This is a genomic window from Microbacterium sufflavum (assembly GCF_023091155.1).
GTDB lineage: Bacteria > Actinomycetota > Actinomycetes > Actinomycetales > Microbacteriaceae > Microbacterium > Microbacterium sufflavum.
Genome location: NZ_JAHWXK010000001.1, coordinates 2,299,104 through 2,356,555, shown reverse-complemented (window position 1 = coordinate 2,356,555; position 57,452 = coordinate 2,299,104). Strand labels below are relative to the sequence as shown.

Genomic DNA, 57,452 nt, shown 5'->3' with positions numbered 1-57,452 from the left:
CGGAGCAGCCCTGTCGGGCGGCGATCCCCAGGCTCTGATCGGCGCGCTGGCCGATGCCGCGGGCGAGGGTCGGATCCGCATCTGGAGCGCGCACGAGGACGAGGAGACCCTGCTCGCCGCGAGCGCCCTCGGCGGCACGATCCCCCCGGACTCGGCCGACACGAGTCACGTGGGCGTGCTGTTCAACGACGGCACCGGCGCGAAGATGGACTACTACACGCGCGCCACGATCGCGACCGCCGTCGGGCGCTGCGACGGAGAGCCGACCACGCAGATCACCGTCACCTGGACGAACACCGCACCCGCCGACGCGGCGACCTCCCTGCCGCCGTACGTGACGGGCGACGGCTTCTACGGCGTGCCGCCCGGCACCGTGCGCACGCTCATCGCGGTGTACGGCCCCGAGGGCGCCACCCCGTCCCACGTGGACAGGGACGGTGAGGACGACGGCGTTCAGACGGCGATGCTCGGCGACCGGTCCGTCGTGCAGCACGAGGTGCAGCTGGCGCCCGGCGAGTCGACCACCATCACCGTCGAGTTCCAGGGCACGGGTGCCGGTCAGCGGCTCACCGAGGTGCTGCACACCCCCCTGATCACGGGGCCGGAGCTGACCAAGGACACACTCCGCTGCGGTTCGTGACAATCTCCCTCGAATGGGGTACTGTCATCTCACTGGGGAATAACTGGGGTCTGTGAAGCTGCCGTGGGGGCAGGAGACCTCACGCAGTCGGACGCAGGGGTGTGTCCGGAGGCGATTCCGCGTGACATTTCTGGGGAGAGATCATGCTGAAGAAACTGGCTGCCATCAGCCTTACCGCTGGCGCGCTGGTACTCGTCGCGCCGACCATCGCAACCGCTGCGCCGACGATTCCGGACGCATCGAGCGATTCGTACCCCTCGCCTCCCGGTGTGAAGGTCGGCGACCCGATCATCGACGTGTGCGAGGTCTCCACCATCGTCTTCGGCCCCGGGTACTTCCTGCCGTCCGAGAACGTGGCGGTCTCCGTTTCCGGCAAGAACGCGGGCAAGGCCGCGACCTCCGGCAACACCGCCGGCGCCGACGGCAGCATGACGCTGACGTTCCGCCCGCCGGCCGACGGTGAGGGCTCCTACGCCGTCGCCTTCGGGGGCTCGCGTCCGTACACCGCCACGATCACCGTGTCGCACGGCCACGACGCCGCGTCCAGCTGCGATCACGACCCTGCCGTCGCACCCGCGGGTACCGAGCTGCCCCTGACCGGCGGCGGCATGGAGCTCGCGCTCACCGGCGGCTCGGTCTCGCCGTGGGTGCTCGGCGGTGGAGCTGCCGCCCTGGTCGCCGGTGGGGCGCTCGTCGCCACCGGGATCGTTCGCCGCAAGCGCGCCTGAGCCTGGCTGCCGCCTCGCGCGGTGGTCGGCTGGACGACGGTGATCCCTCCCCCTCCGATCACCGTCGTCTGGCGAATCCGGTGCTGCACCGGACGCCCACGGGCGACGACCCTCGGGAGCGTCGCCCGTGGGCTGCGCCATGCCCACGCGGAGCGGGCCCCCTCCGTCAGGGGCTGGGCGTGGGGGTCGACGTCGGCGGGTGCAGCGCCTGCTGGATCATCTGGTGGATGTACCCGTAGTCGGGGTTGTGCTCGTCCACGCCCGAATCCGGGGTCAGCTCGATCGTCGTGACCTGCTGCTCCTTCGCCTTGAGCATCAGATCGAAGAACTCCGGAAGCTTGTCCTGGGGCAGATCGGTGCTGATCAACGCCGTGCCCGCCGCGGCGACCTCGTTGAACCGCGTCAGCACGGTCTGCGGCGTGAACTGAGCCAGGATCGCCTCCTGAAGTTCCCGCTGCCGCTTCATGCGGTCCCAGTCGCTGGTCGTGTAGCGCGAGCGGGCGTACCACTGCGCCGTGTCGCCGTCCATGTGCTGCTGTCCCGGCTCGATCCAGCCGATCGCCCACTCGTTCACGTCCATCCCGGTCCATCCCTCGGGCGGACCGCCCTTCGGGAGACGCTCGGTGACGTTGATATCGACCCCGCCCAGCGCGTCGACCAGGTCGGCGAAGCCGTGCATGTCGACGAACACGTAGTACGGGATCTCGATCCCGAGGACGCCCTCGGCGGCATCCTTCGTCGCTTCGATGCCCGGCTCGGAGCCCTGGGCGACCGCCTTCGGGTACAGCTCCGCTCCTCCGTCGTCCCGGCACACCTCTGCGGCGTAACGCACGTGGTTCATCCAGCCGTTCCACCCGCAGGTCGACGAGCTGTGCCCCTCGAATCCGTTCGGGTACTGCGCCTGCATGGGACTGCCGTCGCTGAACGGCGCATTCGGGAGCTCACGCGGAATGCCCGTGATCGTGACCGCACCGGTCTCGGCGTTCACCGACACGACCGAGATGCTGTCGAAACGCATGGAGTCGCGGCCGTCCCCGCTGTCCGCACCGAGCAGGAGGATGTTGTAGTAGCCGTCGCTCGGCGGGAGGCTCGGTCCGCTCTGCCCGAAGATCGCCCCGACGGTTCCCCGCACGGATCCCACCGATGTCGCGGCGTAACCGGCGGCGCCGCCGACCAGACCGAGGAGCACGAGCGCCACCACGGGGATCGCCAGCCGCGAGGGGTTGGGGACCTTGACCAGCCGCACGAGGCGCAGGGTGTCGAGGGTCAGCACGATCCACAGCACCACGTACGCCACCAGCAGCACCTGGACGATCGTCAGCACCACGGCGGAGAAGAACCCGCCGGCGACCGTGAGCCACAGGAGGACCGGTCGGGCGAACAGGGCGAGACCGACGGTCACGATCACCAGCAGCCAGGCCGTGAGCGTGGCGCCGAGACCGAACCGACCGAGACGGCGGTTGCCCGCCAGCACCTGAGCGGACCCCGGAAGAAGAAGGTTCATCGCGATGAGCCACCACCCGCGTTTCGACATCATCCCGGGGTCGGTGGAGTCCGGGTGCCGCAGCGGCCGGGTCTCGATGATCGGGCGCTGTCGTGCGCGCGGAGGCGCAAGGGTCACAGCGAGTCCTTCAGCCGTTCGTTCTTCGCCGCGACCTGCGACTCGAGATCGGCCGCGTAGGCCTCGACCCGGTCGGCGAGCTCCGCGTCGGCGGCGCCGAGGATGCGGGCGGCCAGGAGGCCGGCGTTGCGGGCCCCGCCGATCGAGACGGTCGCCACGGGGATCCCCGCCGGCATCTGCACGATCGACAGCAACGAGTCCATGCCGTCGAGGTACGCGAGCGGCACGGGAACACCGACCACGGGCAGCGGCGTCATCGACGCGAGCATCCCGGGCAGATGGGCCGCTCCGCCGGCCCCCGCGATGATCACGCGGAGCCCTCGCGCGCGGGCCTCCCGCGCATACGACATGAGCTTGTCGGGCGTGCGGTGCGCCGAGACCACCTCGACCTCGTGCGGGATCCCGAAGTCCGTCAGGGCCTGTGAGGCGTCACTCATGACGCGCCAGTCGGAGTCGGACCCCATGACGACGCCGACCACGGGCGCAGCGGAGGAGTGAAGTGGCTCTGTCACCAGAACAGGCTACGGGCTCGCGCTGGGAGAACACCCCAGCGGCACGCGGCTGCGTCCAGGTCCCGTCCGCCTCGCGTCACGCGAAGTGCGCGGCGGCCGCCCGAGCGACGTACACCGCGTCGTCCAGGTCCTCCCCGGCGACGTTGACGTGTCCGACCTTGCGACCCGGACGCGGCGCCTTGCCGTACGTGTGGATCTTGGCGCCGGGGTGCTCCGCCATCGCCGACGCGAAGCGCTCGTCGAGCGTGGCGCCGATCGGGCCGCCGAGGATGTTCACCATCACCGACCACGACGCGCGAGGAGCGGTGCTGCCCAGCGGCAGGTCGGCGACCGCGCGCAGGTGCTGCTCGAACTGTCCGGTCACGGCGCCGTCCTGGCTCCAGTGCCCGCTGTTGTGCGGACGCATGGCCAGTTCGTTGACGAGGATGCGCTCGTCGTCGGTCTCGAACAGCTCGACCGCGAGCATGCCGGTGACGCCGAGACCCTCCGCGATGGTGCGTCCGATCCCCTCCGCCACCTCGACCAGCCGATCGCCGGCGGCCGGGGCGGGCGCGATGACCTCGGCGCACACCCCATCGCGCTGGACGGTCTCGACCACGGGGTACGCGATCATCTCTCCCCCGCTGCGCCGGGCGACCTGCTGGGCGAGCTCGCGGACGAACGGCACGAGCTCTTCAGCGAGCAGTGCCTCCCCCTCACCGAGGGCGTCCAGCCAGTCCCGTGCGTCGTCGGCGGAGCGGACGACGCGCACGCCCTTGCCGTCGTAGCCGCCCCGCGGGGTCTTGACCACGGCCGCGCCACCCTGGGCGTCGAGGAAGGACTGCAGCTCGGCGACGTTCCGCACCGCCGCCCACTCGGGTTGCGGCACCCCGAGGTCGGCGAGACGGGCACGCATCGCGAGCTTGTCCTGGGCGAACTGGAGCGCATCGGGCCCCGGGTGCACCGCGACGCCGTCGGCGACGAGGGCCCGCAGCACGTCCTGCGGCACGTGCTCGTGATCGAAGGTGATGACGTCGACGCCCTCGGCGAACGCGCGGACCGTCGCGAGGTCGCGGTAGTCGCCGACGGCCGTGGCCGCGAGCCCGGCGGACATGCCCTCGTCCTCCGCGAGCACCCGCAGGTCGATCCCGAGCTCGACCGCCGGAGCGATCATCATCCGTGCCAGCTGTCCTCCGCCGATCACGCCAACGCGCAACGCCATGTGCCGCCTCCATTCGTTGGTCCCATTCTTCCGCACTCGAGGGCGCGCGAGGGACCGCGGGTCAGAGGGCGTCGGTGTCGTCGGCGGTGGCCTGTGCGTCGCGGTGCGCGAGGATCTGCCCGACCTCGATCTGGTCCGCCAGCGTCTCGTGCACCAGGGTCACGTTCGGGACGTTCGGCAGCCGCAGCGGAGCGTCGACGCCGTTGGACAGCGTCACGGTGCCGCACCCCCACAGGCGCTGGAGCGGTCCGCGGCGCACCCCGATCGTGTACCCACGCGCGTGCGACATCTCCCTGCGCTGCCGGGAACCGATGCCCTGATGCGCGATCACCCGTCGCGTCGTGATGGTGGTGGTGCGCGAGTACCAGACGACGAAGGGGACCACGACCGCGAGCAGGACCACGGCGCCGGCTGCGGCGAGCAGCATCCAGTTCTCGAACCCGGCCGGCAGGTTGCCGTACAGGTAGGCAGTGAGCCCGAACGTCGCGATGAGCACCACTGCGGACCAGAACAGGCGTCGCGCGTGGCTACGGAAGCGCGCGATCAGCAGCTCTTCGGCGGGGGCCCCGGGCGGCGGCATCAGCGGCCGCCCGCCGAGCGTCACGGGCTGGGTCACCCCACCATTGTGCCCCGGGACACCGACAACGCCGGTCGCCGGGCGGCGTGTCCCGCGTCACGCGGGCCGCACGTGCACCACGTCGCCCGCGGAGACCGCGCGCGTCGCGCCGTCGGCGACCACGAGCAGCCGCCCGTCCGGGTCGAGGGCGCCGGCGGTTCCTTCGAGAGAGCTGCCGTCGGGCAACGAGACGCGCACCGCCTGGCCGACGGTCGCACAGCGCGCCGTCACCGCGGCGTGCAGTCCGCTGGTGAGGGCGTCCTCCCCCGCGGCGAGCGCGGTCAGCCACCGGTCGAGCCCCATGAGGTAGGTGACGAGCAGCAGGTCCTCGTCGACGGCGGCGTCCTGCGCTGCGAACGAGGTGGCTGTCGGCACCGGCAGCTGTTCCCGCGACATGCGCGTGTTCACCCCTGCGCCGACCACCACGGCGTCGGCCGTCGCCTCCGCCAGGATCCCGGAGATCTTCGCACCGTTGACCAGCACGTCATTGGGCCACTTCACGGCGACCTCGCAGGCGGGCAGCTGTGCGGCGACCGCATCGGCCAGTGCGAGCCCGGCGGCGAGCGGGATCCAGCCGCGAACAGCCGGATCACGGGGAAGGTCACGGAGGAGCACCGAGACCGCGAGCGCGGTACCGGCGGGCGCGACCCAGGTGCGATCCAGGCGTCCGCGCCCCGCCGTCTGATCCTCCGTGACGAGCACGGACAGGTGCGGCCAGGCCCGCTGATCTGCCGCGGAAGCGCGCAGGTCGGCATTCGTCGAGCCGGTGGCCTCGACGACCACGAGCCGGGAGGCGACTGCGGCGGTGCGCGGCAGATCGAGGCTCATGCGTCCTCGTCCTCGGCTTCCTCGTCGTCGTCGTTCTGATCGTCGCGCACGGTTCCCACCTCGTGGGCGCGCCAGCGATCCCACTCCTGCATGAGCTGTTCGATCGCCCCGTGGAACTTCGCGGTCGCGACTCCGGGGGTGGTGTCGCCGAAGTAGTGCTGCACCCACATGCGCAGCCGCGCGACGGCCGCCTCGTCGGCCCGCACCCGGTCGACCTCGGAGACGATGTCAGTCGCACCCTCGACCGTCAGCCACTCGCAATCGGAGAGGTAGCCGGTGGTGTCGACGGCGGCCTCCGGGTCGACGGGGCGGGTGATCATCAGCGGCTTGCCGGCTGCGAGCCGGTCGTAGACCATCGCGGAGATGTCGACCACCGCGACATCGGCCGCCGCGAGCTGCCACCCCAGCTCGGGACCGTCGTCGTACACGTGCTGCGCGGCGGGATCGGCCGCGTTGGCGGCAGCGATCGCCGCGAGGATCCGGCGGTGCGCGGCACCGTAGGCCTCGTCCACCACACCGCTGCGCGGATGGGGCCGGTAGATCACACGATGACGGCCGCTCGCGAGCAGCGCCGACACGAGCGCCTCGCCGTGCGAGGCGATCGACCCGTAGTGGGCGCTCGGCCGGTCGCCCTCCCACGTCGGCGCGTAGAGCACCACGATCCTGTCGTCGGGTGCGTAGGGCAGCACGCCCGAGTAGTGGTCGGCCTGCGGGCGGCCGATCTCGATCGTGCGACGGTCCACGTCGTAGTCCCACAGCGTGCGCGACAGCCGGTCGCGGGCGGCCTGCCCTGCCACGAACGCCCAGTCGTACGCCTTGTACTGGTTCGTGGTCATGTACATCTTGTCGGACTCGCCGTGGTTGATGAACACGTGCCAGCGGCGACCGTAGCGGAACATCTGGAAGTTCCGGGTGTTCTGGTTGACGTACAGCACGATGCGGATGTCCTGCGTCGCGATGAAACGCTCCAGATCGCGCACCTTCGGGACGAACGCGACGGGAGGCGCATCTTCGTCGAGCAGCTTCTCGGCTCCCGTCGCCTGGCGCGAGAGCACCACGACGGGCCAGCGCTTCGAGAGCTCCGCGAGGGGTCGGTACCACTGGCGCATCTGGTACATGTTGACCGCACCGTCGGCGAAGTACACCGCGATCTGGAAGTGCTCGGGCGGGTAGGGTTCCCGTTCGGCGAGCCGACGGCGCACGCGCTGCACGGCAGAGCGGGACTCGAGTGCCCGTCGCAGCAGACGGTAGGCCTTCTTCGCATCAGACAGTGCACCCATCCCTCCAGGATAGTTCGTCGCTCGCGCCCCTCCCGGCGGAGGGACGCGAGCGGTGGACAGCCCTCAGCCAGCGAGGGAGCCGCCGTGACATGATCGACGTGTGCCCCCAGAGAAGACGACCGACCCCGCGACCGGAGTGTCGTTCGTGATGCCGGTGCTCAACGAGCGCGCCTACCTTCGGCACGCGGTCGAGTCCGTCCTCGCGCAGGAGGTCGGGGGTCCGACCGAGCTGGTCCTCGCTCTCGGGCCCTCCTCCGACGGCACGACCGAGCTTGCACGCGGTCTGGCCGCCGCCGACGACCGCATCCGGCTCGTCGAGAACCCCGCCGCCCACATCCCGGTCGGGCTCAACGCCGCCATCCGCGCAAGCCGCTACCCCACGATCGTCCGGGTCGACGCGCACTCCGAACTCGCCCCCGGCTACGCGGCCCACGCCCTGCAGACGCTCGCACGCACGGGAGCGGCGAACGTGGGCGGCGTCATGCACGCGGAGGGGCGCACGCCGTTCCAGAAGGCCGTCGCCCGGCTCTACAACTCCCCCGTCGGACTCGGCGGAGGCGCGTACCACGGAGGCCGCACCGAGGGCGAGGCCGAGTCGGCCTACCTCGGGGTGATGCGCCGCGCGGTGCTCGACGAGGTCGGCCTGTTCGACGAGACCATCCGCCGCGGCGAGGATTGGGAGCTCAACCTGCGCATCCGGCAGGCGGGCCACGCGGTCTGGTTCGACCCGGAGCTGTCCGTCACCTACTGGCCGCGCGAGAACTGGCTGCGCCTGGCGCGACAGTTCCGGGCGACCGGGGCGTGGCGTGGGGAGCTCGTCCGGCGGTTCGGCCGCAGCAACGGCCTCCGCTACTTCGCGCCGCCCGCCCTCGTGCTGCTCGTGGTGCTGGCGGTGGTCGTCGGCGTGCTGCAGCTCACGGGCGTGCTCGGCGGGGTGGCGTCGATCCTGGCGTCCGTGCTCGTCTACGGTCCGATCGTCCTGTACGTCCTGCTCGTGGTGGCCGTCGCCTGTGCGCGCGGCGGCGGAGACCTGCGGCAACGACTGTGGACTCTCGCGGTGCTGCCCACCATGCACCTGTCCTGGGGGCTCGGGTTCCTGACCGGCGTGCTGCGCGGTGCCAGAGACACGGTGGACGCCTCGCGCCTGGGCAGCCGCAACACGCCGCTGCCCTGACCTGCGGGGTGATCAGCGGGTCACGAACCCCAGGTCGAGGATGCGGTCGACGACCCGTCGCGCCGCGTGCCCGTCGTCGCGCGTGTTGAACTGCCGACGCCACGCCGCATAGCGCTCCGCGTACCTCTGCTCGTGCTCGGGATCGTCGAGCGCCGCCACCAGCTCGTCCTGCGTGCGCACCAGCGGACCGGGAGCCCGCTCGGCGAGGTCGAAGTAGAACCCGCGCAGCTGCCCGCGGTAGTGGTCGAGGTCGGGGACCAGGAAGTAGAGCGGCTTGCCGGTCACGCTGAAGTCGAACATCACCGACGAGTAGTCGGTGACGAGGGCGTCGGCGGCAAGCAGCAACTGGGATGTCTCCGGGTAGCCCGTGACATCGATCACACGGGCCCCTGCCCTGTCCCTCCCCTGCTCGAGCGTGCGGGAGTGCCCGCGGACGAGCACCACCGCGTTCGCCTGACGGGCGAGGAGCTCGGGGTCGACGAAGTCGACCATCTCCGCGCGGTCGTCACGCCAGGTGGGCGCGTACAGCAGCACGCGCTCCTCGTCGCCGATGCCGAGCGCCGCACGCACCGCCGCAGGGTCGCCCGTGATCAGCGCGTCGTTGCGGGGGTAGCCGTCGACCCAGATCGGACGACCGAAGAACGCGTAGGCCTTGCGGAGGATGCGCTCGGCGTAGGTGTTCTGCGCCAGCAGCACGTCCCACCGCCGCGATTCCTTCACCACGGCCGCCATGCGGCGCGGGTCGAAGCCGGGGCGGTGCAGGGCGAGCCGCTTGAGCGGGGTGCCGTGCCACGTCTGCAGCACCTTCTGTCCCGGCTTGCGCGCGAACCGTCGGCGCAGCCAGTCGTTCACGATCAGCAGACGTGCGGCACCGCGGGCACGCCACCACTCCGGGCTGCCCTCCACCACCGCGATCGCACCGTCGGGCACGGCGACCGACAGATCGACCACGCTCCAGTAGCGGCGCACCTCCGGTGCCCGCTGCGCGAGCTCGCGGTCGATGGCCCGCGGGTTGCAGCCGACGCTGCGGCCGTAGAAGCTCTCGAAGAACACCGCGTTCTCGGTGCCGCCAGCCTGCGACACGTAGCGCTCCTCGAGCGTCGATCGCCCCTCCGGGGTGTCGTACACCGGATCGATCGGCGCCGCGATGCGCACCGTGGCGCCGTCGACCGCGATCCGCACGCCACGCAGGACGAGGGGAGCGATGCGGAGTTCCGTCACATCCACGCCCTCGATCGACAGCGCGTACTCGCCCGACGGCAGCGGCAGCTCGGGCCCGCCCCACCGCGACGCCTGCAGCGGGAACGTCGCCTTCCACGTCGTGCCGCCACCGGTCAGGCGGGCGGACACCCGCGCCCGCGGTCCGGCGAGCTCGGCGATACCGGGTCGCTGGCCGGACCCGGCGATGATCAGCGCCTCCGCCTCGACATCGATGCGGGCCGTCGTCATGCTGCTCCCTTCGGCGCGGGCACACCCCGCGAGCGGATCGCCCGGTAGACGCGACGGGTGTTCTCCCCGTCGCGGAACGCGTGCATCTCCGCGCTGAGCGTAGCGGACCGCGTCGCGGCATCGGCGAAGGCGGCGGGATCCCCCAGGAGCGCGTCGAGCTCTGACAGCAGCGCCTGCCATCCCTCGGCCGCACCGGTCGTGGCGACATCCGCGTAGCGTCCATAGAAGCCGCGGGTGCGGGCGTACTCCTCCGCGTCGGGCGCCAGGAACGCGACCGGCATGCGCAGCAGTCCGACGTCGTACGCCAGCGACGAGTAGTCCGTGACCAGCACGTCGACCGCGGCGAGAGCCGGTGTCACATCGGGGAGCACCGCGCTCGGCAGCATCCGGACCCTGGCGGTCGGCAGGGGCGGCGCGTAGGAGCCGGCGCCCAGGGGGTGCGAACGGACCAGGAGCACAGCATCGTGGCGCTCCAGCAGCCGCACGACCTCGATCCACTCTTGAGCGGTCGGGACGGACGGATCGGGAGCGCCGTCACGCCACGTCGGCGCATACAGCAGCACCCGAGCGGCGGGCGGCAACTCCCCCGCGGCACCGACCAGCACGGCGCGCGCCGCCGCGCGGCGTTCCGCCTCGGTGCCGGCGGACAGCACGTCCACGCGCGGCTCGCCGGTCACCACGACCCGGTCGTCGCCCAGTCCGAATGCCGACTCCAGGCGCCCGCGGGCCCGGTCGGATGCCGCGGGCAGCACACGGATGCGCTGCGCCGTTGCGCGGTAGAGCACCCCGATGAGGCGCCGCAGCAGCGGGGCACCCGGAACCGGCGGAACCTGTGTCGTCGCGGGCGAGTCGAGCCCGATGCGCTTGAGCGGGATGCCGTGCCACAGCTGCACCACGAACGCACCGCCGTTCGCGTACCGGTTCACATCACCGAGTCCGTGCGTGACCACGACGACTCCGGCCCGCGCGGTCGCCCACCAGCCGCGCAGCCCCGAGCGGGGAACGGTGCGGATGCCCAGCGCAGCGGCGTCGCGCGCCTCGCGGTCGTCGGCCGTGAGCCAGAGCGTGTCGTGACCGAGAGCGGCGGCGTGACGCTGGAGCGCAAGAGCTCCGTCGCCGATCCCGGCGCCGCAGCCGAAGACCCAGCGCCGGCCCCGGGGGACGAGCAGTGTGCCGAGGCGTCCGAGGGCGTACAGCGGGATGCGGAGCAGCTTGGCCGCATTGCCGGTGCCGAAAGAGAAGGACGCCACCCCGCGAGCCTATCGCGCGAGGTGGCGTCCCTCCGTCCGGAGCAGGGTGCCTCAGCCGGCGAGCGTCCCGAGCGTCAGGTCGACGTCGTACTCCTTGCCGCCGCGCACGTACGTGACGGTGGCCTTGCTGCCCGCAGCCGCCGCGCGCACCTGCGCGGTGAGGTCGGTGGCGCCCGTGATGGGGACGCCGTTGAACTCGGTGACCACGTCATCGGCCTTCAGACCGGCGTCCTCCGCGGCGCCCCCGGGCGTGACGTCGGCGATGTACGCCCCGGACACCGTGGCTCCCTCAACACCCGAGGCGTCGCGGACCGAGGCGCCGAGCAGCCCGTGCGTGGCGGCACCGTCGGCGATGATCTCCTCGGACACGCGCTTGGCGATGTTCGAGGGGATCGCGAAGCCGATGCCGATCGATCCCGAGTCCTCGGAGTTGCCCGAGCTGGCGATCGCGACGTTGATCCCGATCAGCTCGCCCTTGCTGTTGACGAGCGCACCGCCGGAGTTGCCGTGGTTGATCGCGGCGTCCGTCTGGATCACGGCCACCGAGATGGAGTCCGTCGTCTGCTGGCCGCCGCTGCCCGGGATGTCGAACTGGAACGGGCCCTGGCCCTCCTGTGGCGACTGCTGCTCCGGCGCATCCTCGGACGAGGAGTCCGGCAGCGCCGACGAGGCGATCTGGATGCTGCGGTTCAGCGCGCTCACGATACCGGTCGTGACCGAGTTCGCCAGGCCGAGCGGGGCGCCGAGCGCGACCGCGGTGTCTCCGACGTTGAGCTTCGACGAGTCGGCGAACTCGATCGGGGTGAGGTCCTTCGCGTCGGTGAGCTTGATGACCGCGAGGTCGTAGATCGGGTCGGTGCCCACGACCGTGGCGTCGTAGATGCGGCCGTCCGATGCGGTCACCCGGATGGTCGGGTCGGCCACGGCACCGCCGAGCGTCACGACGTGCGTGTTGGTGAGCACGTAGCCGTCCTTGCTGATGATCACGCCGGAGCCGCTGCCGGCCTCCTGCGATCCCGCGACCTCGATCGTGACGACGGAGGGGAGGGCGGCGGTGGCGACGGCCGTGGTCTCGTTGACCGATCCGGGGTTGTTCACGGTGACGGTCTGCGGGCCCTGCGCGGTGCCGGACGACGGGCGATCCTGCAAGCCCGTGAGAAGCGCACCGCCGCCGAACCCGGCGACACCTCCCACGAGGGCGGCCGCCACGACGAACGCGGCGATGCGCGTTCCTCCGCGGGACTTCTCCTTCGTCGCCGCGGGGGCGTTGCCGTCGGACGGCGCGTGGGCGCCGGAGGGCGCGGTGGCGGGGACGCCGAATGCGGCGCCCGGAGCGTTCGGGGTCGAGCCCGGCGCGGCGAGGCCGTGCGGAACCGGCGCGACGATCGGGGCGACCGGGGCGTGCGACGCGAACGTCGACGGCACCTCGTGTCCCTGCGCGGGCGCGGGCCCCGACGTGTGGTTCGCGTTCGGTGCGGTCGGGCCGGCGGCGGTCGAGTGGCCGTCGCCGGACGGGATCGGCGGGACGGGCGGGGTGGGCACGGCATCGCTCGACGCGGGTGCGGTGTGGTCCTGGGGGTTGTCTTCGTTCATGGTGTCTGCTCCTTCGACGCCCCTTCAGGATGGCGCGTGTGCCTGTGCGTTTCGTATGTCGAGCGTGAGTTTCGGCTATGGCCTTAGCCTGTTCTTCATGAGTGTCATACCCGGCGCATGGCAGCGCACGGCGGCCGGTGCGGGCCTGCTGTCCGCAGACGGGACCGTCGCGCCCACCATCTTCGCAGAGATGTCCGCCGCGGCGGCCAGAACCGGCGCGATCAACCTCGGCCAGGGCTTCCCCGACGAGGACGGGCCCGCGGAGGTGCTCGAGGCAGCGAGGGCAGCGATCGCCTCCGGCGCCAATCAGTACCCGCCGGGACGAGGCGTCCCCGACCTGCTCACCGCGATCTCCGAGCACCAGCGGCGGTTCTACGGTCTCGAGGTCGACCCGGACACCGAGGTCATCGTCACAGCCGGCGCGACCGAGGCGCTCACCGCGACGCTCTTGGCACTGATCGACGGCCCCGACGACGAGGTCGTGGTGTTCGAGCCGTACTACGACTCCTACGCCGCAGCGGTCGCCCTGGCCGGGGCCCGGCTGCGGACCGTCCCCCTGCGCGCGCCGGACTTCCAGCCCGATCTCGCACAGCTCGCCGCGACCGTCACCGACCGCACGCGCCTCATCCTCGTCAACGACCCCCACAATCCGACCGGAGCGGTGTTCGGCCCCGAGGTGCTGGCCGAGATCGTCCGGCTGGCTGAGCTCCACGACGCCGTCATCGTCACCGACGAGGTGTACGAGCATCTGACCTTCGACGGCCCGCACACGCCGATCGCGACCCTGCCCGGCGCGGCCGAGCGCACGCTGACCATCTCGTCCGCGGGCAAGACCTTCTCGGCCACGGGATGGAAGATCGGCTGGGTGCACGGACCTGCGGCGCTCATCACCGCCGTCCTGACCGTGAAGCAATACCTCACGTATGTGAACGGCTCACCGTTCCAGCCGGCTGTGGCACGGGGACTCCGCCTCGACGACGCGTTCTTCCGCGACGCCACCACCACGCTGGCCCACAAGCACGAGATCCTCGGAGACGGCCTGCGCGCCGCGGGCTTCGTGGTGCACGCGCCCCGGGGCGGCTACTTCACGGTGGCCGACGCCAGCGCACTCGGCGGGTCGGATGCCGCGGCGTTCTGCCGCACCCTCCCGGAGCGGGCGGGCGTCGTCGCGATTCCTCTCACGGCCTTCGTGTCGGCCGAGCATCGGGCCGACTACGCCGGACTCGTGCGTTTCGCCGCCTGCAAACGCACCGAGGTGCTCGAGGAGGCCGCCCGCCGCCTCGCCTCCGCCTGACGCGGGTCCTCAGCGCGGCACGACGTCGTAGCGGCGCAGGCGCAGCGCCGGGTTCACCTGCCGCACCCGCTCGACGGCCGAGCGCTCCACCACGCCGACCGCCATGCCGGGCGCGCTGCCCACTCCGGCCAGGACGACCCCCTGCGGATCCACGATCTGCGAATGCCCGACTCCGATCGGTGCCGGGTGATCGGCCGCCACCGCATAGACCGTGTTCTCGATCGCGCGCGCCGCGAGCAGCGTCGTCCAGTGATGCTCCTTGAGCGGACCGCGCACCCACTCCGCCGGGACGACCAGTGCGTCGACGCCCGCGACCGCCAGGAGCCGGGCGACCTCGGGGAACCGGAGGTCGTAACAGGTGAGCAGCCCGAAGCGCAGCCCAGCGACCTCGAACACCGCGGGCTCCGTCAGCTCGCCGGCCTCGATCCAGTCGGACTCGGTCTGACCGAAGGCGTCGTACAGGTGCTGCTTCCGGTAGACCGCGAGCACGCCGCTCCCGTCCACGGCCACGACGGCGTTGCGCACGTGCCCCTCGGTGGACGCCCGCTCCACGAGCCCGGCGACGATCACGACCGCGTACTCCCCCGCGAGAGCGGTGAGCGTGGACACGAAGTCGCCGTCGAGTGTCTCCGCGTGCGTGGCGAGACTCTCGTCGAGCGGGTCGACGAAGTAGCTCGCGTACTCGGGGAACACGACGAGCTTCGCGCCACGCGCCGCCGCCTCGGCGGTGAGCGCCGCGATCGTGTCGCGGTTGTCCTCGCGGGAGGCGGTCGGGGCGAACTGGCACACGGCGACGGCGACGGCGGTCTCGGACATGGCCCCATCCTCTCGCACCCCCGGGACTCCCGCGCTCGATTCGACGACCCTCGGAATCCGTGATAAGTTACTTCTTGTGCCGCGGGGTGGAGCAGTTCGGTAGCTCGCCGGGCTCATAACCCGGAGGTCGCAGGTTCAAATCCTGTCCCCGCAACAAAGAAGGGCCCCGAGATCATCACGATCTCGGGGCCTTTTCCTTTTGAATCGAGTACGATTCGACAGATTCGGTCGACAGTTATGCCGCGATCCGCTCACGATACTATGACCTGGGAGGTACGTCCTCCGGCGGGAGCGACCCTGCTCCGAGCGGATTGAGGGTTACCGCAAACGAGTCTCCAAGTAGGTCCTGGATCTCATCGCGCAATCGCTCACCTGTTTCCTGATGCGTACGACGCGTCTCATCAGAGGACCAGCCTGTCTCATCGTCGAACTCTCTGTTGAACTCGGCAGCCCAACCAACTAGAGCTTCCTTGAGAGCAGGCGAAAGGGTTTGTTGCCCGAACTCGTAATCGGGTCCCGCCCGGAGCGGCCATCCTGTATAAGGCACGCCAAGTTCGACCTCGACTTTCCTTACCACCACGGCGCCTGTCGGGTGCAGTCCTGAGAGGTCGTCGGGTAGGACGAGATTACTCGATTGTTCGACATGGAAAGAATAGTTGTCGGGTTGAATGTGTATTGGTACACGGGCGTCCCGTTGGAGCTCAGCCGGTAGACATCAAATATAGCGGTGTAGCAGCGTTTCCCGCTGTACTCCTTCGTGATTCCACCCGGTTCCCAAAGTGTCTGCTTGATGAAGCTCTCCATGAAGTCGTCCCAAGCGGGCGTTCCTGGGGTCCCGTAGGGTAGCCCGGTCATCTGAACCACTCGCCCCTCCCACTGCGACTGATGATTGCTTTGCATGTGATGCCACCCATAGGACTTAAGTCCGATTGGACCGCACTGCAGATAGACCGTCCCGGTGGCGAACGAAACATTGCCATAGGAGGCGAGAGGATAGTCCGCGAGGGACGCGACTCTTCCCGCCGGGACTCGTCATCGAGGCCCGGCACGCTCGCCATTATGTCGAAGGACACAAGTCCTAGACGGCACTCGACAGATTCGCTCGACAGAAATCAGTCGTCATCGCCAGTTTGTGGTGTTTTGCGTTGTTCTGATGACGACAAGAGAAGCCCAGATCAGTCAGAATTACCGCAAGCTGCCGCAAAGTTCATCTCTGGTACGCCCAGCTCCCGGAGGTCGCAGGTTCAAATCCTGTCCCTGTCCCCGCAACAAGAGAAGGCCCCTGATCAGGAGAAATCCGATCAGGGGCCTTCGCCTTTCCCTGCGCGCGCTGGCCCCGCCCGCCCTCTGTCCGTCCGGCGGATACGCGAATGGGCGCCCCCGCAGGGACGCCCATTCGTCTCAGCCTCGCAGGATCACTGCCCCGCGGCGCCCTCCAGCTCCAGGAGCTTCTCGACGGCCGCCGTGAGGCGCTTGTCGGCCTCACCGAACTTCTCGAGGTCACCCTCGGCCAGCGCGGCCTGCCGGTCGAGCAGGGCCTGCTGCGCGGCAGCCAGCGCGTCGGCCTGGGCGTCCGTCGGCGCGGTCGGCTCGGTCGGGGTCTCCCCCGTGTCCGGATCCGTCGTGCCCGGATCGGTGCCCGGATCCGTCGGCTCGACCTCGTCATCACCACCGGTGGCACCGGAGTCACCGCCGAACAGCGTGTCGAGCGCCTCGGTGAGCGTGTTCTCGAACGCGACCCTGTCGCCGAACGCGACCAGCACCTTCTGCAGACGCGGCAGCTGCGTGCCCTCCGACGACTGCACGTACACCGGCTGCACGTAGAGCAGACCGCCGCCGACGGGCAGCGTGAGCAGGTTGCCGTAGATCACCTCGGACTCCCCCTGCTGGAGGAGGTTCAGCTGGGGCACCACGGCGGTGTCCGAGTTGTAGGTGTTCTGCACCTGACCGGGGCCGGGCACCGTGGTGTCGGTGTCGATCTCGAGCATGCGCAACTGCCCGTACCCGTCGGCCTTCACGCCCTTCTCCGACCCGGCGTCCGAGTCCACCGCGAGGTAGCCCATCAGCACGTCTCGGCTGCCTCCCGCGCCCTGCGACGCCGGGATGAAGGTCGAGAACATCGAGAACCGGGGCTGGTCCTGACCGGGCATCTGCATCGTCAGGTAGTACGGCGGCTGCAGCATCGCCTCGCTGCGCGGGTCGTTCGGCGTCTGCCAGCGGTTGTCCTGCTGCGCGAACGAGCCGGCCTTGTCGACGTGGTAAATGCCGAGGATGTCGCGCTGCACCTTGAACAGGTCGGTCGGGTAGCGCACGTGGCTCATGAGCTCGCCCGACATGTCGCTGATCGGCTTGAGCGTCGACGGGTACACCTTCTGCCACGTCTGCAGCACCGGGTCCTCCTCGTCCCACGCGTAGAGCGTGACCGAGCCGTCGTAGGCGTCGACGGTGGCCTTGACCGAGTTGCGGATGTAGTTGATGTCGTCGATCGCGAGCGAGGGCGAGGTGACGTTCGAGTCGGCGATCGCGTCGGACAGGCTCACGCTCGTCGAGTACGGGTACGTGGAGCTGGTGGTGTAGCCGTCCACGATCCAGACGATGCGACCGTCCACGACGCTCGGGTACGGGTCGCTGTCGAGCTCGAGGTACGGAGCGACCTTCTGCACGCGCGTCTTCGGGTCGCGGTCGTACAGGATCTGCGACTCGTCGTTCACCAGGTTCGAGAACAGGATCTGCTCCGACTGGAACTTCAGCGCGTAGAGCAGCTTCGTGAACGTGTCGCCGATCTTCGGACCGCCGTCGCCGTCGAAGGTCGTCTTCGTCTCGCTCGAGCCGTCCTTGCCGCGCGGGTAATCGATCTCCGCCGGCTCGGAGCCCTCCGGGGCGCCGACGATGGAGTACTCCGGGGAGTTCTCGCCGAAGTAGACGCGCGGCTCGAAGTTCTCGCGGTCGGTCAGGAAGCCCGAGCTCGGGATGCCGCGCTCGAGGAACACCGGCTCACCGTCGCTCGTGCGCTGGTTGCCCGCCGCGGCCACGAGGCCGTAGCCGTGGGTGTAGACCGCGACGCGGTTGTTCCAGTTGTCGCCGTCGCCGAGGCCCGACATGTCGAGGTCGCGCACCGAGACCACCGTGTCCTGCATGACGCCGTCGATCTCATAGCGGTCGACGTCCATCGTGGTCTGGAACTGGTAGTAGCCGCGGTACTGCTCGAGCTGACGCACGGTCGGCGGGATGACCTTCGGGTCCATGATGCGGATCGACGCCGTGGTCTCGGCGTCGGCCCGCAGCTGGCCGGCCGCCGCATCGGTCTCGGCCTCGAAGGCGGTGGTCTCGAGGTTCGCGACCCCGTAGGCCTCCTTCGTGCCGTCGATGTTCCGCTGGTAGTACTCCGCCTGGTACGCGTTCTGGTTCGGCTTCACCTGGAAGGTGGTGACCACCCAGGGGTAGCCGACGCCCACGACCAGCGAGGCCACGATGAGCAGCGCCGTCGCGGCGAGCGGGAACCGCCAGCGCCCGATGACGGCCGTGACGAAGAAGAGGATCGCGACCACGGCGGCGATGATCGCGAGGATCGCCAGGCCGGGGATCGTCGCGTTCACACCGGTGTACGCGGCACCCGTGATGCGGTCGTCCGGCGTGACGAGGGTCTTGAATCGGTCGAGCCAGAGGCTCGCGGCCTGCACCAGGAGATAGAGGCCGGCGATCACGGCGAGCTGGATGCGCGCCGGCTTGGAGATGCGCAGCTCGCCCTGGCCGATGCGCACGGAGCCGTACAGGTACGACACGAGCGCGGTGACCAGCAGGCACAGCAGCAGCACGGCCGACACGAACGCGAGCAGGATCGAGTAGAACGGCATCGCGAACATGTAGAAGCCCGTGTCGACGCCGAACTGCGGGTCGACCGTGTCGGTGGCGACACCGTTCGCCCAGAGCCACACCGTCTTCCAGTTGCCCGCCGCCGCGAAGCCCGCGAACAGTCCGAAGAAGATGGGCATGCCCCACATGGCCAGGCGGCGCAGCGGCTCGATGACCTCCTGATAGCGGTCGAGCTGCGAGCTCAGACGCACGTAGACCGGGCGCAGACGGTAGGCCAGCTGGATGACGACGAACAGCGGGACCGCCATGCCGAGGAAGCCGACGACGAACATCACCGCCGTCGCGATCCACTGCGTGGTCAGCACGCCGGTGAACCCGACCTGGTCGAACCAGAGGAATTCGGTGTAGAGCGAAGCGAAGACGAAGAACGCCGCGATCAGCGCGGCGATGATCACCAGCGAGATGCCGAGGATTCGTCGAGAGGTTCGTGGCGTGGCCGGGTTCGGGGCTGAGGTCGAGGTCACCCCTCCATCCTAGGCACGGGCGGCTGTGCGCAGGCTGTCACGCCGGTCACGGCGACGTCACGGCGCAGAAGGCCACCCGGCTCAGGTGGCCGGGATCTCGCACGTCGGGAGTCCGCTCGTGTCCCCGCCGTCCGCGATGACGTCCAACGCCGCCAGCGACTCCTCCAGCGTCGCCGTCCGGATCACCTGCAGGCCATCGGGCACGTGCCCGACCACCTCGTCGCAGTTCGACGCCGGCGCCAGGAAGTAGTCGGCACCCGCGTCGCGCGCACCGTAGAGCTTCTGCCGGATGCCGCCGATGGGGCCGACGTCGCCCTCCGCGTCGATCGTGCCCGTTCCCGCGACGTCCTTGCCGCCGTTGAGCTCGCCGGGCGTGAGCGTGTCGATGATGCCCAGCGCGAACATCATGCCGGCACTCGGGCCGCCCACGTTGTCGAGCTGGATGGTCACGTCGATCTCGAAGTCGTAGTCGGTGCGCAGGGTGATGCCGACCAGCCAGGTCGTGGTCCCGCCCTCCTCGTGCTTCTCGGGCGTCACCTCCACCACCTGCTCCGCGCCATCGCGCTGCACGGTGAGGGCGACGGGGTCGCCACCCGCATCCTGGATCGCCTCGCGCAACCGGGTGGCCGAAGTGACGGGCGTGCCGTCGACCGCGGTGATCACATCGTCAGGTTCCAGCAGCCCGTCGGCCGGCGAGTCCTCGACCGCGTCCACGACGACCACCTGCGCGCCGGTGTCGTAGCCGAGCTCGTTGAGCGCTGCAGCCGTGGCCTCGTGCTGCGAGTCGACCATGAGCGTCGCGTTGCGCTCGTCGCGCTGCTCCGTGGTCACCCCCTCCGGGAACACGGAGTCGAGCGGGACGACCGCCCGCGAGGAGTCGAGCCAGGCCAGCGCGAGCTCGAACCAGCTGGGCGTGCGCTCGCGGTTGCCGACCACCTGCACCGTCGTGAGGTCGAGCGTGCCACCCGTCTCGTACGTCTCCGCACCCTCGACGCTGATCAGCGGCACCTGCTCGCCGTCGGCGTTCTTGGCGGTGCCGAGGGTGTCGTACACGGGACCGGGACGCTGGATCACGTACGGCGACGGCAGGAAGGTGAGCACCGCCAGGGCGGCGAGCGCGACGATCAGCGCCCAGACACCGAGTCCGAGCTTTCCTGCGCGCGGTCGTTCCACAGCATTCCTCCGTCGTTCGCGAGCGGCGTACAGCGATCTGCCCGCACCGGGGTCACGCACTGAAACCTGTGACTAGCGTAGATGCCACGGCTACAGACGTGCTGAGAGGGCGAGCGACATGGCAGACAACGACCCGAACCCGGAGGACTTCCAGGAGTTCCTGCGCCGGATGCTCTCGAATCAGGGCGGCGGCGACATCGACCCGGAAGCGCTGCGGGACGCCTTCCAGGGCATGGACGGGTTCACGCTCGACCCCGCGATGATGCAGACGATCATGGCGCAGCTCCAGGGTGCGTTCGGCGGCGACCCGTGGGAGAACGCCCTGCGGCAGGCGCTGCACATCGCCAACCGCGAGGGCCAGGGCATCTCCGACGGCTCGCGCACCTCGATCGCGGACTCCTTCGCGCTCGCCACCCTCTGGCTCGGCGAGGCGACCACGATCTCCGAGCTCGCCGAGGCGCCCACCGCCATGACCCGCGGCGAGTGGGTCGAGAAGACGTTGCCGGTGTGGAAGGAGATCGCCGGCCCCGTGTCGACCAGCATCGCCGACGCGCTGACCTCGGCCCTGGACACGCAGGTGCCGGAGGAGATGCGCGGCGTGGTGCAGGGCGCGGGGCGGCTGATGCGCGGACTCGGCGGCTCGGTGTTCGCCGCGCAGTTCGGTCAGGTGCTGGGCAACCTGTCGCTCGAGGTCGTCTCGGGCGGTGACGTGGGGATCCCGGTGCTCCCCGCCGGCACCGCGACCGTGATCCCGCAGAACCTGACCGCGTTCGGCGAGGGCCTGGAGATCCCGGAGGACCAGATCGCGCTGTACCTCGCGACGAGGGAGCTGGCGTACGCCCGGCTGTACCGGCACGCCAAGTGGCTGCACCTGCACGTGATGGCGCAGATCACCGACTTCGCCCGCGGCGTGACGGTGGACGTCGACGCCCTGGAGGACGTGGCGAGCCGGCTCGACCCCTCCGACCCGGAGGAGCTGCGCGCCGCGATCGAGGGCGGCGCGCTGCTGCCCACCCAGACCGAGGCCCAGCGCGAGGCGCTCGCGCGGCTGGAGAACCTCATCGCGACGATCGACGGATGGGTCGACGTGGTCACCGCGCAGGCGACCTCTCGGCTGCCGGACGGCGCGCGGATCGCGGAGGCCGCGCGACGTCGCCGCGCGGTCGGCGGCCCGGCGGAGGACGCCCTCGGCGCCCTGGTCGGGCTGAAGCTCCGCCCCCGGCGGATGAGGGAGGCCTCGGCGATGTGGCAGGCCGTGACCGACGCGGTCGGCGTGGCCGCGCGCGACTCCCTGTGGGACTACCCCGACCTCATGCCGAGCGCCGAGGACATCGACGACCCCACGGCTCTCATCGCGCGGCTCCAGGCCGCCGAGCGCGGCGAGCAGCCCGTGGCCGACGAGTTCGATGAGGCGCTCGCCCGTCTGCTCGACGGCGACGACTTCTCCGGCGAGGAGGAGGGGCGCGACTCGACCTCCACCGACGGCACGGAGGAGCGCGACGACCGCGATCAGGACGGCGATGCGGCACCGGAGGGCGACCGCCCGGTCTGAGCCCGCCCGCCGTGGCGCGACCGTCGCGGCACTCCTCCTCCCCGAGCGCGGGCACCCGCCCGAGTTGTCCACCGATGCGCACGCGTGCTCTCCGCGCACGGACGGTCCGCACGAGAATCGGACGGATGCCACTCACCCCGCCCACCCTCACCCGCCTCGACCCGGCGCGACCGCTGCTGTGGCGCGACGCCACCACGCTGCAACTCGGCGACGACGGGACCCTCCGCCTTCCCGCGGAGCAGTCCTGGGTGGAGCCGCTCCTCAGCCGTATGCGCCGCGGATTCCGGCGCAGCGCGTTCGACGTGATCGCCCATGCGGCGGGCGCCCCCTGGGACGACGCCCGACGGCTGCTCGCCCTCGTCGACCCCGCACTCACCGACGACCCGTCCCCCCTCCGGGCCGTCTGGACGAGCAGCCTCGGTCTCACGGATCCGCGGGCCGAAGGACGACTGCGGGAGGCCCTGGCCGACGAAGGCGTTCCGGCGGGCGCTCCGGATCAGGCGGATGCCGTCGCGGTCGTGCTGGTACCGGGAGCGGCAGCGGCCGTGCAGTTCGCCGTGCACCTGCGCGAGGACCGCCCGCACCTGCCCCTGGCCTTCGAGCCGGGACGCGTGACCGTGGGCCCGCTGGTGATTCCTGGCGAGACGCCGTGTCTCAGCTGCCGCGACATCGAGGACACCGAGCGCGACCCCGCGTGGCCCCTCGTGCACAGTCAGTTGATCGGGCGCGACCCCGGGCGCATCCCCGCGTCGCGAGTCGGCGAAGCCGCTCGACTCACGGCCGTCCTGCTCGCCTCGTCCGACCCCGCCCGGCTCGTGCGGGTCAGCGCCGACGGGCGGCGCGTGTGGCGTTCGGTGTCGTTTCGCGCAGAATGCCTGTGCCGCGAGCCGTCGTCCCCATCTCGGCCAGGAACCGCGACGGTGCCCGCTCCCCTCGACCTGCCGATCGCGACCAGGAGATCTCCAGCGTTCGCGCGGCCCGCGTGACGCCCACATACGCCAGCCGCCTCTCCTCGTCGATCGCCTCGAACGTCGTGGCGTAGGAGATCGGCAGCGCGCCCTCCGCCCAGCCCGCGAGGTATACGTGCGGCCACTCGAGGCCCTTCGCCGCGTGCAGCGTGGACAGGGTCACGGTGCGCAGCGTCGGCTCGTGCTGGTCCTTCGCCCGCGCCATCAGCGCGTCACTGAACGACCGCAGCGTCTCGTCGGGTCCCGCCTCCTCCGCCAGGCGCAGGATCGCCCGGCGCGCCTCCCAGCCGTCGCGCTGCGCACCACCCGCGGCGGGCGGCTCCTCCGTCAGACCCAGCTCCTTCAGCACGCGGCGGACACCGGGCAGGAAGCCATGCTCGGTCGGGGCCACGGCCGCGGCCCGCAGTGCGAGGGTCGCCTGCCGCACCTCCGGCATCGCGAAGAACCGGGTGCCGCCGAGCACCGAGGTGGCGATACCCTCCGCGGCGAGCGCCTGCTGCAGCACGGCCGACTGGGCGTGGGCGCGGTACAGCACCGCGATCTCGGCGGGCGAGGCCCCGGCCGCGATCCGGGCAGCGACACCGGCCGCGATGCCCGCCGCCTCGTCGGACTCCGAGTCGTACGCCGTGACGGTCGGGGCGTCCGCAGTGAACTGCTCGCGGGCCGGGACGAGCTCGAGTGCGCCGGGTCGACCCCGCATCAACGTATTGGCCGCCGTCAGGATGGGCTCCTGCGACCGGTAGTTGGTCTCCAGTCGCACGACCGTGGCATCCGGGTGGCGGCGCTCGAACTCGAGCAGGAACCGCTGCTCGGCGCCCGCGAAGGAGTAGATCGTCTGGCTTGCGTCGCCCACCACGCAGATATCGCGGCGGTCGCCCAGCCACAGCTCGAGCAGTCGGTTCTGCAACGGGGAGACGTCCTGGAACTCGTCGACCGTGAAGTGGCGGTACTGCTCGTGCACCGAGGCCGCGACCCGCGGCTCCGCCTCGAGCATCCCGGCGCACGCGAGCAGCACATCCTCGAAGTCGAGCTGATGCCGCTCGTCCTTCAGCGCCTCGTAGCCGCGCATCAGCTCGACGAGCTGTCCCGCGTCGATCCCGCTGACGGGTCGGCCGAGCTCCGCGTACCGGTCGATCGACAGCATCGACACCTTGCGCCACTCGATCTCGGAGGCGATGTCGCGCAGGGTCGCCGTGCTCGGTCGCAGGCGCAGCGCGTCGGCCGCCTGCCCGAGCATGCGCACCTTGTTGTCGATGATCGACGGCGCGGGCGAGCCAGCCAGCGTGGGCCAGAAGAAGTTCAACTGCGCGAGCGCCGCCGCATGGAACGTGCGAGCAGCGACGCCCTCCACGCCCAGGGCACGAAGGCGTCCGCGCAGCTCGCCGGCCGCCTTCGCCGTGAACGTCACCGCCATCACGCGCGACGGCGAGTACGCGCCGGTGTCGACGCCGTGGGCGATGCGGTGCGTGATCACACGGGTCTTACCCGTCCCGGCCCCCGCGAGCACGGCGACGGGGCCCCGCAGGACGGAGGCCGCTGCCCGCTGCCGCTCGTCCAGGGCGTCGAGTGCGCTCACGCGCGCTCCTCGTACCACTGCACGATCAGGGCGCGCGCGATCGACGCGGGGCCGGGGAGACCGACCGGCCCCTCCCCCGCGAGCGCGGAACCGATCTCGTCGCGCGTGAACCAGCGCACGTCGATGATCTCCTCGCCGTCCGCGCGGGCGGCCGCCTCGTCCTCGACGACGGCCCGGAATCCGACCATGAGCGAGCGGGGGAACGGCCACGCCTGCGAGGAGACGTACCGCACGTCGGAGAGACGCACCCCCGACTCCTCCTCGATCTCCCGGTGCACCGTGGACTCGAGCGACTCGCCCGCCTCCGTGAAGCCCGCGAAGCACGAGTACATGCGGCCGCCCCAGTTGGCGTTCGCCCCGAGCAGCAGCCGCTCACCGTCGGCGCTCTCGACCGCGACGATCACCGCGGGATCCGTCCGGGGGAAGTGCTCGCGCCCGCACACCAGGCAGCGGCGCGACCAGCCGGCCTGACGCAGCTCGGTACCGCCGCCGCAGGTCGGGCAGAACGGCGCGTCGCGCAACCAGCCGGCGAGCGCGACAGCTTCCACCAGCACCTCCGACTCGCCGGCGTCGATGCGACCGCCCAGGTCGCGCAGCCCGAGCCAGATCTCGTCCGGAGCGGCGTCGACGGCGTCGGTCTCCGGCGGCGCGGCGGCCAGGAGCAGCACCGCGCCGTCGGCGTCGCGGCCGAGCAGCGCCCAGGTCGCCTCCCCCACGGCGTCGGGCGCGACGCGGACGAGCGTTGAGTCGACCACGCGCACGCGGCCCTCGCGCACGACGATCACCCCGGTCTCGGCCTCGCTGCGCAGACGGTCGATCACGCCGGGCTCCTCACGGAGCTCCGCTGCGCGGTCGAAGAACGGACGCGGAATGCTCATCGACTCCCCCTTTCACGGGCGTGGCGGAGGCGGGACCGCCCCTGAGCCCACCTACCCTGGGGGCATGGGACGCTCTCCATTCACTCTAGCCGCGGCGGTGACGGCCGCACTTCCCGGCGCTGAGGTCACGGGCACCCGAGCGCTCACCGCCGACGGCGACGGCCGCTTCGACTCCGCCGTCGCCTCTCTCGCCGACGGCAGGGAACTGGCGATCCGCGTGGCCGACGACGACGATGCGGCGCGCGAGCTCGCGGCCGAAGCCATCGCCTTGCGCGCGCTCACCGACGGCGCCCGCGCGATGCTGCCCTTCCGTGCCCCGGCGTACGTGGGCGAGACACGCCTGGGTGACGGACGTGCGCTGGTGACCGAGCTGCTGCCCGGCTTCCAGATCGAGGCGCCGATGGTGCCCGCCGGCCGCGGTGCCGCCGAGTCGATGGGCGCCGCGATCGCCGCCGTGCACGGCATGCCCACCTCCGTCGTCCGCGGAGCGGGGCTCCCCACGCGCAGCGCCGACGAGAGCCGCGCCGAGCTCGAACGACTCGTCGACACCGCCGCCGCCACCGGCCGCGTCCCCGCGCGGCTCACCGTGCGCTGGCGCGACGCGATCGCGGACGACGAGCTGTGGCGCTTCGAGTCCACCGTCGTCCTCGGCGGGGTGCAGGCGACCTCCTTCCTGTTCGACGACGACCCGCACGAGGGCCCCCGGGTCACCGGGCTCGTGGGCTGGCACGGGCTCGCGGTGGGCGACCCCGCGGTCGACCTCTCCTGGCTGTCGGCCGCGCCGGAGGCCGCCACCGATGTGCAGGCTGCCTATGCCCGCACCGTCGACCGTGGCCCCGACGCCGGGCTCGACGCCCGTGCCCGGCTGCTCGCCGAGCTCGAGTTCGCGCGCTGGCTGGTTCACGGCGACGCGCTGCACCGCCCCGACATCGTCGACGACGCCGCCGCACTGCTCACCGCTCTCGCGGAGGGCCTGAACGACCGCGGGATCGCGACCGCCGAGCGCCGCAGCGGCGTGGACTCCGCGATGGAGGCACTCGACCGGGTCCCGGTCGCCCGCGCGCCCGAGGTCGACACGTCCATGCAGACCGACGCCTACAACCCCGACGACCTGTGGGTCGCGGACGCCGAGGCGCGGGACGACGAGGAGCCCGGCTTCACTCCGGTAGAAGCGGACGCGCCCAGGCCGTGGAGTCGTGCGACGCGGAGCGACGCCGAGGCTCCGACGGGCGACGCCCCGCGCTTCAGCGCGGTCGAGCTCGACACCGAGGACCTCTCCGGCGTGCGCTCCGGGTTCGCGGGGACGCACGGCTCGCGTGACGTCGACGCGGCGCCCACCGCGGGCGGCCACGACGGAGGCGCGGACGACGGGGACGACTCCGAAGAGGCTCAGCGGGCGGCGCGCGCGGCACTCCAGCGCTGGAAGAGCTCCTCCTCCGAATAGACCCGGTCCCCGCGGATGACGAGGTCGTCTGCGACGTAGTACAGCGCCACGTCGATCTCGTCGAGCGGCACCCCGAAGCGCCGGTGGTACGCGAGGCGGTACAGCGCGAGCTGCAGCATCCGCTCCTCCCGCTCCTCGGCCGTCCGGGGCGCGCGACCGGTCTTCCAGTCGACGATCTCGATGCGGCCGCCACGGTCCGCGCGGCGGTACACGGCATCGAGTTTGCAGATCACGATGTGTCCGCGCTCGTCCTCGTACCCTTCCCCGCCCGCACCGAGCGCGAAGTCGATCTCGATCTCGACCGCCAGGGGCTGCAACGACCCCCACTCGCTCTGCTCGAACGTGCGCTGCAGCACCGCGAGGTCGGCGGCGTCGGCCACCGCGCCGGGGCCGGCGCCGTCGAACACGGCGTCGGCGAACGGCTCGTCCTCGTCCTGCTCCCACAGCGCCTCATCGACGCGGGAGCCGACCCCCACCAGTTCGGAGCGCTGCTCGACCCAGGCGTGGAACAGCGTGCCCAGGCGCGTCTGCCGATAGGGACGCTCCGGCATGGGGCGCACGATCGACGCGAGCGTTCCCGCGTAGTCGGTGACGTAGTCCTTGAAGCGCGACGCAGGGACACGGGTCGGAGCGTCCGCCGCAGTGCCCCGCTGGCGGGCCTCGCGTTCCGCCAGCAGTCGCTGCAGCTCGGGCGTGGGGGTCGCGGTGCCCGATCGCAGCTCCTCCTCGACCGCCGCCGCGGCAGGCATCACCACGGGTCGCCGTGCGCCGAGTGGGTCGAGCGGCCAGTGCAGGGTCGCACCCGGACCGTCGTACGGGTTCTCGTCGGGGTCCACGCCATCGATCGGCGCGAGGCCCCGCACCTCGATCGCCTCCAGCAGATACGGGCTCGGAGTGCGCGGCGCCTTCTGCCCCGCCCAGTGCGCCCCGGTCAGCAGCAGGTCGCTCCGGGCGCGGGTGATCGCGACATACGCCAGGCGCCGCTCCTCCTGGCGCTGGTACTCGCGGTAGGCGTCCTTGAAGCGCTTGAGTGCGCCGCCCTGAGGGTTCGCCTGGGTGGCGCCGCCCGACAGCGAGGCCTGCGCGAGCTTCTGCCGCTTGACCGGATCGGTCTCGGCACCCACCGCGTCCTCCGGGTCCCACGTGAACCTCGGCAGCGCGTCACGGTCGCCGCGCAGCTCGAACGGCACCACGCCGAACCCGAACCAGCCCGACGTGTCGGCGATGCGACCGGGCAGTTCGTCCACCACGAGTCGCACTACCGCCACCGCATCCCATTCGAGCCCCTTGGACCCGTGGATCGTGAGCAGCTGCACCACGCCCGGCTCCGGCGGCTCGGGGCGCGGCATCAGTTCGTCCGTGCTCTCGGCCTTGTCGAGCCACGCGAGGAGGCTGCCGATCGTGCCGCGGTCGTCGGCGGCGAGGAACGCACGGACCTCGTCGGCGAAGGCTCGCAACTGCGTCGCCGCGATCCGCGCCGGTCCGCGGGTCTCGTTCGCGGCGAGCTCGATGTCGAGGCGGAGCTCCAGCTCGATCAGACGGATCAGTTCGGGGATCGGTTGCGACGACGCGCGGCGCAACCGCTCCAGCATCTCCCCCGCGGCGCGGATCCGCGCCCTGCCCTCCGGGGTGATGGCCTCGAGCAGGCGGTAGTCGTCTCGCACCGCGCGCACCACGTCGACCGCGTCCACGATCGACACGGCCTCGTCCGCTCCGCGCGACGAACGCAGCCGCACCCGCACCTCGTCCGGGAGCGGGAGCATCGTCGTGTCGCGCTCGGCCAGCGTGCGGCCGAGGTCGTACAGCGCCGCCATGTCGGCGACTCCCACCCCGAAACGCGGTCCGGTCAGCAGCCGGATGAGGGCCGAACCGGCGGTGGGGTCGTGCACGACCCGCAGCGTGGACACCACGTCGACCACCTCCGGCGTGGCGAGCAGGCCGCCCAGCCCGAGAATGCGGTGCGGCACCCCTCGGGCCGCCAGCGCCGCTGCGAACGTCTGCATGTGACGCTTCGAGCGGAACAGGATCGCGCCCGTGTGCGGGGATCCGGCCCGCGCCCCCTCCCCCGCGTCGTGTGCGGCGCGGCGCTGCACGAACCAGTCCGCCACCGCCGCCGCCTCCTCATCGACCGTGAGCGGGAAGCGCACCTCCACGCCGCCGTCACCCGCTCCGGGACGCGCCTCCAGCGGCGGCACGTCCAGTCCGGGGCGCTGCAGCGGCTCCAGCACCCGGTTAGCGATGTCGAGGATGCCCCGGTCGTTGCGCCAGCTCGTCATCAGGCTGTACGTGCGCACCGCCCCCGCGCTCGCGAACGACCGGGAGAACGCGTAGAGGTTGTCGGCGCTGGCTCCGCGCCAGCCGTAGATCGACTGATGCGGGTCGCCCACCGCCATGACGGCCGTATCGCGGAACAGCTCGGCGAGGAAGCGGGTCTGGATGACCGAGGTGTCCTGGTACTCGTCGAGGAGCACGACGCGGTGCTGCTCGCGCAGTTCGGCCCGCACATCAGGGGCCGACTCCACGATGTCGTAGGCGCCGCCGACCTGATCCGCGAAGTCCAGCACCCCCCGGCGCTGCTTCTCCGCGATGTACTCGCGCACCAGGGCGGTGAGCGTGGGCAGGCTCAGCAGGTTGATCGCCGCCTTCTCGACGTCGGCGTTGCTCCGGTACGGCTCGAACGCGCGCGCCTGCTCCACCGCGATGCGCTCGGCCAGCGCGAGGTCGACCCGGTGGTCCAGCGCGTCACCGGCCAAGCGCTGCACCGCGTCGATGACCGTGCCGAGCGCGTAGTCGATCTCCTCCAGCTGCGGAAGGTCGCTGCGGAGCACCACCTCCCGCGCCAGCATCCAGGACGCCGCCTGACTGAGCATGGCGACATCGGGATCACGGCCGATCCGGGCCGCATGCTCGCGCACGATCCCGTCCGCGAACGCGTTGTACGTCGACACGCGCGGTCGGATCATCAGGTCTTCCGCCGTCCGCGACGCTGCCGGGTCCCAACCCGTGTCGAACCGACGGGCGAGGTCGTCGAGGACCGTGGCGCGCACCAGGTCGCGCTGCCGTCCCGACGCCGCCTCCGCCACCCGGTCGAGGGCGTCGCTGCGGACGATCGCGGGCAGGTGCGGCAGCAGTCCCCGTCGGCCGTACTCGTCGACGACGGCGAGACGCGCACCGATCCGCTCCGCCAGCTCGCCGGCGGCCTTGCGGGTGAAGGTCAGCCCGAGGATCTCGTCGCGCCGCACTCGACCCGTCGCCACGAGCCACACCACGCGCGCCGACATCGTCTCGGTCTTGCCGCTGCCCGCCCCGGCCACCACGAGCGCCGGCTCGAGCGGGGCCTCGATCACCTCCTGCTGGGCGGGAGTCGGCGTGGGCAGGCCGAGCGCCGCGGCGATGTCGGTCGCCGAGAGCACCACCTCGGGCGCCGCCACGGTCACGAGCTCACCGCCGGGACCGTGTGGATGCGGCACGGGTGCACGCGGCGCTGCGTGTCGGCGCAGTGCGACTCGACCTGGGCCGTGAACCCCGCGGCCGACATGCCCCGCGCCACCTCCGCCACGCGCTGCAGGAACTGCCGCCGCGCGTCGCCGTCGAGCGCGTGCTGATGGGCGATGCGGTAGTCGCTCTTCGCCAGGGTCTTCGAGACGATCACGAGTCGCGCGCCGCCGAGCGACCTCGGGGTCGCACCCGGCACCAGCCCCTGTTGCACGGCGATCTGGTACGCCGCGAGCTGCGCATGCTCCCGCACCGCACCGTCGGTCTCCGGGTCGGTCTTGCCCGTCTTGAGGTCGACGACCACGGTCGTGCCCTCGGCGTCGCCGGTCATGCGCTCCCATCCCCGTCCTCGCGCGTGCGGGTGGTCACCCGCACCGGTGGGATACGACTCCACCCGATCGATGTACCCGTGCACGATCGCCCGGTGTGCCCGCTCCTCGTCGACCGGATGCACGGTCGGCTCCTCCGCGCCCTCCCGGGCATCGACCGCGAACCGGAACTCGACCTCGCTGCCGAGCACCCGGCCTCCGTCGCGCGCGACATCGCCGAGATACGTGTGCAGCCGGTCGACGAAGAGGTCGGCACGACGACGCTCCTTGCGTCCGATCCACTCGGTCTCGAAGTCGAGTTCCGGCCAGTGCTCGGCGACGATCGCCCGCATGCGCTCGAGGTCGCCGTCGGGCACGCGCTCCATGGCCTCGTGCACGATCGTGCCGATTCCCGCCGTCGGGGGCATGACGGTGTCGCCGCCGAGGGCCGAGACCACCCAGTTCAGGCCGCACTCCTCGAACGACTCGACCGCCGACGGCGACACGCGGGCACCCGAGGTCGCGAGGTCGCGCAGCGGAGCCCGCGTGGATGCCGGCCGCACGCCGTACCACTCGGCCGGGTCGGCTCCCGGCACGCCCTCCCGCGCCAGCACCGCCAATTGCGCTGCGGCTTCGCGCCGCAGCGGCTCGGCCGTCACCGTGGTGAGCGTGCGCCGGTGGCGCGCGACCAGGCCCCGCAGGGTGAGCGGGTGCTCCGCGGACGCATGCCTTTCCGGGGGCTCCGGGGGCGGAAGGAAGCCGAAGAACGGGCTGGGGGTGAGGTCGTCGTCGTCGACCGCCGTGATCAGCAGTCGGCCGCGGGCGCGCGAGATCGCCCGCACGAACAGACGGAGCTCGTCGTGCAGGGCCGCCCGTCGGCGGTCGAGCACACCGGGCGGCTCGTCGGGCACACCGGTGCGGGCGGCGGCGAGCGCCCCGGGGAGCCGCCACGTCTGCAGGAGCCCGCCGCGCAGCCGTACGTTGGGCCAGACGCCGTCCTGCACCCCGGCGACGACGACCGCGTCGAACTCCGTGCCCAATGCGGTCGCGGGGGTGAGCAGGGTGACCGTGCCGGGACGCTCCGGCGTCGACAGCGTGTCCTCCGGGACCTCGCTGTCGAGGATGTCGCGCACGAACACTTCGGGCTTCTCGTTCGGCGTGCGCTCCACGAACCGCTTGGCCGCGTCGAACAGGGCCACCAGCGCGTCGAGCGAGCGCGCGGTCTCCGCCCCGGTCGGCAGCAGCGAGATCTCCCGCCACGCCACCGACAGCCGGCGACCGTCCACCGCCCTGGCCTGCTCCCACACGCGCCACAGCAGATCGTGGATGGTCTCGCCCTCCGCGGCGGCCCTGGCGACCGCCTCGACCGTCTCCGCGAAGCGCTCCGCCGTGCGCGACTCGGGGGCGTCGATGAGGGTGAGGGTCGCGGGCTGCGACAGAGCCTGACGCAGCAGTTCGCGCGCGGGCGTCGATCCCCCGCCGGCGAGTTCGAGATGCCGCAGCCGCGCCCTGAGTCGTCGGAGGGCGATCGCATCCATGCCCCCGAACGGCGTCCGCAGTGCGTCCTCCCACGCCTGTACCGTCCGCTCCTCGTCGGGGGTCAGCGCGAGACGGACGATCCCGACGATGTCGCGCACGATCCCCTCGCTGCCGAGCGGTCGCTGCACCCCGGCGGCTCGCGTGGGGATCTCCCGCGCCGCCAGCTCGGTCTCCAGGGCGGTGACCTGACGGGTGTCGTGGGCGATCACCGCCATCCGATCCCACGGCACTCCGTCGCTCAGATGCCAGTCGCGCATCACCCCCGCGATGCGGTCGAACTCCTCGTAGGGCGACGGCGCGAGGAAGGTGGACACGACGGGGGCCTCGTCCTCCCCCGCGAGCGGCGCGGGCGCCCGCCGATGCTCCACGCGTCCCGACACCCCGATCGCCTGCGTCACGGTGCGGGTGAGCGCGGTGAGCGCGGCGTGCTGTCGGTGCGCCCCGTCGAGCACGTGCACGTCGCCGAGCGCCCCCGCCAGCTGCGAGAAGAGCTCGGGGCTCGCGCCACGGAACGCCCCGGACGAGATGTCGGGGTCGCCGAAGGCCAGCACCGCGACCCCGCGGTCGAGCAGTGCCCGGACGACCGCGATGCCCCCGCGCGTGAGCTCCTGCGCATCGTCGATCAGCACCGCGCGCACGGGCGCGAGCGGGCCGAGGGTGGCGGCATCGGCCGTGCGCAGGATCGCGCTCGCCTCGCTGAGCAGGTCGGCCGCGTCGCGGTGGGCCGATCGCAGGGCGTCGAGCACCGTGCGGTACTCCACCAGGAACTCCGCAGCGGCCGCCCACACCTCGTTGCCCGACGACCGCAGCTCCTCGGGGTGCACGCCCAGCTCGGTGCACTCGGCCAGGAACGCGCGCAGCTCCGACCGGAATCCTCTCGACGCCCGCACGGAGGCGCTGAGCGACTCGGGCCAGGCGATGCGGCCGTCCTCCGTGTCTCCCGCGAGCAGCTCCGCGATGATGCGGTCCTGGTCGGCGCCCGTCAGCAGCGCGGGCGGCTCGGCGCCCTCGCGCACCATCGCCCCGCGGACGAGCTGGAAGGCGAACGAACCGAGCGAGCGGGCGAGCGGGCCGGGGGTCGCCTGTCCCACGCGCACGCCGATGCGATCGCGCAGCGCCGTCGCGGCCTGTCGACTCGGGGTGAGCGCGAGCACCTCTTCCGGCCGCAGCCCCTCCTCGTCGATGAGCCGCACGATGCGGTCGACCAGCACCGTCGTCTTGCCGGTGCCCGGGGCACCGATGATGACGCCGGACGCGGTCGGCGGCGCCATGATCACGGCACGTTGAGCGGCATCCGAAGTCATGTCCTCCACGCTAACGGGAGCGGCCGACATGGGCGTCGCCCGCCCCGCGCGGGCGCGCTGTGCGCTGCTGGCGAAACCGGCGGCGACGGCCGATCCGGCCCCGGTGCCGCGCGATAGAGTTGGCGAGTCCGACGAACTTCAAGGAGCACGCGTGGAAATCCGCATCGGCATCATCAACACCGGCCGCGAGCTGAGCTTCGACACCGCCGCCTCGGCGGACGAGGTCCGCACCCAGGTCTCCGCGGCGCTGGAGCAGAGCGCGAGCCACCTGAGCTTCGCCGATGTGAAGGGCAACTCCTACATCGTGCCGACCGCGAACCTCGCCTTCATCGAGCTGGGCACCGAGGAGTCGCGCCGCGTCGGCTTCGTCGCCTGACCGCCGATGTACATCCTCCTCGCCCTGATCGCGGCGTGCGCGCTCGGCATCGCCGTGCACTACGTCGTCGGCGGCCGTGAGCTCCGGGGCGTGGCCCTGGCTCCGGCCGTCGCCACCGCCACCGCGGCGCTCCTCTACACCGTGCTCCAGTGGGCGGGCGTCGGCGAGGACAGCCCGTGGCTCTGGCTCGCGAGCATCCTCGGCTCCGTGGTGGTCTCGGCCGCGGTCGCGGTCGGGGTCACCGCCCTGCGCCGGCGCTCGGACGCCGAGACGAAGGCCGCGCTCGGGATCTGACCCGGCGGGCCCGCCCGCTCAGGAGGCGAGGCCCATCGCGTCCATGCGTCGAGCATGCGCGCCCATGAGCTCGGTGTAGACCGGCTCGATGCGCTCCTCCTCGACGGCGAGCAGTTCGGGTCGCAGCGCGGCACGGCACACGAGGATCGTGTCGCCCACGAGGCGCCGCGCCCACATCGACAGCAGCGACCGCCACTCCTCGTCGCTCTCGATCGTCTCCTGGATGATCGCGACGATCTCGTGCCTGGCGTCGTCCTCGCGCAGGATCTCGGCGACGCGCCGCCCCGGCTCTCCGTAGCTGGACGCGAGGGCGAGATAGAAGTCGTCGAGCATGCCCGCGGTGATGTACACGGCGAGGAGCGTCTCCCGGGGGCGCGCGCCGATGGTCTTGCGGCGGAACGCGTCGAGGTGTTCGCGGAAGGGGAGCATCAGCTGCGTGGGGTCGTCTCCGCGCTCGGCGATCAGGTCGACGATGCCGCGGTGCTTGGTGAGTGCGGCACCCGCCGCGCGCGACAGGGCCTCCTTCTCGGACAGCTCGGGTGTCGCGCGGATGAGTCGCGTCAGCGTCTCGAAGTAGCCGAGCTGCAGGTAGGCGGCCTGACCGAGGAAGCGCGGAAGCTCGGGCGCCAGCTCGGCGAAATCGACCCGGGTCGCATCGCCCTGCTCGCCGCGACTGCGCAGTGCGAGGGCGCGCCGCGGCGCACGGTCGCGCTGCCAGAACCACTTAACCACGAGGCCGTCCTCCCGAGTCCACCACGTCGTTCACAATACTCGGGCCCGCGCTTCTTCCTGGCGGAGAGAGGGGCTCCGGTAGGCTGTCCCTGTCCCCGCCGTCGGAGCGGGGCCCCGCGCCTGTGGCACAAGAGACGGCGTGGCTCCGTTTACGTGGCGATCCCCGCGGGTCGCCGGACAGGCAATCTGAAAACAGTGACAACTTTCGCCGATCTCGGCATCGATCAGGACATCGTCGACGCACTGGCCGCGAAGGGCATCGTGGATGCCTTCCCGATCCAGGAGCAGACCATCCCCCTCGGCCTGCCTGGCCAGGACATCATCGGCCAGGCCAAGACCGGTACCGGGAAGACCTTCGGCTTCGGCATCCCCGTCGTGCAGCGGCTCGGGAAGGACCCGGAGCACGGCGTCAAGGCGCTGATCGTCGTCCCCACCCGCGAGCTCGCGGTGCAGGTGTACGAAGACATCGACCTGCTCACCAGCAACCGCTCGACCAGCGTCGTCGCCATCTACGGCGGCAAGGCCTACGAGGGTCAGATCGACCAGCTCAAGGCGGGCGCGCAGATCGTCGTCGGCACCCCCGGCCGTCTGATCGACCTGGCCGGTCAGCGCCTGCTCGACCTGTCGAACGCGACCGAGGTCGTGCTCGACGAGGCCGACAAGATGCTCGATCTGGGCTTCCTCGCCGACATCGAGAAGATCTTCCAGAAGGTCCCGGCCGTGCGCCACACCCAGCTGTTCTCGGCGACCATGCCCGGACCGATCGTGGCACTGGCCCGCCGGTTCATGACCAACCCGATCCACATCCGCGCGAACGACCCCGACGAGGGTCTCACGCAGGCCAACATCAAGCACCTCGTCTACCGCGCGCACTCGCTCGACAAGGACGAGGTCATCGCCCGCATCCTGCAGGCCGAGGGCCGCGGCAAGACCGTCATCTTCACCCGCACCAAGCGGGCCGCTCAGCGTCTCGTCGACGAACTCAGCGACCGCGGGTTCAACGTGGGCGGCGTGCACGGCGACATGGGTCAGGACCAGCGCGAGCGGTCGATGGCGGCGTTCAAGGCGGGCAAGAAGGACGTGCTGGTCGCGACCGACGTCGCCGCCCGCGGCATCGACGTGGACGACGTCACGCACGTGATCAACCACACGATCCCCGATGAGGAGAAGACGTACCTCCACCGCGCGGGTCGCACGGGCCGGGCGGGCAAGACGGGTATCGCGGTCACGTTCGTCGACTGGGAGGACCTGCACAAGTGGGCCCTCATCAACCGAGCGCTGGAGTTCGGCCAGCCGGAGCCGATCGAGACGTACTCGTCGAGCCCGCACCTGTACACCGACCTCGACATCCCCGAGGGCACCAAGGGCCGTCTGGTCTCCGCGCCGAAGAAGGAGCCGGTCAAGACCGAGCGCACCCGTCGTCCGGAGCGCGCCGCCGACGCCGCGGCCGAGGGCACGGGCGAGGCGGGCACGCGTCGTCGTCGCCGCCGCCGCACGGGCTCGAGCCAGGTCGGTTCGACGTTCGCCGAGGGTGCCGCCGACGGCACCGCGTCCGAAGGCTCCTCCGCTGCGTCCGCTGACCGCGGCGCCGAGGGCGCCGGTACGCACGACGGTGCGGGCAAGGAGCACCACGACGGCAAGCCGGCTCCCGCCCGCCGCCGCCGTCGTCGTCGCGGGGGCTCCGGTGCCGCCGGCGCCGCGCCCGTCGCCGGCGCCTGAGCCGGCCGCATCATCGTCCGAGGGGCGCCGTACGGTCATCCGTGCGGCGCCCCTCGTCGTTCCTCACGGGTCCCGCCGCCACGGCCACTCGACGGCAGCGCGTCGTCAGGGGTAGCGCGGTGTGGAGCCCGACGCCCGGTCGATGAGGCGCTGCACCATGTCCTCGGCCGTCGTGTTCTCCCCCGGGCGGTTCGGCTTGCCGCTGCCGTGGTAGTCGCTCGACCCCGTGATGATGAGGTCGTGCCGTGCCGCGAGCTCGCGCAGCATCGTCTTGCCCTGCGCGGTGTTCTCGCGGTGGTCCACCTCGAAGCCGCCGAGCCCCGCGTCGATCAGCCGTTCGATGTACGCCACGGGCATCATGCGGTCGCGGCCGGCCGTGACGGGATGGGCGATGACGGCCACCCCGCCCGCGGCGGTGATGAGGCGCACGGCGGTGAGCGGATCGGGGGCGTAGTGGGGTTCGTAGTAGCCCTCGCGCGGGTGCAGGATGCCGTCGAACGCTTCGGTGCGATCCCGCACGATGCCGCGCGCGACGAGGGCGTCGGCGATATGCGGTCGGCCGACCGTAGCGTCGAGCGTGGTCTGGGCGACGACGTCGTCCCACTGCAGGTCGTAGTCGCGACCGATGTTGCGCACGATGCGCTCGGCCCGTCCGATCCGGTCGTCGCGGATGCGGTTCGTCTCGGCGCGCAGCGCGGCGTCGTCCGGGTCGAAGAGGTAGCCCAGCACGTGCACGCTGCGCCACTCGTGCTTGGCGGAGAGCTCCATTCCGGGCAGGAACGTCATGCCGAGGGCGACCGCCGCGTCGCCCGCCTCGGTCCAGCCGGTGGTGCGGTCGTGATCGGTCAGTGCGGCCGTGCGGACACCGTGCGCGTACACCTGCCGCATCACCTCGGCGGGCGACTCCGTGCCGTCGGAGTGGTTGGAGTGCAGGTGCAGGTCGGCGGGACCGGCGAACCTGTGTGACGCGGCGGGCATCCTCCGAGCGTAGCGAGCGCCGGGACCCGCGGATCCGCAGCCGCGCTGATCGGCGTCGCGGCAGGGCTTTCACAGGCGTCGCTTCTAGGCTGGAGGGGATGTTTCGTCTCCTGGGGATCCTGTTCACCGTGCTGTTCGCGATCGCGACGGCCATCGTGGTGTGGCCGCAGTTCTTCCGCCTCGAGCAGACCCACCCGTTCGCGCAGCTGGTCGCCGCCCGCGGCCTGGTGCTCGGCGCGCTCCTCGTCGTCGCGGTGCTGGCGCTCCTGCTGCTGCTGGCCCGGCCGCTCCGAGGGTTCGCGGCGTCGATCCTGATCGTGGCGCTGCTGGGTGCCGGGGCCACCGGGGTGATCGGCGCGACGCGCGGCTTCACCGGCGCCACCCTCCCCGCCGCGACCGACAGCAGCCTGCGGGTGCTGACCTGGAACACGGCGGGCGAGGCCGTTCCCGCGGAGGAGATCGCACGACGGATCCTGGAGCAGGGTGCCGACGTCGTCGCTCTGCCGGAGACCACCGAGGCGGTCGGCGAGCGCATCGCGTTGATGCTGCGGGAGCAGGGGCACCCGATGTGGGTGCACCACGTGCAGTTCCGGCCCGACGTGCCGAACGGCCCGCAGTCGTGGCAGACGACCGTGCTGGTCGCTCCCGAGCTGGGCGAGTACTCCGTGATCGAGTCCGCCAGGGACGGCAGCAGCAACACCGGGTCCGTGCCGAGCGTCGTGCTGATGCCGGTGGACGGCGACGGGCCGACGATCGTGGCCGTGCACGCGGTCGCTCCGCGCATGGAGGAGATGCAGCAGTGGCAGAGCGACCTGCAGTGGATCGCCGACCAGTGCCCGGCGGGCGACTTCATCCTCGCGGGTGACTTCAACGCCACGGTCGACCACATGGCGTCGCTCGGCGTGGAGGGGGGCGACATGGGCTATTGCCGCGACGTCGCCTCTCGCACGGGCAACGGTCTGTCCGGCACGTGGCCCAGCTCCCTGCCCGCGCTGGCCGGGGCCCCCATCGACCACGTGATGGCCTCTCCGAACTGGCGCCCGACGGGGTCCGTCGTCCTGGACGACGCCGGTGGCAGCGATCACCGCGCGCTCGTGGTGCAGCTGGAACCGGCCGGCTGACCCTGCGCGTGCGCCCCGGGGTGAGAGACTGGAGCGATGAGCACCGGAGAACGCGACACGATCGCTGACGAGACCGTCGAAGCCCCCGTCGAGAACAGCTCGACCAATCGCAAGCAGCCCTTCCCGCAGGGCTTCCTCGACACCATCTCGACCGGATGGGCCGAGCGTCCGGAGACCGTTCCGGCTCCGCGCGCGCAGGCACCGTTCGCGGCGAAGCGCCGCGCCGCCGTCTCGGCTGCCTTCCCCGGGCAGCGCCTCGTGATCCCGGCGGGCTCTCTCAAGCAGCGCAGCAACGACACCGACTACGTGTTCCGCGCCCACTCGGCATTCGCGCACCTCACGGGGTGGGCGTCGGACGCCGAACCCGACTCCGTCCTGGTGTTCGAGCCGACCGACGGCGGCCACGACGTCACCCTCTACTTCCGCGAGCGCGCGGACCGCACCACCACCGAGTTCTACGCCGACGCGACGATCGGAGAGTTCTGGATCGGCCCGCGCCCCTCGCTGGCCGGCGTCGCCGCCGACCTGCAGATCGCCACGGCACACCTGCACGAGTTCCGCCCGAGCGAGGGCGAGCTCGTCCTCGACGAGGACGAGACCCTCACCCGCGTCGTCTCCGAGCTGCGCCTCATCAAGGACGAGTTCGAGATCGCCGAGATGCGGCGTGCGGTGGAGATCACCGCGAACGGCTTCGACGACATCATCCGCGAGCTTCCCGCCGCGATCGCGCACGCCCGCGGCGAGCGGGTGGTCGAGGGCGTGTTCCACCGCCGCGCGCGCGAGGACGGCAACGGCGAGGGCTACGACACGATCGCCGCGTCCGGCCCGCACGCCTGCTACCTGCACTGGACGCGCAACGACGGTGTGGTCGCTCCCGGAGACCTGATCCTGGTGGATGCGGGGGTGGAGGCGGACAGCCTGTACACGGCGGACATCACGCGCACCCTGCCGGTCTCGGGCACCTTCACCGACGTGCAGCGGCGCGTGTACGAGACAGTCCGTGAGGCGGCCGACGCCGCGTTCGCGGCAGCCCGGGTGGGCGCGCGGTTCCGCGACGTGCACGCCGCTGCGATGGCCGTGATCGCCGAGCGCACCGCCGAGTGGGGTCTGCTGCCGGTCACGGCGGAGGAGGCGCTGGACGCCGACGCCGGCGGTCAGCACCGCCGCTACATGGTGCACGGCACCTCGCACCACCTGGGTATCGACGTGCACGACTGCGCTCAGGCCCGCCGCGAGATGTACTACGACGGCATCCTCGCCCCCGGCATGGTCTTCACGATCGAGCCCGGTCTGTACTTCCAGATCGACGACCTCACGGTGCCCGCCGAGCTGCGCGGCATCGGGGTCCGGATCGAGGACGACATCCTGATGACGGAGGACGGCCCCGTGAACCTGTCGGCCGACATCCCGCGCACGGCCGACGAGGTCGAGGCGTGGATGGCCCGGCTCCGCGGCTGACCCGGCGATGCACGACGGTGAGCTGACGGTCGACGACACCCTCACCGACCGTCTGCTCGCCCGGGATGCACCCGACCTGCACGGTCGACCGCTGCGCAGGGTCCCCGCGGCGGGCACGGTCAACACCATCGTGCGGCTCGGCGACGACCTCGTGGCGCGCTTCCCGCTGTTGCCCACCACCGAGCAGCAGCTGCGGAGGGAGGCGGCCGCCCTGCACGAGTTCGCCGAGGCGACGCCGTTCGCCGCCCCGGTCCCCGTGCGCGTCGTGCCGCCGTCGACCGACTACCCGTCGGCGTGGTCGGTGCAGACGTGGGTGCCCGGACGACCGGCCGACCCGCTGGCCCACGCCGATGCCGCGGACCTCGCGCGTGACCTCGGGGCGCTGATCCGTGCGCTGCGCGCGGTCGACGTCGCAGGGCGCGGGTTCGACGGTCGGGGCCGCGGCGGAGTGCTGGCCGACCACGACGAGTGGGTCGCGGAGTGCCTCGCGCGCAGCGGGTCGCTCTTCGATGTCGCCGCGGCCACCGCCCTGTGGTCGGAGCTGCGGTCGCTGCCGTCCGCCGAGGACGTGGTCATGAGCCACCGCGACCTCACCCCGTTCAACGTGCTGATCGCCGAGGACGGCGGCACCCGCCTGGTCGGTGTGCTCGACGGGGGCGACTTCGGTCCGGCCGACCCCGCCCTCGACCTGGTGTGCGCGTGGCACCTGTTCGACGCGCCGGTGCGCGAGGTGCTGCGGGACGCGGTCGACGTGGGCACGACGACCTGGTTGCGCGGCGCGGCCTGGGCCTTCCAGCAGGCCGCGGGCCTCGGCTGGTACTACGAGCGCTCGAATCCGGCGATGAGCGCGCTCGGCCGCACCACGATGCGCCGGCTGCTCGCCGATGCGGACCTGCGCCGCCTGATCTAGCCGCTGCCTCCGGTCTGGCGGAGTGAGGGGTGGTGGGCCGCCGTTCTCCCCAGATCGGCGGCCCGTCCCCCTGAATGGAAGCGGGCCGGGCCGGGAACTCCTCCCCCGAGGCTCCCGAGCCCACCCGACCGGCGCAGAACCCCCCGCACCGGCGCCCGAACTCCGCCCCCCGGAGGAGTTCGTGTGGCGTCTCCACCTGATGAGACGGGCTCGCACACGATTCATTACGCGAATCGGAGAAAAAGTTCTGGGGAATCTCGTCAGCGGCGTCGGGCGACGATGAAGTCGCGGATCACCGGGGCGAGCGCGGCCCCGACATCGGCCGCGGGGCGCTTGTGTCCCGCGATCTCGAAGGAGTGACCGCCGCCCTCGATCCAGTGGACCCGGGCGTCCTGGCAGGCGGCGAGCGCCTCCTCGAACTGCGACAGCGGCTGGATGAACGGGTCGTTCGTCCCCTCGATGAACAGCTGCGGCACGGCGATCGCCGGAAGGTGCTCGGTACGCGGACGATCCGGGCGCCCCGGCGGGTGCAGGGGGTAGCCGAGGTACACGAGCCCGTCGACGGCGAGCCCCTCGGCGACCGCGAGCGACGCCATGCGCCCGCCGTACGACTTGCCCGCGGCCCAGATGCGTCGTCCCGGGTGGGCGGCCCGGGTGGCCTCGACGATCGCGCGCCAGGTGGCGACGGCGTGGGCAGCCGGACCCGGCATCTTCCGCCCCTGCTGGCTGTAGGGGAAGGAGAACCGTGCCGTCGCGAGACCGAGACCGTCGAGTGCCCCGGCGAGGCCGACGAGGAACGGGTGGTCCTTGCCCGCGCCGGCGCCGTGGGCGATCAGGACGATGTCGTCACTCTCGGCGTCCGTCCGATCGACCGACACCGTGACCGTGCCGTTGGGCAGCGCGACGTCGAGGGTGCTCATCGCTCGTCGTGCCGCGTCAGCGGATCGTGCCAGCGGCGCCGGGATCGGCCGGCCGCGGCGGCACCCCGGGCTCGGGGGCGGGAGCGGGCTCCGGGGCGGGAGCGGGCTCCGGGGCGGGAGCGGGTTCGGGGGCGGGAGCGGGTTCGGGGGCGGGCTCCGGGGCGGGAGCGGGAGCGGGCTCGGGGGCCGGAGCGGGGGCGGGGTCGGCGCCCGGCTCAGGTTCGGGGGCCGGCGCGGCCGGCGGAGCGGGCGCGGGAGCCGGGGCAGCCGGGGGTGCGGGAGCGGGAGCGGGGGTACCGGCGCCCGGGGTGATGCGCTCCCCGTAGCGCGGCGGCTCGTCCAGGTTCACGGGTGGGCGCACCGGAGCGACCCGCGTGGCACCGAGCACCTGGCGGGCCTTGGCCAGCGACGCCGCCTGCACCGTGACCTCGTAGTGATCGGCGGCGAACTGCGTGACGCTCGCGAAGTCGCGGCGCCGGCGGACGATCGCGTACGTCACGAGGCTCAGCAGCATGCCGACCGCGACACCGATGAAGACGAATCCCACGAACAGCTGGATGGGGACCTCGGGGTTGCCGAGCACGAGGATGGCCGACAGGAAGAGCCCGATCAGCACGCCGTTGATCGCGCCCGATCGGGCAGCGGCGGCATAGCCGAGGCGCCCCGTCACCCGCTCGACCGTGCGGACGCTCTGCCCGACGATCGCGATGTCCCGCGCCGGCACCTCTCCGGCGATCAGCTTCGACACCGTCTTCTGCGCGCTCTCGTAGTCGCGCATCGAGGCGACGATCTCGCCGGTGTCCGTGCCGTTCGCTGGGCGATTAAGCATGCTCATCAAGCCATTCTTCCATGCCGTGCTCACGGCCGCCGCGGATGGCGTGCGGCCGCCGCGGGCCAGACCCCCGGGATACGCTGGACGAGTGAGCACACAACGGGTCTTCGCCGCGCGCCTCGCAGGGTGCGCCGTCTTCGATCCCGTCGGCGACCGGCTCGGCAAGGTCCGGGATGTCGTCGTCGTGTATCGAAGTACCGCGGCCCCTCGTGTGATCGGCCTCGTGGTCGAGATCCCCGGCCGCCGCCACGTGTTCCTCTCGATCGGGCGGGTCACCTCGATCCGGTCGGGGCAGGTCATCACCACGGGCCTCATCAACGTGCGCCGCTTCTCACCGCGCGCCGGTGAGGTGCGGGTGCTCGCCGAGATGCTCGGGCGCCGCGTGAGCCTCATCGACGGCAGCGGCACCGCCGTCATCGAAGACGTGGCGATCGAGCCGAACCGTCTGGGCGAATGGGCCATCAGCCAGCTCTTCCTGCGGCGACCGAAGACCGGGGCCTCCCCCTTCGCCAAGGGGCCGACGACGTTCGCCGCCTGGAACGAGGTCGCCGAGGAGCGGGCGCCGGGCGAGGCGCAGTCCGCCGAGCAGCTCGTCGCGTCGTACTCCGAACTGCACGCCGCCGACCTCGCCAACACCCTCCTCGACCTGCCGCAGCAGCGCATGATCGAGGTCGCCGAAGAGCTCTCCGACGACCGTCTCGCCGACGCCCTGGAGGAGATGCCGGAGGACGAGCAGGTGCACATCCTCGACCGGCTCGGCGACGAGCGCGCCGCGGACATCCTCGACCAGATGGAGCCGGACGACGCCGCCGACCTGCTCGCACAGCTGCCGCCCAACCGCCTGGAGCAGCTGCTCGAGCTGATGGAGCCGGAAGAGGCAGAGGACGTCCGGATGCTGCTCCGCTACGGCCCCGACACGGCGGGCGGTCTGATGACGCCGGAGCCGATCATCCTCTCCGCCGACGCGACCGTGGCCGAGGCCCTGGCGCTCATCCGCCGTCACGAGCTGCACCCCGCCCTCGCCGCCGCGGTGTTCGTCACGCTGCCCCCGTTCGAGACCCCGACCGGACGCCTGCTGGGCCTCGTGCACTTCCAGCGGATGCTGCGCTACCCGCCGCACGAGCGCCTCGGCGCCATCCTCGACGACAGCCTCGAACCCGTCCCGGTCACGGCCTCCGCGGCCGAGGTCGCCCGCATGCTCGCCAGCTACGACCTGGTGTCGCTCCCCGTGGTCGACGCTGCCCACCGCCTCGTCGGCGCCATCAGCATCGACGACGTGCTGGACTACCTGCTGCCCGACGACTGGCGCACGCACGACAGCGACGACGCGTCGCCCACGACGGGGGCGCGCTGATGGCGAGGATGAGCCGGTCGACGCCGCGCCTGGACGCACCGGGGCGGGGAACCACGCGCCCCCGCACCACCTCCCGCGACCGCTTCGGACGGTTCACGGAGTGGGTCGCCCGGGCCATGGGCACGCCCGCCTTCCTCGTGATCCTCAGCCTGTTCTGCATCCTGTGGATCGGGTGGAACACGCTCATGCCGCACCACCTGCGCTTCGACGATGCGGCCCTGGGGTTCACCGCGCTCACGCTCATGCTGTCGCTGCAGGCCTCGTACGCCGCCCCGCTGATCCTGCTCGCGCAGAACCGGCAGGACGACCGCGACCGCGTGCAGATCGAGCAGGACCGCCAGCGGGCCGAGCGCAACCTCGCCGACACGGAGTACCTGGCGCGGGAGATCGTGGCGCTGCGCATGGCGCTCGAGGAGCGCAATTCGCAGGCGGTCACCCGAGACGTGCTGCGCCAGGAGCTGAAGGCGCTGCTGGCCGAGCTGAACGACGCCGAAGACGAGCCGGCGGGCGGCGCGACCCCATGACCGCGGCCGACAGCGTCCGCAGCGCCGTCTCCGCCGTCACGGACCCGGAGCTGCGACGCCCCATCGGTGAGCTCGACATGGTGCGGGACATCGAGGTCGACGGCACCGTCGCGCACGTCGGGATCGCGTTGACCATCGTCGGGTGCCCCGCCGCCGACCGCATCGAGCGGGATGTCCGCGCCGCGGCCGCCGCGGTGCCCGGCATCGAGACCGTCGAGGTGGACGTGGGGGTCATGACCCCCGCCGAGCGGAAGGCGCTGACCGAGAAGCTGCGCGCCGGTCGCCCGCCGCGCCACGTGCCGTTCGGACCCGAGTCGCTCACGCGCGTGATCCTCGTGTCCAGCGGGAAGGGCGGCGTCGGCAAGTCCACCGTCACCGCGAACCTCGCGGTCGCTCTCGCCCAGCGCGGGCTCGCGGTCGGCCTCGTCGACGCCGACGTGCACGGGTTCTCGATCCCCGGTCTGCTCGGCATCCCCGCCGGCACGCAGCCCACGCGCATCGACGACCTCATGCTGCCCCCGGTCGCGCACGGCGTGAAGGCGATCTCGATCGGGATGTTCCTGCGCGACGGCGAGTCGGTCGTCGCGTGGCGCGGGCCCATGCTGCATCGGACCGTGTCGCAGTTCCTCACCGACGTCTTCTTCGGCGACCTCGACGTGCTGCTGATCGACATGCCGCCCGGCACGGGAGACATCGCGATCTCCATCGGTCAGCTGCTCCCCCACGCGGAGGTCCTCGTGGTGACGACGCCGCAGGCGGCCGCATCGGAGGTGGCGATCCGCAGCGGATTGGTGGCGCGGCAGACCGGACAGCGGGTGATCGGCGTGGTCGAGAACATGGCGGCGTACACGCTCCCGGACGGCACCGTGGTCGACCTGTTCGGCGCGGGCGGCGGGGCGGCGGTCGCCGACGCCCTGTCGGAACCCGGCTCCCCGGTGCCGCTGTTGGCCTCGATCCCGCTCAGCCCCGCGCTGCGGCGGGGCGGCGACGTCGGCGACCCCGTCGTGATCGCCGAGCCGGACGACGCGGCGGCGACCGCGATCCGCACTCTGGCCGCACAGCTCGGACGACAGGGACGCGGCCTCGCCGGTCGACCGCTGCCGATGTCGATCTCCTGACCCGTGGAGGATGCACAGATGCCGCACCGCTCCGTGACCGTGGACGAGAGACTGCTCCGTCACATGGCGAGGGACGCCGCGATCTACACCCTCACGCGCCCGGTCGCCATCGTCATGTGGCTGGCGCTGGCCGCCGCCCTGATCATCGGCGTGCTCAACCTCACCGCGACCGCGCGCGCCGGGCAGGAGACGTCCGCCATCGTGGCCTTCACTCCGGCGGTCGCGGTCGCCCTCGGCCTCTATGCGGTGCTGCTGTCGGTGTCCAGCGCGCGCCGTGCGGTGCGGGCCGCCATGCCCGTGGAGAGCGTGGTGTGGGTGGCGCTGGAGGACGACCGGCTGCAGCTGGGCAGCGACCGGCGGCGCTCCGAGATCCCCTACTCCGAGTTCCAGCACGTCCGCGTCGGGCGCGACGCCGTGCTGCTCAAGGTGCGCGATGCCGCGGTCGCGACCGCGATCCCCCGCGTGCTGCTGAGCGACGACGACATCGCACGCCTGCGATCCCGCGTCTCCTGAGCCGTCGGGTCAGGTGGCCTCGGAGTCGAACGGAGGACGGTTCTGCGCATCGAACACCGGCGGCGCGGTGCGCGGGGCCACCGGTTCCGCGATGGTGGCGGCGACCGCGGCCGGGGTCGTCGGCTGCGGCTCCTCGAACAGGGCGTCGCGGATGATGCGCCGGGGGTCGTACTGCCGCGGGTCGAGCTTGCGCCAGTCGACGTCGTCGAGCTCCGGGCCCATCTCCTCCCGCATCCGCGACTTGGTGTCGCGCAGGTACTCGCCGGCCTTGCGGACGAGTCGCGCGAAGCTCTCGGCCGCACGGGGAAGACGTTCGGGTCCGATGATCAGCACCGCGATGAGGCCGATCAGCAGCAGCTTCTCGAAGGTCAGACCGAACGTCATGTGACCAGGCTACCGCCGCGCCTGCGGAGTCTGCGCGCAGACAGCCCATACCCTGGAGGCATCACCCACGCAGGCAGGGAGAGTCAGCCCATGAGCGAGCACGACGCCAACGCGCGCTTCCTTCGAGAATCCATCGTCGAACCGGATTCCCTCGCGAGGGCGCGCGCGCACGCGGTCGAGCTCGGTGCCGCCCCGGTGAGCGCCGCGGTCGGTTCGCAGATCGCCGTGCTCGCCGCCGCCGCGGGGGCGCGGTCGATCGTCGAGATCGGCACCGGTGCCGGCGTGTCCGGCCTCTGGCTGCTGCGCGGCGCCCCGCAGGCCGTCCTGACCACGATCGACAACGAGCCGGAGCATCTCGCCGCGGCACGCCAGGCGTTCGCCGACGCCCGCGTCCCGTCCACCCGCGCCCGCCTCATCACGGGTCGCGCGAGCGACGTGCTGCCGCGCATGAACGAGTCCTCGTACGACATCGTGCTGGTCGACGCCGACCCGGAGAACGTGATCGAGTACGTCGAGCACGGTTTGCGGCTCGCACGGGTCGGCGGGCTCGTGCTCGTGCCGCGCATCCTCGCCGGCGGTCGCGTGGCCGACCCCGTGCAGCGCGACGACGTGACCTCCGCCTACCGCTCGCTGGTGCAGGCGACCCAGGAGTCCTCCGCGGTGCTGGCCACGGTGTCGCCGGCCGGTGAGGGACTGCTGCAGCTGGTGCGCCTCGACGACCAGGACTGACCGCGGGCACGGGGCCGGAACAGCGAAAGAGGGCGATGGATCCGCGGATCCATCGCCCTCCTGGTTCCGCACGAGCGGACCCGGTTCGATCAGGCCGGCGTCACGACGGCACCCAGCACGTCGTGGAGCTCCTTCGCTTCGGCGTCGTTCACGGAGACGACCAGGCGGCCGCCGCCCTCGAGCGGAACGCGCACGATGATGAGTCGTCCTTCTTTCACGGCCTCCATCGGTCCGTCTCCGGTCCTCGGCTTCATCGCTGCCATCGTGGCTCCCTTTCCTCCGGTGGTATGGAACGAGTTTATCGGGTGACACCGCGCCGTGGACGTCACGCCGACACAATCCCGTTCTCCCGCGCGATCAGGGAACCTGCCAGAACGTGCTGCCGAGCGCATACACGTGGTAGATCCACACCCACTGACCGAGCAGGCACAGCACCAGCACGCCGAGACGCCAGGCGCGCGACCGGGGCACCGCGACCGCGCCCCACGCCGGGCTGAGCGGCAGCAGCAACCGGAACGTGCTCGACTGCGGGAAGAACACCGCCAGCAGGTACAGCAGGTAGCTCGCACTCCACAGGCGCAGGTCCGCACCCAGTGCCCGCACCGGGCGGGCGAACAGCAGCGCGAGGGCCGCGGCCACCACGAGCAGCACGAGCGCGACGGGTCCCCCCGCGGCGGGAAGCCCCCACAGCGAGAACCAGAACTGCGACGCCTGCACCCACCCCTCGAACGGCACGAAGCCGTCGACGCCGCCCACGATCCAGTGCCGACGCCAGGCGAGCTCGGTCGCGAGATACGCCCCGGGGTCGCCCGTGACGACGGCGGCGATCACCTGCCACGCGAAGCCGGTCGCGACGGCGAGCGCGCCGACCGCCACGATGTGCACCACCTCGCGCAGCGCGAGCGGATCGTCGCGGCGGTGGATCCAGCGGAGGATGCCGTGGAGGCCGAGGTACAGCGCGAACGCCAGAACCCCGGGTCGCGTGAAGCCCATCACCGGGATCAGCAGGTACAGCCACGCGTACTGCCTGCGGATCGTCGCGTCCAGGGCGAGGAACAGCAGCAGCAGGAACAGCGTCTCCGCATAGCCCACCTGGAACATCGCGGCCAGCGGCCCTGCGGCGAAGAACACGACCGCCCAGAGCGCGGCCCCGCTGCCGATGCGATCGCGCAGCAGGCGATGCAGCGCCAGGCAGGCCAGGTAGCCGGCGACGAGGGCGAGCACGAACGCTCCCGCTCCCCACGAGCCGAGCACGAAACCGAGCGCCTTCGCGGCGTATGCGAACACCGGCATGAACGCCCACGCGTTCTCGGCGACCTCGCCGGCGTCGGTCAGCGGCAGCTCGCTCGGATACCCGTGGACGGCCACCTGCCAGTACCACTGGGCGTCCCAGCCGAGCACGAAGTCGATCAGGCCCGCGTCACCCCCGAAGCGCGAGAAGACGGTGGACAGCGACGCCGCCGCGATCAGGAACCCCGTCGTCACGACGCGCGCGCCGAGATAGATCAGGCCGATGCGCAGCGGAAGGGGAAGCCGAGCCCAGCGACGTGCCGTGCTCAGTGCGAGGTGAGCCATGCCCGCAGGCCCTGCTCGACCGCCGCGATCTGCGCGAGCGGCACCCGCTCCTCGTCGTGGTGGGCGAGGTGGGGGTCACCGGGGCCGTAGTTCACGGCGGGGATGCCCAGCGCCGAGAAGCGCGCCACGTCGGTCCAGCCGTACTTCGGGCGCGGCTCGGCGCCGACCGCCGCCACGAAGTCCCGCGCGATGTCGGCGTCCAGCCCGGGGCGTGCCCCCTCGGCCGCATCCGTGATCTCCACGTCGAACCCCGCGAGCACCGCGCGCACGTGGGCCTCGGCGTCGGCGGCCGACTTGCTGGGCGCGAAGCGGTAGTTGACCTCGACCTCGCACGCGTCGGGGATGACGTTGCCCGCCACCCCGCCGGCGATGCGGACGGCACTGAGGCTCTCGCGGTACAGCAGCCCCTCGACCGGGACCTCCCGAGCGCGGTACTCGGCCAGACGGGTGAGGATGGGCGCGGCGCGATGGATGGCGTTCTCGCCGATCCACGCCCGGGCACTGTGGGCGCGGACACCCGAGGTACGCACGATCGCCCGCAGCGTGCCGTTGCAGCCGCCCTCGACCTCGCCGTTCGACGGTTCGCCCAGGATCGCGAAGTCCGCCTGGAGCAGGTCGGGACGTGCCGCCGCCAGCAGCGCGAGCCCGTTCTTGGTCGCCTCGACCTCTTCGTTGTCGTACCACATCCACGTGATGTCGACCGCGGGGTCGGTCAGCTCGGCCGCGAGCTTCAGCTGCACCGCGGTGCCCGCCTTCATGTCGACCGTGCCGCGCCCCCACAGGTAGGGCTCGCCGTCGACCTCGATGTCGCGCGTGGGAAGGTTGCCGTTCACGGGCACGGTGTCGATGTGGCCGGCGATCGCCACGCGACGGTCTCGGCCGCGGTCGGTGCGGGCGACGATCGTGTTCCCGTGCCGGATGACCTCGAGGTGCGCGAGGGGGGCGACGGCCTGCTCGATGGCGTCGGCGAGCGTCTTCTCGTCGCCCGAGACGCTCCGGATGTCGCAGATCGCGCGGGTGAGGGCAGCAGAGGACGCGGTCAGATCGAGCACCATGCCCTCAGCCTACCGACCGTCGTCATGCGGGCGGAGGCCCGGGTCGGCCCGCGATACCGTGGAGGTATGAGCGACGCGAGAACTGTGTGGGGCATCGGACTGACCACGACCGCCGGCGACGGCACCGTCCTGGACGCCTGGTTCCCCGAGGTGCGCACCGTCGCCCCCTCGACCGAGGACGCCGCGGCCGCGGTCGACGCCCTGGTCCCGCTCGCCGGGCCGGACGAGCGCCGCAACGTGACGGTCGAGGTCGTCCAGCTCCAGGTCGACCTCGACGCCGCCCCCGCCTCCACCGCGGACGCGTACCTGCGGCTGCACGCGCTGTCGCACCTGGTCGCACGCCCGAACGAGCTGAACCTGGACGGCATCTTCGCCCACCTGCCGAACGTGGCCTGGACGAACGCCGGACCTGTCCTGCCGTCCGACGCGGCCCGTCTGCGCCCGCAGCTCCAGCGGGCGGGCATCCAGGTGCAGGGGCTCGACAAGTTCCCGCGCCTGACCGACTACGTCCAGCCCGCCGGTGTCCGCATCGCCGATGCGTCCCGCGTGCGCCTCGGCGCCCACCTCTCCCCCGGCACCACCGTGATGCACGAGGGCTTCGTGAACTTCAACGCCGGTACGCTCGGCGCCTCCATGGTCGAGGGCCGCATCTCGCAGGGTGTCGTCGTGGGCGACGGCAGCGACATCGGTGGCGGCGCCTCCATCATGGGCACGCTCTCCGGCGGCGGCACGCACCGTGTCTCGATCGGGTCGCGCACGCTCCTGGGCGCCAACGCGGGGATCGGCATCTCGCTGGGTGACGACTGCGTGGTCGAGGCCGGGCTCTACGTCACGGCTGGCACCAAGATCGTGCTGGCCGACGGCCCGGTCACTCCGGACGGCGGCCGTCCGACCGTGAAGGGCGCGGAGCTGTCCGGCCGCGACGGCCTCCTGTTCCGCCGCAACTCCCTCACCGGTGCAGTCGAGGCGGTCCAGCGCGCCGGCGTCGGGGTCACGCTGAACGACGCGCTGCACGCCTGACACCGGGCATGCGGCCTCCGGCATGCCGCCACTGGTAGACTGACACCGCTGCTCGCGCCGCCGGCCGTCAGCATCGTCGTCGTCTAGGGGTCTCCGAGGACCGAAGCGAGCGCCTGGCGCTCCCATCACCAGCCCGAACTGGCCATACGTACGGCGAACGGACGCGCGATCCGCCGCGTCCTCGCCCACCCCACCCCACTACCGCGCCCCTGTCGGGCGCTGACGGAGTTTTCTGCATGCCTTCCTTCCTCGATCTCGGCGTTCCCGCCGAGCTCGCCGCCGTTCTCGCCGCCTCCGGCAAGACCGAGGCGTTCGCGATCCAGCGCGACACCCTTCCCGATTCGCTCGCCGGCCGTGACCTCCTCGGTCGCGGACGCACCGGCAGCGGCAAGACCATCGCCTTCGCCCTTCCGCTCGTGGCGCGGCTCGCGGCCTCGGGCACCAAGCGCCGCGCCGGGCTCCCCCGCGGCCTGGTGCTCGCGCCGACCCGAGAGCTCGCGACGCAGATCGCCGCCACCGTCGCCCCGCTCGCCGAGGCCGTCGGGCTCCGCGTCACCACCGTGTTCGGCGGTGTCAGCCAGCGTCCGCAGGAGAAAGCGCTGCAGGGCGGCGTCGACATCGTGGTGGCCTGCCCCGGTCGCCTCGAAGACCTCATGAAGCAGCAGGTCGTGCGTCTGAGCGCGATCGAGGTCGCGGTGCTCGACGAGGCCGACCACATGGCCGACCTCGGCTTCCTCCCCGGCGTCACCCGCATCCTCGCGGCGACGCCCGCCGACGGACAGCGCCTGCTGTTCAGCGCGACCCTCGACCGCGGCATCGACACCCTCGCCCGCCGGTTCCTCTCGAACCCGGTCAGCCACGAGGTCGATGAGGCGAGCGTGCCCGTGGGCGAGATGACGCACCGCGTGCTGGTGGTCGACTCCACCGAGAACAAGACCGTGCTCGTGCGCGACCTGGCGTCCGGCACCGGCCGTCGCATCCTGTTCACGCGCACGAAGCACCAGGCGAAGAAGCTCGCCAAGCAGCTCACGGCCGCCGGCATCCCCGCGGTCGACCTGCACGGCAACCTCTCGCAGAACGCGCGCGAGCGCAACCTCGGCGCGTTCTCGACCGCTCCGGAGGACGGCGGGGTGCGCGTGCTCGTGGCCACGGATGTCGCGGCGCGCGGTGTGCACGTCGACAACGTCGACCTCGTGGTGCACGTCGACCCGCCCGTCGAGCACAAGGCCTATCTGCACCGCTCCGGCCGCACCGCGCGTGCCGGCGCCGCGGGCACGGTGGTCACGGTCGTGCTCCCCGAGCAGCGCCGCGACGTGAAGGACCTGCTGCGCAAGGCCGCGATCTCGGCCCCGCTCGAAGAGCTCACCCCGGCCGCGGTGACCGAGCTGGTGCCGGAGCGCGCGCCGCACGTGCGCCCCGCACCGGTGCAGCAGGCGCCGCAGCGCCCGGCCGCCAAGCAGCGCCCCGCCGGTGGCGAGCGCAGCTCCGCGGCGACCCCGCCCGCGCGACGTCGCCGCCGCCGCTCCGGCGGTCAGGGCGGCGGCCAGGGCGCCAGCTACTCCACGCAGACCGGCGGCGCTTCGCGCCAGGGCGGCCAGTCCCGCCAGGGCGGTGGCCGCGGCTCGCAGGGCCGCTGACACCCCTGCCACCCGGAACGGTGCCCCTCTTCACGGAGGGGCACCGTTCTGCGTTGCGCTGCCGGACGCCGAAACGCCCCCTCCGATGTGACGGAGGGGGCGTTTCGGGTGACGGCTCAGCGCGTCGGGAAGGACCGCTCGGGCGAACCCGTGTACAGCTGCTGCGGGCGGCCGATCTTGGTCTGCGGGTCGAGCTGCAGCTCACGCCACTGCGCGAGCCAGCCCGGGAGCCGTCCGATCGCGAACAGCACCGTGAACATGCGCGTCGGGAAGCCCATCGCCTTGTAGATCACGCCGGTGTAGAAATCGACGTTCGGGTAGAGGCGACGCTCGCGGAAGTAGTCGTCGGCGAGCGCGAGCTCCTCGAGCTCCTTCGCCAGATCGAGCAGCGGGTCTGTCACGCCCAGCGAGGCGAGCACCTCGTCGGCCGCCTCCTTGACGAGCTTGGCGCGCGGGTCGTAGTTCTTGTAGACCCGGTGCCCGAAGCCCATCAGCTTCACGCCCTCTTCCTTGTTCTTCACCCGCTCCACGAAGCGCGCGACGCTCTGCCCCGAGTCGCGGATCTGACCGAGCATCGTCAGCACGGCCTCGTTCGCACCGCCGTGCAGCGGGCCGGAGAGCGCCTGGATGCCGGCGGACACGGAGGCGAACTGGTTCGCGCCCGTCGAGCCGACGAGGCGGACGGTCGACGTGGAGGCGTTCTGCTCGTGGTCCTCGTGCAGGATCAGCAGCAGCTCGAGCGCCTTCGCCATGACCGGGTTGATCTCGTACGGCTCGGAGTTGACCCCGAAGTTGAGCTTGAGGAAGTTCTCCACGAACCCGAGGGAGTTGTCGGGGTACAGGAACGCCTGCCCGACGCTCTTCTTGTGCGCGTAGGCCGCGATCACCGGGAGCTTGGCGAGCATGCGGATCATGTTCAGCTCGACGTGCTCGGGGTTGTGCGGGTCGGTCTGGCCCTCGTAGTACGTCGACAGGGCGGCGACCGCCGAGGACAGCACGGACATGGGGTGCGCGGTGTGCGGCAGCGCGGAGAAGAAGCGCTTGAGGTCTTCGTGCAGCAGCGTGTGGCGGCGGATCTTCTCGTCGAACTCGGCGAGCTCGGATGCCGAGGGCAGCTCGCCGTAGATGAGCAGCCACGCCACCTCGAGGTAGCTGGTGCTCCCGGCGAGCTGTTCGATCGGGTAGCCGCGGTAGCGCAGGATGCCCTTGTCGCCGTCGATGAAGGTGATCTCGGACTTGGTCGAGGCGGTGTTCACGAAGCCGTAGTCGAGTCCGGTGTACCCGGTCTGCCTAGTCAACGTCGAGAAATCGATGCTGTCGTGGCCGGCCGTGCCGCGCACCACGGGGAATTCGGCGGTGGTGTCACCGATCGTCAGCTTCGCCGTCTGGTCTGCTGCAGCGCTCACGCGCCCTCCTCCTTTGTCTGACCGCCTGCGCGTCGCGGGGGTGTCAGCACGTTCGTGATCAAGCCGGAAGTGGCGATCTCTCGGCGCCGAGCGCCTGGTCGGGTGACGACCGAATCGCTTTTACAGCCTAGTAGTCCCACCGGCCTACTGTGACAACCGCCAAACAGATCGCCGCTGAGCTGAGGGAAGCTACAGAGCGCCGTCGTGCAGGCGCTCTGCCGCCGCGCTCACCCGCTCGGTCGGCGCGGTCAGCGCGAGCCGCACGTGCTGCGCCGCGTCGGCACCGTAGAAGGGGCCGGGACCCGCGAGGATGCCCAGGTCGGCGAGCCGCCCCAGCGACTCCCACGCGTCGCGTCCCTCCGTCGCCCACAGGTAGAGACCCGCCTCCGAGCCGTCGATGCGGAAGCCGGCGGCCTCCAGGGCCGGACGGAGCAGGTCGCGCCTGGCGCGGTACAGCTCCTTCTGCGCGGCCACGTGCGCGTCGTCGCCGAGCGCCACGGCCATCGCGTGCTGCACCGGAGCGGGCGGCATGAGGCCGAGGTGCTTGCGGGCGGTGAGCAGCTCCCCCACGATGCGGGCGCACCCGGCCACGAAGGCGGCGCGATACCCCGCGAGGTTCGACTGCTTGCTGAGCGAGTACACGCTGAGCAGGTTGGCGCGGCTGCCGTCGGTCACCCGCGGGTCCAGCACGGACGGGATCGGCTCCGTCGACCACGGGCCGTCCCACCCCAGCTCCGCGTAGCACTCGTCGCTCGCCAGGACCGCGCCCAGCTCGCGCGCGCGACGCACGGCGGCCGCGAGCTCCGCGACGCTCCAGGTGCGCCCGTCGGGGTTGCCCGGGGTGTTGATCCAGATGAGCTTCGTGCCCTCGGGCCACTCCGCCGGATCGTCGGCCGCGAGCGGTGTGGCTCCGGCGACGCGGGCGCCCACGTCGTACGTCGGATAGGCCACGCGCGGGTGCACCACGATGTCGCCCGGACCGAGACCGAGCAGCGTGGGCAGGAGCCCGACGAGCTCCTTCGAGCCGATCGTGGGTAGCACGTTGTCGATGCGCAGATCCGGCACGCCGCGGCGGCGCGCATACCAGGCGACGATGGCCTCGCGCAGCGCGGGCGTGCCGACCGTCTGCGGATAGGCGTGGGCGTCTGTCGCCTCGGCGAGCGCCCGGCGGATGATGTCAGGCGTCGGGTCGACGGGCGAGCCGACCGAGAGGTCGACCAGACCGCCCGGGTGCTGCGCTGCGCGGTCACGGAACGGGACGACCGCGTCCCACGGGTAGTCGGCGAGGTCGCGGACGCTCACGGCCGGCGCCTACTCGCCCTGCGGCGGCAGCGCGGCGATGATCGGGTGGTCGAACGGGTAGACGCCGACCTTGGCGGCGCCTCCCGGCGAGCCGATCTCGTCGAAGAACTCGACGTTGGCCTTGTAGTAGTCCTGCCACTCGTCGGGCAGGTCGTCCTCGTAGTAGATGGCCTCGACGGGGCACACCGGCTCACAGGCACCGCAGTCGACGCATTCGTCCGGGTGGATGTACAACGACCGTTCGCCCTCGTAGATGCAGTCAACGGGGCACTCGTCGATGCAGGCGCGATCCTTGACATCGACGCACGGGAGGGCGATCACATACGTCACCGCTCCAGTCTACGTCGCGCTCGGCTCCCGGTCCTCCGTCGGCGCGCTCGCGGGTCGTGCGGGCGGGCGGGAGAACGACGGCCACGCGACCACGAGCAGCACGATCCCCGCCGCCAGGTAGGTCCAGATGCGACCGGCGAGCGAGTCCTGCACCACGACGGAGCCGCCGGGGCCCACACCGGAGATCATGACCAGCATGCCGAGCATCCCGAGCCCTGCGGCGACGGCCGCCCAGCGGTCGTGGGTGAGCGCGCGGATCGCCACCAGGATGGCGGCGCAGGCGATCGCCGCGACGATCAGGCCGACTGGGATCGGGCCCCACGTCACGCTGTGCGCGATGGTCCCGGCCACGCCGTAGACACCGCCGACCAGGGCCGCGGCGACCCACGACAGCACCCTCGAGATCCCGTTCACGCGCACCCCTCGATCCTATCCGCGCGGCGGTCGCGGCACCCGCCGATCAGCTCGCGAGCCCGAACAGGCGCAGCAGCGCCGCCACCAGCGCCGCCGCCACGACCACCACGAGGAACGACTGCCGCAGCCACAGCAGTCCGGCCGCCACCAGCAGCGCGGGCACGCGGGCGTCGACCGCGACGGCCTGGCCGTCGCCGAGGGTCTGCACTGCGACGAGTGCCGCGAGCAGGGCCACCGTGAGCAGATCGGAGATGCGGGCGGGACGCGGCGCCTCGAGCACCTTCGGCGGCACGAGGTAGCCCGCGGCCTTGAGCGCGAGGCAGATCAGGGCGGCCAGCAGGATGGCGCTCCACAGGCTCATGCGCCGGCCTCCCGCGTCTCGAGGGGCTCGCGTCCCGCATCGTCCCGCCCGAGCCAGTTGAACCACCCGACCGCGATCGCGACGACTGCGGCGATCAGCACCGGCAACCCCGGCATGAGGAACGGGGTCAACGCCGCCGCGACCACTGCCGCCGCCACGCCGACGGCCACCGCCTGGCGCTGGCGGAGGCGCGGCCACAGCAGGGCGAGGAACGCTGCCGCGGCCGCCGCGTCCAAGCCCCAGGCCTTCGGGTCGCCGAGCACGTCGCCGACGAGGGCTCCGGTGAGGGTGGTCAGGTTCCAGCCGATGAAGATGCCCACGCCCGTGACCCAGAAGCCCACCCGGCGCAGGCGGGGGTCGTTCTGGGCGATCGCGACGGCGGTGGACTCGTCGATCGTGAAGTGCGCGGCGGCCGCACGGCGCCACGGTCCTCCCCCGACGAGGGGCGACATGCGCATGCCGTAGGCGACGTTGCGCACGCCGAGCAGCGCGGCCGAGGCGATCGCCGACGGGAGGGCGGCGAGTCCGCCCGAGGCGAAGACGCCGATGAACGCGAACTGCGACCCGCCCGTGAACATCAGCAGGCTCAGCACGCAGGTCTGCCACACGTCCAGCCCGGAGGCGACGGCGAGGGCACCGAACGAGATGCCGTAGGCGCTGGTGGCGAGCACGACGCCGAGCGCCTCGCGCCACACCTCGCGTTCCGCGGTCACCGGGACACCGCGCGCGCTGTTCGTTTGAGTGAACGCATGACCATCATTCTGAACAGCTGCTGGTGGATAGTCAAGCGAACGATCGTTTGACATGATGAACG

The 57,452-nt window shown here is 71.7% G+C and carries 50 protein-coding genes and 1 tRNA gene (1 of these 51 only partly in view); 20 read left to right on the top strand and 31 right to left on the bottom strand.

What is annotated here, in order from left to right:
• Positions 1-640 carry the 3' end of a DUF4012 domain-containing protein gene (locus tag KZC56_RS11380; protein WP_136035337.1) on the top strand. It extends 1,124 nt beyond the left edge of the window, so 640 of the gene's 1,764 nt are visible here — the last part of the coding sequence; the start codon falls outside the window, past its left edge; its stop codon occupies positions 638-640.
• 143 nt (positions 641-783) lie between these two features.
• Entirely contained in the window at positions 784-1,368 is a 585-nt protein-coding gene (locus KZC56_RS11375; RefSeq protein WP_136029937.1) for an LAVTG motif-containing sortase-dependent surface protein, read from the top strand.
• 166 nt (positions 1,369-1,534) lie between these two features.
• Here the strand turns inward: KZC56_RS11375 and KZC56_RS11370 are convergent, their stop codons facing one another.
• From KZC56_RS11370 to KZC56_RS11345, 6 genes are all read right to left on the bottom strand, one after another.
• Positions 1,535-2,989 (bottom strand): LCP family protein, encoded by a 1,455-nt coding sequence (locus KZC56_RS11370; protein ID WP_247638591.1) that lies wholly within the window; start codon positions 2,987-2,989, stop codon positions 1,535-1,537.
• Positions 2,986-3,453, bottom strand: a complete 468-nt coding sequence (gene purE / locus KZC56_RS11365; RefSeq protein WP_136029996.1) for a 5-(carboxyamino)imidazole ribonucleotide mutase — start codon at positions 3,451-3,453, stop codon at positions 2,986-2,988. The genes KZC56_RS11370 and purE overlap by 4 nt, the downstream gene beginning before the upstream one ends.
• Positions 3,454-3,577: 124 nt before the next feature.
• Positions 3,578-4,702, bottom strand: a complete 1,125-nt coding sequence (locus tag KZC56_RS11360; protein ID WP_136035339.1) for a 5-(carboxyamino)imidazole ribonucleotide synthase — start codon at positions 4,700-4,702, stop codon at positions 3,578-3,580.
• Between the two features lie 61 nt (positions 4,703-4,763).
• Positions 4,764-5,318 (bottom strand): PH domain-containing protein, encoded by a 555-nt coding sequence (locus tag KZC56_RS11355; RefSeq protein WP_168442799.1) that lies wholly within the window; start codon positions 5,316-5,318, stop codon positions 4,764-4,766.
• A 57-nt stretch (positions 5,319-5,375) separates the two neighbouring features.
• Positions 5,376-6,146, bottom strand: a complete 771-nt coding sequence (locus KZC56_RS11350; RefSeq protein WP_247638590.1) for a biotin--[acetyl-CoA-carboxylase] ligase — start codon at positions 6,144-6,146, stop codon at positions 5,376-5,378.
• Entirely contained in the window at positions 6,143-7,426 is a 1,284-nt protein-coding gene (locus KZC56_RS11345; protein WP_136035935.1) for a CDP-glycerol glycerophosphotransferase family protein, read from the bottom strand. The genes KZC56_RS11350 and KZC56_RS11345 overlap by 4 nt, the downstream gene beginning before the upstream one ends.
• A gap of 148 nt (positions 7,427-7,574) precedes the next feature.
• On the opposite strand from KZC56_RS11345, the gene KZC56_RS11340 reads away from it, so the two are divergent.
• Entirely contained in the window at positions 7,575-8,600 is a 1,026-nt protein-coding gene (locus KZC56_RS11340) for a glycosyltransferase family 2 protein (protein WP_136030000.1), read from the top strand.
• 12 nt (positions 8,601-8,612) lie between these two features.
• On the opposite strand, the gene KZC56_RS11335 is transcribed toward KZC56_RS11340, so the two are convergent.
• From KZC56_RS11335 to KZC56_RS11325, 3 genes are read right to left on the bottom strand one after another with little or no spacing between them, the layout of a single operon-like run.
• Positions 8,613-10,049: a CDP-glycerol glycerophosphotransferase family protein gene (locus KZC56_RS11335; RefSeq protein ID WP_247638589.1), complete on the bottom strand. Its 1,437-nt coding sequence runs from the start codon at positions 10,047-10,049 to the stop codon at positions 8,613-8,615.
• Complete coding sequence (locus KZC56_RS11330; protein WP_136035937.1) at positions 10,046-11,299, bottom strand: CDP-glycerol glycerophosphotransferase family protein; 1,254 nt, start codon at positions 11,297-11,299, stop codon at positions 10,046-10,048. The genes KZC56_RS11335 and KZC56_RS11330 overlap by 4 nt, the downstream gene beginning before the upstream one ends.
• 51 nt (positions 11,300-11,350) lie before the next feature.
• Positions 11,351-12,892 (bottom strand): S1C family serine protease, encoded by a 1,542-nt coding sequence (locus tag KZC56_RS11325; protein WP_247638588.1) that lies wholly within the window; start codon positions 12,890-12,892, stop codon positions 11,351-11,353.
• Between the two features lie 97 nt (positions 12,893-12,989).
• Between KZC56_RS11325 and KZC56_RS11320 the strand changes: the two genes are divergently transcribed.
• Positions 12,990-14,186, top strand: coding sequence for an aminotransferase class I/II-fold pyridoxal phosphate-dependent enzyme (locus tag KZC56_RS11320; RefSeq protein ID WP_136035597.1), 1,197 nt, complete (start codon positions 12,990-12,992; stop codon positions 14,184-14,186).
• A 9-nt stretch (positions 14,187-14,195) separates the two neighbouring features.
• Here KZC56_RS11320 and KZC56_RS11315 read toward each other — a convergent pair whose 3' ends face one another.
• Positions 14,196-15,002, bottom strand: coding sequence for a carbon-nitrogen hydrolase family protein (locus tag KZC56_RS11315; protein ID WP_136044825.1), 807 nt, complete (start codon positions 15,000-15,002; stop codon positions 14,196-14,198).
• An 80-nt stretch (positions 15,003-15,082) separates the two neighbouring features.
• Between KZC56_RS11315 and KZC56_RS11310 the strand changes: the two genes are divergently transcribed.
• Positions 15,083-15,156: transfer RNA gene (locus KZC56_RS11310), tRNA-Met, on the top strand.
• Between the two features lie 105 nt (positions 15,157-15,261).
• Here KZC56_RS11310 and KZC56_RS17885 read toward each other — a convergent pair.
• From KZC56_RS17885 to KZC56_RS11300, 3 genes are all read right to left on the bottom strand, one after another.
• Entirely contained in the window at positions 15,262-15,549 is a 288-nt protein-coding gene (locus KZC56_RS17885) for an immunity protein CdiI family protein (RefSeq protein ID WP_504919222.1), read from the bottom strand.
• A gap of 868 nt (positions 15,550-16,417) precedes the next feature.
• A complete protein-coding gene (locus tag KZC56_RS11305; protein WP_136029959.1) occupies positions 16,418-19,339 on the bottom strand; it encodes a UPF0182 family membrane protein in 2,922 nt (973 codons plus the stop codon).
• Positions 19,340-19,420: 81 nt separating this feature from the next.
• Positions 19,421-20,512, bottom strand: a complete 1,092-nt coding sequence (locus tag KZC56_RS11300) for a YlbL family protein (RefSeq protein WP_136035596.1) — start codon at positions 20,510-20,512, stop codon at positions 19,421-19,423.
• Positions 20,513-20,630: 118 nt separating this feature from the next.
• On the opposite strand from KZC56_RS11300, the gene KZC56_RS11295 reads away from it, so the two are divergent.
• Positions 20,631-22,064 (top strand): zinc-dependent metalloprotease, encoded by a 1,434-nt coding sequence (locus tag KZC56_RS11295; protein ID WP_247638587.1) that lies wholly within the window; start codon positions 20,631-20,633, stop codon positions 22,062-22,064.
• Between the two features lie 822 nt (positions 22,065-22,886).
• On the opposite strand, the gene KZC56_RS11290 is transcribed toward KZC56_RS11295, so the two are convergent.
• On the bottom strand, positions 22,887-24,608 hold the full coding sequence (locus tag KZC56_RS11290; protein ID WP_247638586.1) for an ATP-dependent helicase: 1,722 nt from the start codon (positions 24,606-24,608) through the stop codon (positions 22,887-22,889).
• On the bottom strand, positions 24,605-25,486 hold the full coding sequence (gene nudC, locus KZC56_RS11285; RefSeq protein WP_247638585.1) for an NAD(+) diphosphatase: 882 nt from the start codon (positions 25,484-25,486) through the stop codon (positions 24,605-24,607). The genes KZC56_RS11290 and nudC overlap by 4 nt, the downstream gene beginning before the upstream one ends.
• A gap of 64 nt (positions 25,487-25,550) precedes the next feature.
• Between nudC and KZC56_RS11280 the strand changes: the two genes are divergently transcribed.
• Positions 25,551-26,930: a protein kinase family protein gene (locus KZC56_RS11280; protein ID WP_247638584.1), complete on the top strand. Its 1,380-nt coding sequence runs from the start codon at positions 25,551-25,553 to the stop codon at positions 26,928-26,930.
• On the opposite strand, the gene KZC56_RS11275 is transcribed toward KZC56_RS11280, so the two are convergent.
• Positions 26,876-30,400 (bottom strand): ATP-dependent helicase, encoded by a 3,525-nt coding sequence (locus KZC56_RS11275; RefSeq protein WP_247638583.1) that lies wholly within the window; start codon positions 30,398-30,400, stop codon positions 26,876-26,878. The two genes, KZC56_RS11280 and KZC56_RS11275, sit on opposite strands and share 55 nt — an antisense overlap.
• Positions 30,364-33,576, bottom strand: a complete 3,213-nt coding sequence (locus tag KZC56_RS11270) for an ATP-dependent helicase (RefSeq protein WP_247638582.1) — start codon at positions 33,574-33,576, stop codon at positions 30,364-30,366. The genes KZC56_RS11275 and KZC56_RS11270 overlap by 37 nt, the downstream gene beginning before the upstream one ends.
• Before the next feature lie 151 nt (positions 33,577-33,727).
• Between KZC56_RS11270 and KZC56_RS17810 the strand changes: the two genes are divergently transcribed.
• Together KZC56_RS17810 and KZC56_RS11260 are read left to right on the top strand one after the other, a co-directional pair.
• The gene (locus tag KZC56_RS17810) at positions 33,728-33,952 is read left to right on the top strand and encodes a DUF3107 domain-containing protein (RefSeq protein ID WP_136029971.1); all 225 of its coding nucleotides are present in this window, start codon (positions 33,728-33,730) and stop codon (positions 33,950-33,952) included.
• Between the two features lie 6 nt (positions 33,953-33,958).
• Positions 33,959-34,246: a hypothetical protein gene (locus KZC56_RS11260; RefSeq protein ID WP_136029973.1), complete on the top strand. Its 288-nt coding sequence runs from the start codon at positions 33,959-33,961 to the stop codon at positions 34,244-34,246.
• Between the two features lie 18 nt (positions 34,247-34,264).
• On the opposite strand, the gene KZC56_RS11255 is transcribed toward KZC56_RS11260, so the two are convergent.
• Positions 34,265-34,978 carry a ferritin-like fold-containing protein gene (locus tag KZC56_RS11255; RefSeq protein ID WP_136029975.1) on the bottom strand — a complete coding sequence of 238 codons (714 nt, stop codon included), beginning with the start codon at positions 34,976-34,978 and terminating at the stop codon, positions 34,265-34,267.
• A gap of 195 nt (positions 34,979-35,173) precedes the next feature.
• On the opposite strand from KZC56_RS11255, the gene KZC56_RS11250 reads away from it, so the two are divergent.
• Complete coding sequence (locus tag KZC56_RS11250) at positions 35,174-36,697, top strand: DEAD/DEAH box helicase (RefSeq protein WP_247638580.1); 1,524 nt, start codon at positions 35,174-35,176, stop codon at positions 36,695-36,697.
• A 105-nt stretch (positions 36,698-36,802) separates the two neighbouring features.
• On the opposite strand, the gene KZC56_RS11245 is transcribed toward KZC56_RS11250, so the two are convergent.
• Complete coding sequence (locus KZC56_RS11245; protein WP_247638579.1) at positions 36,803-37,675, bottom strand: PHP domain-containing protein; 873 nt, start codon at positions 37,673-37,675, stop codon at positions 36,803-36,805.
• 98 nt (positions 37,676-37,773) lie between these two features.
• Between KZC56_RS11245 and KZC56_RS11240 the strand changes: the two genes are divergently transcribed.
• The 3 genes from KZC56_RS11240 to KZC56_RS11230 are packed head-to-tail and all read left to right on the top strand — an operon-like array spanning position 37,774 to position 41,164.
• Positions 37,774-38,796 carry an endonuclease/exonuclease/phosphatase family protein gene (locus KZC56_RS11240; RefSeq protein ID WP_247638578.1) on the top strand — a complete coding sequence of 341 codons (1,023 nt, stop codon included), beginning with the start codon at positions 37,774-37,776 and terminating at the stop codon, positions 38,794-38,796.
• Positions 38,797-38,832: 36 nt separating this feature from the next.
• Positions 38,833-40,254 carry an aminopeptidase P family protein gene (locus KZC56_RS11235; protein ID WP_247638577.1) on the top strand — a complete coding sequence of 474 codons (1,422 nt, stop codon included), beginning with the start codon at positions 38,833-38,835 and terminating at the stop codon, positions 40,252-40,254.
• Between the two features lie 7 nt (positions 40,255-40,261).
• Positions 40,262-41,164, top strand: coding sequence for a phosphotransferase (locus tag KZC56_RS11230; protein WP_247638576.1), 903 nt, complete (start codon positions 40,262-40,264; stop codon positions 41,162-41,164).
• A gap of 260 nt (positions 41,165-41,424) precedes the next feature.
• Here the strand turns inward: KZC56_RS11230 and KZC56_RS11225 are convergent, their stop codons facing one another.
• Both KZC56_RS11225 and KZC56_RS11220 read right to left on the bottom strand, forming a co-directional pair.
• Positions 41,425-42,084: an alpha/beta hydrolase family protein gene (locus tag KZC56_RS11225; RefSeq protein WP_136029990.1), complete on the bottom strand. Its 660-nt coding sequence runs from the start codon at positions 42,082-42,084 to the stop codon at positions 41,425-41,427.
• 16 nt (positions 42,085-42,100) lie between these two features.
• Positions 42,101-42,919, bottom strand: coding sequence for a YflT domain-containing protein (locus tag KZC56_RS11220; RefSeq protein WP_247638575.1), 819 nt, complete (start codon positions 42,917-42,919; stop codon positions 42,101-42,103).
• Positions 42,920-43,004: 85 nt separating this feature from the next.
• On the opposite strand from KZC56_RS11220, the gene KZC56_RS11215 reads away from it, so the two are divergent.
• From KZC56_RS11215 to KZC56_RS11200, 4 genes are read left to right on the top strand one after another with little or no spacing between them, the layout of a single operon-like run.
• Positions 43,005-44,270 carry a magnesium transporter MgtE N-terminal domain-containing protein gene (locus KZC56_RS11215; RefSeq protein WP_136033187.1) on the top strand — a complete coding sequence of 422 codons (1,266 nt, stop codon included), beginning with the start codon at positions 43,005-43,007 and terminating at the stop codon, positions 44,268-44,270.
• Entirely contained in the window at positions 44,270-44,794 is a 525-nt protein-coding gene (locus KZC56_RS11210; protein ID WP_136033189.1) for a DUF1003 domain-containing protein, read from the top strand. Before KZC56_RS11215 ends, KZC56_RS11210 begins: the two co-directional genes overlap by 1 nt.
• Positions 44,791-45,912, top strand: a complete 1,122-nt coding sequence (locus tag KZC56_RS11205; RefSeq protein WP_247638574.1) for an Mrp/NBP35 family ATP-binding protein — start codon at positions 44,791-44,793, stop codon at positions 45,910-45,912. Before KZC56_RS11210 ends, KZC56_RS11205 begins: the two co-directional genes overlap by 4 nt.
• Positions 45,913-45,930: 18 nt before the next feature.
• Positions 45,931-46,425 carry a YcxB family protein gene (locus KZC56_RS11200; RefSeq protein ID WP_136035377.1) on the top strand — a complete coding sequence of 165 codons (495 nt, stop codon included), beginning with the start codon at positions 45,931-45,933 and terminating at the stop codon, positions 46,423-46,425.
• Between the two features lie 9 nt (positions 46,426-46,434).
• Here the strand turns inward: KZC56_RS11200 and KZC56_RS11195 are convergent, their stop codons facing one another.
• A complete protein-coding gene (locus KZC56_RS11195; protein ID WP_136033195.1) occupies positions 46,435-46,809 on the bottom strand; it encodes a twin-arginine translocase TatA/TatE family subunit in 375 nt (124 codons plus the stop codon).
• A gap of 90 nt (positions 46,810-46,899) precedes the next feature.
• Between KZC56_RS11195 and KZC56_RS11190 the strand changes: the two genes are divergently transcribed.
• Positions 46,900-47,538, top strand: coding sequence for an O-methyltransferase (locus KZC56_RS11190; RefSeq protein WP_136033197.1), 639 nt, complete (start codon positions 46,900-46,902; stop codon positions 47,536-47,538).
• Between the two features lie 89 nt (positions 47,539-47,627).
• Here the strand turns inward: KZC56_RS11190 and KZC56_RS11185 are convergent, their stop codons facing one another.
• The 3 genes from KZC56_RS11185 to dapE all read right to left on the bottom strand — a co-directional run bounded on the left by KZC56_RS11185 (position 47,628) and on the right by dapE (position 50,168).
• Positions 47,628-47,801 carry a DUF3117 domain-containing protein gene (locus KZC56_RS11185; protein ID WP_136033199.1) on the bottom strand — a complete coding sequence of 58 codons (174 nt, stop codon included), beginning with the start codon at positions 47,799-47,801 and terminating at the stop codon, positions 47,628-47,630.
• A gap of 94 nt (positions 47,802-47,895) precedes the next feature.
• Positions 47,896-49,113, bottom strand: coding sequence for a hypothetical protein (locus tag KZC56_RS11180; protein ID WP_136035379.1), 1,218 nt, complete (start codon positions 49,111-49,113; stop codon positions 47,896-47,898).
• A complete protein-coding gene (dapE, locus tag KZC56_RS11175; protein WP_247638573.1) occupies positions 49,095-50,168 on the bottom strand; it encodes a succinyl-diaminopimelate desuccinylase in 1,074 nt (357 codons plus the stop codon). The genes KZC56_RS11180 and dapE overlap by 19 nt, the downstream gene beginning before the upstream one ends.
• Before the next feature lie 66 nt (positions 50,169-50,234).
• On the opposite strand from dapE, the gene dapD reads away from it, so the two are divergent.
• Together dapD and KZC56_RS11165 are read left to right on the top strand one after the other, a co-directional pair.
• Positions 50,235-51,188, top strand: coding sequence for a 2,3,4,5-tetrahydropyridine-2,6-dicarboxylate N-succinyltransferase (dapD, locus tag KZC56_RS11170; RefSeq protein ID WP_136033204.1), 954 nt, complete (start codon positions 50,235-50,237; stop codon positions 51,186-51,188).
• Positions 51,189-51,424: 236 nt separating this feature from the next.
• Positions 51,425-52,825 carry a DEAD/DEAH box helicase gene (locus KZC56_RS11165; protein ID WP_206251515.1) on the top strand — a complete coding sequence of 467 codons (1,401 nt, stop codon included), beginning with the start codon at positions 51,425-51,427 and terminating at the stop codon, positions 52,823-52,825.
• Positions 52,826-52,941: 116 nt separating this feature from the next.
• Here the strand turns inward: KZC56_RS11165 and KZC56_RS11160 are convergent, their stop codons facing one another.
• The 6 genes from KZC56_RS11160 to KZC56_RS11135 form a co-directional block, all read right to left on the bottom strand.
• Positions 52,942-54,231, bottom strand: a complete 1,290-nt coding sequence (locus KZC56_RS11160) for a citrate synthase (protein WP_136028647.1) — start codon at positions 54,229-54,231, stop codon at positions 52,942-52,944.
• Positions 54,232-54,420: 189 nt separating this feature from the next.
• Positions 54,421-55,533, bottom strand: a complete 1,113-nt coding sequence (gene dapC, locus KZC56_RS11155; protein ID WP_136028646.1) for a succinyldiaminopimelate transaminase — start codon at positions 55,531-55,533, stop codon at positions 54,421-54,423.
• 9 nt (positions 55,534-55,542) lie between these two features.
• Positions 55,543-55,863, bottom strand: a complete 321-nt coding sequence (gene fdxA, locus KZC56_RS11150) for a ferredoxin (protein ID WP_017203330.1) — start codon at positions 55,861-55,863, stop codon at positions 55,543-55,545.
• 9 nt (positions 55,864-55,872) lie between these two features.
• Positions 55,873-56,277, bottom strand: a complete 405-nt coding sequence (locus tag KZC56_RS11145) for a hypothetical protein (RefSeq protein WP_206251516.1) — start codon at positions 56,275-56,277, stop codon at positions 55,873-55,875.
• A 46-nt stretch (positions 56,278-56,323) separates the two neighbouring features.
• On the bottom strand, positions 56,324-56,638 hold the full coding sequence (locus KZC56_RS11140; protein WP_247638572.1) for an AzlD domain-containing protein: 315 nt from the start codon (positions 56,636-56,638) through the stop codon (positions 56,324-56,326).
• On the bottom strand, positions 56,635-57,351 hold the full coding sequence (locus tag KZC56_RS11135) for an AzlC family ABC transporter permease (RefSeq protein WP_136045755.1): 717 nt from the start codon (positions 57,349-57,351) through the stop codon (positions 56,635-56,637). Before KZC56_RS11135 ends, KZC56_RS11140 begins: the two co-directional genes overlap by 4 nt.
• Between the last annotated feature and the right edge of the window lie 101 nt (positions 57,352-57,452).

Coding starts and splice junctions, on each gene's coding strand:
- KZC56_RS11335 (WP_247638589.1), bottom strand. CDS start 10,049: ATGACGACGGCCCGCATCGATGTCGAGGCGGAGGCGCTGATCATCGCC.
- KZC56_RS11220 (WP_247638575.1), bottom strand. CDS start 42,919: ATGAGCATGCTTAATCGCCCAGCGAACGGCACGGACACCGGCGAGATC.
- KZC56_RS11315 (WP_136044825.1), bottom strand. CDS start 15,002: ATGTCCGAGACCGCCGTCGCCGTCGCCGTGTGCCAGTTCGCCCCGACC.
- KZC56_RS11235 (WP_247638577.1), top strand. CDS start 38,833: ATGAGCACCGGAGAACGCGACACGATCGCTGACGAGACCGTCGAAGCC.
- KZC56_RS11375 (WP_136029937.1), top strand. CDS start 784: ATGCTGAAGAAACTGGCTGCCATCAGCCTTACCGCTGGCGCGCTGGTA.
- KZC56_RS11180 (WP_136035379.1), bottom strand. CDS start 49,113: ATGGCTCACCTCGCACTGAGCACGGCACGTCGCTGGGCTCGGCTTCCC.
- KZC56_RS11280 (WP_247638584.1), top strand. CDS start 25,551: ATGGGACGCTCTCCATTCACTCTAGCCGCGGCGGTGACGGCCGCACTT.
- purE (WP_136029996.1), bottom strand. CDS start 3,453: ATGGGGTCCGACTCCGACTGGCGCGTCATGAGTGACGCCTCACAGGCC.
- KZC56_RS11240 (WP_247638578.1), top strand. CDS start 37,774: ATGTTTCGTCTCCTGGGGATCCTGTTCACCGTGCTGTTCGCGATCGCG.
- KZC56_RS11260 (WP_136029973.1), top strand. CDS start 33,959: ATGTACATCCTCCTCGCCCTGATCGCGGCGTGCGCGCTCGGCATCGCC.
- KZC56_RS11270 (WP_247638582.1), bottom strand. CDS start 33,576: ATGACTTCGGATGCCGCTCAACGTGCCGTGATCATGGCGCCGCCGACC.
- dapD (WP_136033204.1), top strand. CDS start 50,235: ATGAGCGACGCGAGAACTGTGTGGGGCATCGGACTGACCACGACCGCC.
- KZC56_RS11185 (WP_136033199.1), bottom strand. CDS start 47,801: ATGGCAGCGATGAAGCCGAGGACCGGAGACGGACCGATGGAGGCCGTG.
- KZC56_RS11190 (WP_136033197.1), top strand. CDS start 46,900: ATGAGCGAGCACGACGCCAACGCGCGCTTCCTTCGAGAATCCATCGTC.
- KZC56_RS11295 (WP_247638587.1), top strand. CDS start 20,631: ATGGCAGACAACGACCCGAACCCGGAGGACTTCCAGGAGTTCCTGCGC.
- dapE (WP_247638573.1), bottom strand. CDS start 50,168: ATGGTGCTCGATCTGACCGCGTCCTCTGCTGCCCTCACCCGCGCGATC.
- KZC56_RS11165 (WP_206251515.1), top strand. CDS start 51,425: ATGCCTTCCTTCCTCGATCTCGGCGTTCCCGCCGAGCTCGCCGCCGTT.
- KZC56_RS11205 (WP_247638574.1), top strand. CDS start 44,791: ATGACCGCGGCCGACAGCGTCCGCAGCGCCGTCTCCGCCGTCACGGAC.
- KZC56_RS11325 (WP_247638588.1), bottom strand. CDS start 12,892: ATGAACGAAGACAACCCCCAGGACCACACCGCACCCGCGTCGAGCGAT.
- KZC56_RS11200 (WP_136035377.1), top strand. CDS start 45,931: ATGCCGCACCGCTCCGTGACCGTGGACGAGAGACTGCTCCGTCACATG.
- KZC56_RS11245 (WP_247638579.1), bottom strand. CDS start 37,675: ATGCCCGCCGCGTCACACAGGTTCGCCGGTCCCGCCGACCTGCACCTG.
- nudC (WP_247638585.1), bottom strand. CDS start 25,486: ATGAGCATTCCGCGTCCGTTCTTCGACCGCGCAGCGGAGCTCCGTGAG.
- KZC56_RS11210 (WP_136033189.1), top strand. CDS start 44,270: ATGGCGAGGATGAGCCGGTCGACGCCGCGCCTGGACGCACCGGGGCGG.
- KZC56_RS11195 (WP_136033195.1), bottom strand. CDS start 46,809: ATGACGTTCGGTCTGACCTTCGAGAAGCTGCTGCTGATCGGCCTCATC.
- KZC56_RS11140 (WP_247638572.1), bottom strand. CDS start 56,638: ATGAGCCTGTGGAGCGCCATCCTGCTGGCCGCCCTGATCTGCCTCGCG.
- KZC56_RS11360 (WP_136035339.1), bottom strand. CDS start 4,702: ATGGCGTTGCGCGTTGGCGTGATCGGCGGAGGACAGCTGGCACGGATG.
- KZC56_RS11345 (WP_136035935.1), bottom strand. CDS start 7,426: ATGGGTGCACTGTCTGATGCGAAGAAGGCCTACCGTCTGCTGCGACGG.
- KZC56_RS11225 (WP_136029990.1), bottom strand. CDS start 42,084: ATGAGCACCCTCGACGTCGCGCTGCCCAACGGCACGGTCACGGTGTCG.
- KZC56_RS11320 (WP_136035597.1), top strand. CDS start 12,990: ATGAGTGTCATACCCGGCGCATGGCAGCGCACGGCGGCCGGTGCGGGC.
- KZC56_RS11350 (WP_247638590.1), bottom strand. CDS start 6,146: ATGAGCCTCGATCTGCCGCGCACCGCCGCAGTCGCCTCCCGGCTCGTG.
- KZC56_RS11230 (WP_247638576.1), top strand. CDS start 40,262: ATGCACGACGGTGAGCTGACGGTCGACGACACCCTCACCGACCGTCTG.
- KZC56_RS11340 (WP_136030000.1), top strand. CDS start 7,575: ATGCCGGTGCTCAACGAGCGCGCCTACCTTCGGCACGCGGTCGAGTCC.